This window comes from Xenorhabdus griffiniae (assembly GCF_015163655.1).
In the GTDB taxonomy this organism is placed as follows: Bacteria; Pseudomonadota; Gammaproteobacteria; order Enterobacterales; family Enterobacteriaceae; genus Xenorhabdus; species Xenorhabdus griffiniae.
The window spans coordinates 1-43,553 of record NZ_JADEUF010000021.1 but is presented as its reverse complement, the minus strand read 5'-3'; the positions used below and the strand labels follow the sequence as shown (position 1 = coordinate 43,553).

The 43,553-nt window shown below is 44.8% G+C and carries 45 protein-coding genes and 1 other RNA gene; 18 read left to right on the top strand and 28 right to left on the bottom strand.

What is annotated here, in order from left to right; genetic code table 11:
• Positions 1 to 565: 565 nt before the first annotated feature.
• The 12 genes from IQ211_RS05530 to IQ211_RS05475 form a co-directional block, all read right to left on the bottom strand.
• Positions 566 to 1,384 (bottom strand): hypothetical protein, encoded by an 819-nt coding sequence (locus tag IQ211_RS05530; RefSeq protein WP_189758753.1) that lies wholly within the window; start codon positions 1,382 to 1,384, stop codon positions 566 to 568.
• 288 nt (positions 1,385 to 1,672) lie between these two features.
• The gene (gene npr, locus IQ211_RS05525) at positions 1,673 to 1,945 is read right to left on the bottom strand and encodes a PTS phosphocarrier protein NPr (RefSeq protein ID WP_047768742.1); all 273 of its coding nucleotides are present in this window, start codon (positions 1,943 to 1,945) and stop codon (positions 1,673 to 1,675) included.
• Positions 1,946 to 1,962: 17 nt separating this feature from the next.
• Positions 1,963 to 2,814, bottom strand: a complete 852-nt coding sequence (gene rapZ, locus IQ211_RS05520; protein ID WP_189758752.1) for an RNase adapter RapZ — start codon at positions 2,812 to 2,814, stop codon at positions 1,963 to 1,965.
• A 40-nt stretch (positions 2,815 to 2,854) separates the two neighbouring features.
• Positions 2,855 to 3,322: a PTS IIA-like nitrogen regulatory protein PtsN gene (gene ptsN / locus IQ211_RS05515; RefSeq protein ID WP_189758751.1), complete on the bottom strand. Its 468-nt coding sequence runs from the start codon at positions 3,320 to 3,322 to the stop codon at positions 2,855 to 2,857.
• A 171-nt stretch (positions 3,323 to 3,493) separates the two neighbouring features.
• A complete protein-coding gene (gene hpf / locus IQ211_RS05510) occupies positions 3,494 to 3,781 on the bottom strand; it encodes a ribosome hibernation promoting factor (protein WP_189758763.1) in 288 nt (95 codons plus the stop codon).
• Between the two features lie 39 nt (positions 3,782 to 3,820).
• A complete protein-coding gene (rpoN, locus tag IQ211_RS05505) occupies positions 3,821 to 5,260 on the bottom strand; it encodes an RNA polymerase factor sigma-54 (RefSeq protein ID WP_189758750.1) in 1,440 nt (479 codons plus the stop codon).
• A 69-nt stretch (positions 5,261 to 5,329) separates the two neighbouring features.
• Positions 5,330 to 6,055: an LPS export ABC transporter ATP-binding protein gene (lptB, locus tag IQ211_RS05500; RefSeq protein ID WP_074020586.1), complete on the bottom strand. Its 726-nt coding sequence runs from the start codon at positions 6,053 to 6,055 to the stop codon at positions 5,330 to 5,332.
• Positions 6,056 to 6,061: 6 nt separating this feature from the next.
• Positions 6,062 to 6,610, bottom strand: coding sequence for a lipopolysaccharide ABC transporter substrate-binding protein LptA (lptA, locus tag IQ211_RS05495; protein WP_189758749.1), 549 nt, complete (start codon positions 6,608 to 6,610; stop codon positions 6,062 to 6,064).
• Positions 6,591 to 7,184, bottom strand: coding sequence for an LPS export ABC transporter periplasmic protein LptC (lptC, locus tag IQ211_RS05490; RefSeq protein ID WP_189758748.1), 594 nt, complete (start codon positions 7,182 to 7,184; stop codon positions 6,591 to 6,593). The genes lptA and lptC overlap by 20 nt, the downstream gene beginning before the upstream one ends.
• 18 nt (positions 7,185 to 7,202) lie before the next feature.
• On the bottom strand, positions 7,203 to 7,766 hold the full coding sequence (gene kdsC / locus IQ211_RS05485; RefSeq protein ID WP_189758747.1) for a 3-deoxy-manno-octulosonate-8-phosphatase KdsC: 564 nt from the start codon (positions 7,764 to 7,766) through the stop codon (positions 7,203 to 7,205).
• Between the two features lie 68 nt (positions 7,767 to 7,834).
• Positions 7,835 to 8,803, bottom strand: a complete 969-nt coding sequence (gene kdsD / locus IQ211_RS05480) for an arabinose-5-phosphate isomerase KdsD (protein WP_189758746.1) — start codon at positions 8,801 to 8,803, stop codon at positions 7,835 to 7,837.
• Positions 8,804 to 8,838: 35 nt separating this feature from the next.
• Positions 8,839 to 9,816 carry a calcium/sodium antiporter gene (locus IQ211_RS05475; protein ID WP_189758745.1) on the bottom strand — a complete coding sequence of 326 codons (978 nt, stop codon included), beginning with the start codon at positions 9,814 to 9,816 and terminating at the stop codon, positions 8,839 to 8,841.
• Positions 9,817 to 10,047: 231 nt separating this feature from the next.
• Here IQ211_RS05475 and mlaF point away from each other — a divergent pair, with 231 nt between their 5' ends.
• The 7 genes from mlaF to murA all read left to right on the top strand — a co-directional run bounded on the left by mlaF (position 10,048) and on the right by murA (position 14,882).
• Positions 10,048 to 10,851, top strand: coding sequence for a phospholipid ABC transporter ATP-binding protein MlaF (mlaF, locus tag IQ211_RS05470; RefSeq protein ID WP_189758744.1), 804 nt, complete (start codon positions 10,048 to 10,050; stop codon positions 10,849 to 10,851).
• Between the two features lie 10 nt (positions 10,852 to 10,861).
• Positions 10,862 to 11,644: a lipid asymmetry maintenance ABC transporter permease subunit MlaE gene (mlaE, locus tag IQ211_RS05465; protein WP_189758762.1), complete on the top strand. Its 783-nt coding sequence runs from the start codon at positions 10,862 to 10,864 to the stop codon at positions 11,642 to 11,644.
• A 4-nt stretch (positions 11,645 to 11,648) separates the two neighbouring features.
• On the top strand, positions 11,649 to 12,152 hold the full coding sequence (gene mlaD / locus IQ211_RS05460) for an outer membrane lipid asymmetry maintenance protein MlaD (protein WP_189758743.1): 504 nt from the start codon (positions 11,649 to 11,651) through the stop codon (positions 12,150 to 12,152).
• A 34-nt stretch (positions 12,153 to 12,186) separates the two neighbouring features.
• Positions 12,187 to 12,816 carry a phospholipid-binding protein MlaC gene (mlaC, locus tag IQ211_RS05455; protein WP_189758742.1) on the top strand — a complete coding sequence of 210 codons (630 nt, stop codon included), beginning with the start codon at positions 12,187 to 12,189 and terminating at the stop codon, positions 12,814 to 12,816.
• A gap of 1 nt (position 12,817) precedes the next feature.
• On the top strand, positions 12,818 to 13,171 hold the full coding sequence (gene mlaB / locus IQ211_RS05450; RefSeq protein ID WP_223281613.1) for a lipid asymmetry maintenance protein MlaB: 354 nt from the start codon (positions 12,818 to 12,820) through the stop codon (positions 13,169 to 13,171).
• Between the two features lie 136 nt (positions 13,172 to 13,307).
• Positions 13,308 to 13,562 carry a BolA family iron metabolism protein IbaG gene (ibaG, locus tag IQ211_RS05445; protein WP_074020576.1) on the top strand — a complete coding sequence of 85 codons (255 nt, stop codon included), beginning with the start codon at positions 13,308 to 13,310 and terminating at the stop codon, positions 13,560 to 13,562.
• 57 nt (positions 13,563 to 13,619) lie between these two features.
• On the top strand, positions 13,620 to 14,882 hold the full coding sequence (gene murA / locus IQ211_RS05440; RefSeq protein WP_189758741.1) for a UDP-N-acetylglucosamine 1-carboxyvinyltransferase: 1,263 nt from the start codon (positions 13,620 to 13,622) through the stop codon (positions 14,880 to 14,882).
• 71 nt (positions 14,883 to 14,953) lie between these two features.
• Here murA and degS read toward each other — a convergent pair whose 3' ends face one another.
• The 3 genes from degS to zapG all read right to left on the bottom strand — a co-directional run bounded on the left by degS (position 14,954) and on the right by zapG (position 18,180).
• Positions 14,954 to 16,015: an outer membrane-stress sensor serine endopeptidase DegS gene (degS, locus tag IQ211_RS05435; RefSeq protein WP_189758760.1), complete on the bottom strand. Its 1,062-nt coding sequence runs from the start codon at positions 16,013 to 16,015 to the stop codon at positions 14,954 to 14,956.
• Positions 16,016 to 16,104: 89 nt separating this feature from the next.
• Entirely contained in the window at positions 16,105 to 17,481 is a 1,377-nt protein-coding gene (locus IQ211_RS05430) for a Do family serine endopeptidase (RefSeq protein ID WP_189758740.1), read from the bottom strand.
• Between the two features lie 300 nt (positions 17,482 to 17,781).
• The gene (zapG, locus tag IQ211_RS05425; protein WP_189758739.1) at positions 17,782 to 18,180 is read right to left on the bottom strand and encodes a Z-ring associated protein ZapG; all 399 of its coding nucleotides are present in this window, start codon (positions 18,178 to 18,180) and stop codon (positions 17,782 to 17,784) included.
• Between the two features lie 441 nt (positions 18,181 to 18,621).
• On the opposite strand from zapG, the gene zapE reads away from it, so the two are divergent.
• The 5 genes from zapE to sspB all read left to right on the top strand — a co-directional run bounded on the left by zapE (position 18,622) and on the right by sspB (position 22,393).
• Positions 18,622 to 19,749: a cell division protein ZapE gene (gene zapE, locus IQ211_RS05420; protein WP_189758738.1), complete on the top strand. Its 1,128-nt coding sequence runs from the start codon at positions 18,622 to 18,624 to the stop codon at positions 19,747 to 19,749.
• A 239-nt stretch (positions 19,750 to 19,988) separates the two neighbouring features.
• Entirely contained in the window at positions 19,989 to 20,417 is a 429-nt protein-coding gene (gene rplM / locus IQ211_RS05415; RefSeq protein ID WP_189758737.1) for a 50S ribosomal protein L13, read from the top strand.
• Between the two features lie 15 nt (positions 20,418 to 20,432).
• A complete protein-coding gene (gene rpsI / locus IQ211_RS05410; protein ID WP_045959780.1) occupies positions 20,433 to 20,825 on the top strand; it encodes a 30S ribosomal protein S9 in 393 nt (130 codons plus the stop codon).
• Between the two features lie 425 nt (positions 20,826 to 21,250).
• Positions 21,251 to 21,892, top strand: a complete 642-nt coding sequence (sspA, locus tag IQ211_RS05405) for a stringent starvation protein SspA (RefSeq protein WP_189758736.1) — start codon at positions 21,251 to 21,253, stop codon at positions 21,890 to 21,892.
• A 3-nt stretch (positions 21,893 to 21,895) separates the two neighbouring features.
• Positions 21,896 to 22,393 (top strand): ClpXP protease specificity-enhancing factor, encoded by a 498-nt coding sequence (gene sspB / locus IQ211_RS05400; protein ID WP_189758735.1) that lies wholly within the window; start codon positions 21,896 to 21,898, stop codon positions 22,391 to 22,393.
• Positions 22,394 to 22,574: 181 nt separating this feature from the next.
• Here the strand turns inward: sspB and IQ211_RS05395 are convergent, their stop codons facing one another.
• The 3 genes from IQ211_RS05395 to gltB all read right to left on the bottom strand — a co-directional run bounded on the left by IQ211_RS05395 (position 22,575) and on the right by gltB (position 29,270).
• Positions 22,575 to 23,081 (bottom strand): hypothetical protein, encoded by a 507-nt coding sequence (locus IQ211_RS05395; protein ID WP_189758734.1) that lies wholly within the window; start codon positions 23,079 to 23,081, stop codon positions 22,575 to 22,577.
• Between the two features lie 302 nt (positions 23,082 to 23,383).
• Positions 23,384 to 24,802 (bottom strand): glutamate synthase small subunit, encoded by a 1,419-nt coding sequence (locus IQ211_RS05390; protein ID WP_189758733.1) that lies wholly within the window; start codon positions 24,800 to 24,802, stop codon positions 23,384 to 23,386.
• Between the two features lie 10 nt (positions 24,803 to 24,812).
• Entirely contained in the window at positions 24,813 to 29,270 is a 4,458-nt protein-coding gene (gene gltB / locus IQ211_RS05385) for a glutamate synthase large subunit (protein ID WP_189758732.1), read from the bottom strand.
• A 669-nt stretch (positions 29,271 to 29,939) separates the two neighbouring features.
• Between gltB and arcB the strand changes: the two genes are divergently transcribed.
• The 3 genes from arcB to mtgA all read left to right on the top strand — a co-directional run bounded on the left by arcB (position 29,940) and on the right by mtgA (position 33,929).
• Complete coding sequence (gene arcB, locus IQ211_RS05380; protein ID WP_189758731.1) at positions 29,940 to 32,282, top strand: aerobic respiration two-component sensor histidine kinase ArcB; 2,343 nt, start codon at positions 29,940 to 29,942, stop codon at positions 32,280 to 32,282.
• Positions 32,283 to 32,518: 236 nt separating this feature from the next.
• Positions 32,519 to 33,172: an isoprenoid biosynthesis glyoxalase ElbB gene (gene elbB, locus IQ211_RS05375; protein ID WP_189758730.1), complete on the top strand. Its 654-nt coding sequence runs from the start codon at positions 32,519 to 32,521 to the stop codon at positions 33,170 to 33,172.
• Between the two features lie 4 nt (positions 33,173 to 33,176).
• Entirely contained in the window at positions 33,177 to 33,929 is a 753-nt protein-coding gene (gene mtgA / locus IQ211_RS05370; protein WP_189758729.1) for a monofunctional biosynthetic peptidoglycan transglycosylase, read from the top strand.
• Between the two features lie 21 nt (positions 33,930 to 33,950).
• Here the strand turns inward: mtgA and dolP are convergent, their stop codons facing one another.
• From dolP to IQ211_RS05350, 4 genes are read right to left on the bottom strand one after another with little or no spacing between them, the layout of a single operon-like run.
• Positions 33,951 to 34,526 carry a division/outer membrane stress-associated lipid-binding lipoprotein gene (dolP, locus tag IQ211_RS05365; protein WP_189758728.1) on the bottom strand — a complete coding sequence of 192 codons (576 nt, stop codon included), beginning with the start codon at positions 34,524 to 34,526 and terminating at the stop codon, positions 33,951 to 33,953.
• Positions 34,527 to 34,537: 11 nt separating this feature from the next.
• Positions 34,538 to 35,128 carry a DnaA initiator-associating protein DiaA gene (gene diaA, locus IQ211_RS05360; RefSeq protein WP_189758727.1) on the bottom strand — a complete coding sequence of 197 codons (591 nt, stop codon included), beginning with the start codon at positions 35,126 to 35,128 and terminating at the stop codon, positions 34,538 to 34,540.
• A gap of 51 nt (positions 35,129 to 35,179) precedes the next feature.
• Complete coding sequence (locus IQ211_RS05355) at positions 35,180 to 35,563, bottom strand: YraN family protein (RefSeq protein ID WP_189758726.1); 384 nt, start codon at positions 35,561 to 35,563, stop codon at positions 35,180 to 35,182.
• 35 nt (positions 35,564 to 35,598) lie between these two features.
• Positions 35,599 to 37,356 carry a penicillin-binding protein activator gene (locus IQ211_RS05350; protein WP_189758725.1) on the bottom strand — a complete coding sequence of 586 codons (1,758 nt, stop codon included), beginning with the start codon at positions 37,354 to 37,356 and terminating at the stop codon, positions 35,599 to 35,601.
• A gap of 63 nt (positions 37,357 to 37,419) precedes the next feature.
• On the opposite strand from IQ211_RS05350, the gene rsmI reads away from it, so the two are divergent.
• Positions 37,420 to 38,310 (top strand): 16S rRNA (cytidine(1402)-2'-O)-methyltransferase, encoded by an 891-nt coding sequence (rsmI, locus tag IQ211_RS05345; RefSeq protein WP_189758724.1) that lies wholly within the window; start codon positions 37,420 to 37,422, stop codon positions 38,308 to 38,310.
• A gap of 42 nt (positions 38,311 to 38,352) precedes the next feature.
• Positions 38,353 to 38,725, top strand: an RNA gene (gene rnpB / locus IQ211_RS05340) — RNase P RNA component class A.
• A 57-nt stretch (positions 38,726 to 38,782) separates the two neighbouring features.
• Here rnpB and IQ211_RS05335 read toward each other — a convergent pair.
• Positions 38,783 to 39,484: a pirin family protein gene (locus IQ211_RS05335; protein WP_189758723.1), complete on the bottom strand. Its 702-nt coding sequence runs from the start codon at positions 39,482 to 39,484 to the stop codon at positions 38,783 to 38,785.
• Positions 39,485 to 39,596: 112 nt separating this feature from the next.
• On the opposite strand from IQ211_RS05335, the gene IQ211_RS05330 reads away from it, so the two are divergent.
• Positions 39,597 to 40,493 (top strand): LysR family transcriptional regulator, encoded by an 897-nt coding sequence (locus tag IQ211_RS05330; protein ID WP_189758722.1) that lies wholly within the window; start codon positions 39,597 to 39,599, stop codon positions 40,491 to 40,493.
• 128 nt (positions 40,494 to 40,621) lie between these two features.
• On the opposite strand, the gene IQ211_RS05325 is transcribed toward IQ211_RS05330, so the two are convergent.
• The 5 genes from IQ211_RS05325 to IQ211_RS05305 all read right to left on the bottom strand — a co-directional run bounded on the left by IQ211_RS05325 (position 40,622) and on the right by IQ211_RS05305 (position 43,143).
• A complete protein-coding gene (locus IQ211_RS05325; RefSeq protein WP_189758721.1) occupies positions 40,622 to 41,017 on the bottom strand; it encodes a DoxX family protein in 396 nt (131 codons plus the stop codon).
• A gap of 192 nt (positions 41,018 to 41,209) precedes the next feature.
• Entirely contained in the window at positions 41,210 to 41,503 is a 294-nt protein-coding gene (locus IQ211_RS05320) for a YqjK-like family protein (RefSeq protein ID WP_189758720.1), read from the bottom strand.
• Entirely contained in the window at positions 41,496 to 41,897 is a 402-nt protein-coding gene (locus IQ211_RS05315; protein ID WP_189758719.1) for a phage holin family protein, read from the bottom strand. Before IQ211_RS05315 ends, IQ211_RS05320 begins: the two co-directional genes overlap by 8 nt.
• Position 41,898: 1 nt before the next feature.
• Positions 41,899 to 42,204, bottom strand: coding sequence for an ElaB/YgaM/YqjD family protein (locus IQ211_RS05310; protein WP_189758718.1), 306 nt, complete (start codon positions 42,202 to 42,204; stop codon positions 41,899 to 41,901).
• Positions 42,205 to 42,474: 270 nt separating this feature from the next.
• Positions 42,475 to 43,143, bottom strand: coding sequence for a DedA family protein (locus IQ211_RS05305; RefSeq protein WP_189758717.1), 669 nt, complete (start codon positions 43,141 to 43,143; stop codon positions 42,475 to 42,477).
• Positions 43,144 to 43,553 lie beyond the last annotated feature (410 nt).

The following is a 43,553-nucleotide window of genomic DNA, read 5'->3' as shown; positions in this document are numbered from 1 at the left end:
GCCAAAAAAATCACATCCATCAATTCATGTTTTTTATTGATGTCAGAACGTGGGTCATCTATCTTGCTGATAAAATAAAAAATACTCATTGTTATGATCGCTATTTTTATGGAATAGCGTGATCTTAGCGTTTTAATGGGAGAAATAGCTATAGAAAGTCATATTCTGGTCTTTATTTAACCTCAATAACCTTGCTAAAAATGTGAGATCTCGCCCTGCCTTGGCAAGAGGACACACCGAAGCGTATCTGTTCTGTATAGTCAGCCCGAACCCATCGGCGGCACTCTCCAAAAAACCATTTTTCCACATCATCAGCGATCATTTCAGGCGTTCCCAATAACATGCGATGAATTCCCATATTTTGTAAAATATGCTGATAGTTGAACCTGCGATGGGGGAATAAACCAGGTAAGATTTTTAGTGATTTTTCGCAGCGCTTTTTGGCTAACTATTTTTATACACATTAAACTTCAAGTTGCAATTTACAACGTGATATGAAACCTGTTTTCTCCCCGCGAAGCGGGGAGAAAACACACGCATATTGAAGTTAGATTGGTATATAATATCAACATGATTTATTTAAATTTAATATTTTTTGAATTTCTTCTGACAACCCTATCGTATTTTCTCCGTGGCTTAATTTTGTTGCTTCCCAAACACACTGGCCTATCACTTTAGGATGATGTCCGTTTATATTTATGACCTTAACGATGGCAGTTCCATAAGCAAGGCCTATACCAATTTTTAAAGGGGGTAAATTGTATCTATCCCATAAGATAGCATTAACATGATTAATTGTATTGTTAATGCATTGTTTGCCAGCCATATAAGCTTTATTTATTATATTTACGCGGTTGTTAGGCTTAATGTGAAAAAGAATTAATGCCCCATCGCCAAGTAGCTCTGTCATTTTCCCACTTTCTTGTGCGGCTGTATAAACTACTGCTGGAATTAATGCGGACGTTTCATAGAAAATCCTTTGTAAACCACATTCTATAGTGGCGGTGGGACGTTGTTTAAAGCTGGAGCTGGAGTTTCTCATATCCATCATAAATACAACAAATTCATCAACTTCAGGTTTATTATTCTCTAAAACTGGATAGCCGGGTATGAACGTTTGTACCATTTCTTTTTCCGGTACTGGTTTAACGCTATCTTTGTGACTGTATTCAGAATTTAATTCAGTGGTGATAACGTTATTATTGCTATCAACATGCTGATGGAAATTATTATTAATCCAATCCATTGATATATTAGTTTCATTTTTATTTAATTTATGTCGAACTTGTTGCCATTCTTTTTCAGCACAATCGAGATTAAAGTTAATTAACTTTATCAAGTCATTATCGAAATGATGTTGTATTATTTTATTCTTTTCTTTCATTGTCTTTAACTTATTTTTATATTTTCCTGGGGGATTGAATTAACATTAATTTATTTCAACTAAGTCCTAACATTGATTGTGTATGCTGTCACTAATGCTTGACTTCAAATGTTGAATAAAAAGTTGTTTGTAATAAGAGTAATAACTATTATCTGCTATATATCAAGGAATAAATCAAGATTCAAGTTAAATCCGTTTGTTGTATCGTTATATTTGGGGACTGGTGGGAGTATTGTCTTGAATAAGAAGCCATTAGAGACAATATGCAATATATATAGAAGGGAGGTGTTACTCTTCATCAAACCCGGCGTTGAAGAGTTCGATAATGGCCGCCAGTGCTTGTTGTTCATCCGGCCCATTGACTTCAACGTCAATATGGCTGCCTTGTTCAGAATCGAGCATCAGCATGGCAATGACGCTGCGGGCCTCGGCCTGTAAGTTACTGCTGTTACGCAGAATCACTTCTGATTGAAACTGTTGTACCAGATCATGCAGTTTCATCGCAGGCCGAGCATGCATTCCGAGCCGATTTTTAATTTCAAGTCTTTGTTTGACTGTCATGGCTTGTGTTATTCATATTATTTGCGTTTTTCCAGTGTGCGGTGGCGTGATTGCACGTTTTTGCCACGGGAACGAAAATAATCAGCCAACTGTTCTGCTACATAGACTGAACGGTGTTTTCCGCCTGTGCAACCAATAGCGACGGTCAGATAACTGCGATTATTGGTTTCCAGCATAGGTAACCAAAGCTCAAGATAGCTACGGGTTTGATAAATAAAATTATGAACTTCTGTATGGCGATCCAAAAACGCGGCCACAGGACGATCCAAACCCGTCATTGGGCGCAGTTTCGGGTCCCAGTGAGGGTTTGGCAGGAAACGCACATCAAAAACGTAGTCTGCGTCGATGGGAATACCATGTTTGAACCCAAAGGATTCAAACACCATCGTCAATTCTCGTTCCCGTTTGCCTAATAGACGTGTCCTGAGCATTTCCGCCAGTTCATGAACGGACATTTCAGATGTATCAATGATCAAGTCAGCACGTGAGCGCAGGGGTTCAAGCAAATCGCTTTCTTGGTCAATGGCACTTTCCAGTGACAGATTTTTGCTGGAGAGTGGGTGCAGACGGCGTGTGTCACTGTAGCGGCGGATCAGGGTATTACGATCCGCATCAAGAAACAGTAATTGTGGTGAAAAACTATCAGGCAATTGCGTCAGGGCTTCTTCAAAAATTTCTGGCGATTCCGGCATGTTTCTGACATCAATGCTAACCGCCGCCGAGATATCACGTTCGGCCAGTGTGCTTGCCAATTCTGGCAGCAACACAACGGGTAGGTTATCCACGCAATAGAAGCCCATATCTTCCAGTGCCCGCAAAGCAACGGATTTCCCAGAACCTGAACGACCACTGACTATCATCAGCACCATGAGGCGACTCCCCCTAAATGTTTATAATTATAATCGCTATTTATTCAGTAATAATTTTATACAGTTCTTCATCACTCTGCGCTGAGCGCAGGCGACGGCAGAGATTTTTATCTGCAAGGCGCTTTGCAATCAATGATAGTGAGTGTAAATGAGTCTGACATTGGTCTGACGGCACCAATAAAGCGAACAGCAAGTCAACAGGTTGATTATCGATGGCGTCAAAGGTAATGGGTTGTTCCAGGTGCAAAAATACCCCTACGGCATTATCCGAACACTCTTTATCCAATTTGCCGTGAGGGATTGCAATCCCGTTGCCAATTCCTGTTGTACCGACTTTTTCGCGCGCAAGAATAGCTTCGAAGACGGCATTTTCCGGCACTTCAAGCTGTTTTGATGCCAGCTCACTGATAATCTCTAAGGCGCGCTTTTTACTCGAACAAGGTACGTTGTTGCGTGTACATGCGGGTGAAAGCACTGAGCTTAGTGGTAAATCTGTTTCGTTGTTCATTTCTTTATTCACTTAGGGCCTTGTTATACCAGATGCCTGATTAAGGCATCCGGTATTAATGCACTGCCGCTCTAAAACCGATCTACAGATCGCACTGAGTACAGGGCGTTATAGACGGTGTTATAGATAGAACAGTGATAATTTTATGACAGCCCCGTTGCCTAAAAGCGATTAATGTTGTCTCAATTTACTTTTGTGTTTGGTCAATTGACGCGCTAGCTTATCTACCAGTACATCAATTGCCGCATACATGTCTTCATGTTCTGAGCTTGCATGCAACTCACCTCCATTAACATACACTGTAGCTTCGGCAATCCGTTGCACCTTTTCCACCCGGAGGATGACCTGAATGAGGTTAATTTTATCGAAGTATTGATTCAATTTGCCGCATTTGGTGTTCACAATGTTGCGAAGTGCATCGGTAATTTCAATATTGTGGCCTGTAACATTGAGTTGCATGGTTTTGAGTTGCATAGGTGTTTTCCTTCTCTGTGTTGTTCAAACCAATTTCTTACGTTGGTTTGAAGGCGGGATGGATAACGACTCTCTATATTTTGCGACAGTCCGGCGAGCCACTTGAATACCTTGCTCAGCGAGTATGCTGGTCAATTTACTGTCACTCAGTGGCTTAGCCGGATTCTCTGCCGCGACCAGTTTTTTCACCAGCGCACGTATCGCGGTAGAAGAAGCTTCACCACCACTGTCGGTGTTGACGTGACTGGAGAAAAAATACTTAAGTTCAAAAATCCCTCGTGGGCTATACAGGTATTTCTGGGTTGTCACGCGAGAAATGGTGGACTCATGCATGTCAATCTGATAGGCGATATCAGCCAATACCAGTGGTTTCATGTGTTCCTCACCATATTCAAAAAAGTCTTGTTGCCGTTCAACAATACAGCGGGCGACTTTCAGCAATGTTTCATTACGGCTTTCGAGGCTCTTGAGCAGCCATTTGGCCTCTTGCAAGTTATTGCGTATGAACAGGCTGTCACTCTCATTGTTGGCCCGTTGTCCCAGTGCTGCGTAGTGTTGGTTGATGCGCAGACGGGGGATGCTATCGGTATTTAGCCTGACTTGCCAGCGTCCATTTTCTCTCTGTGCCAATACATCTGGAATAACATATTCGGATTCACCAGTATTGACTACCAGGCCAGGTTTTGGTTCCAGTGATTGGATGATATCAATTGCCCCCTTCAGGGTACTCTCTTTTAATTTGCTCTGACGTAATAAATTACGGAAGTCTCGATTACCCAGTAGTGCCAGGTAGTTGCTGACAATAAGTTTGGCATCATTCAGATAGGGCGTCTTTGGCGGCAGCATTGCAAGCTGGATAAGCAAGCATTCGCGTAAGTCACGGGCAGCAACGCCGATCGGATCAAAATGTTGTATGCGTTTGAGAACGGTTTCGACCTCTGCCAAAGTCAGTTCATCATCACCAATACTGGTAAGGATCTCTTCGGTAGAAATGGTCAGATATCCGGTGTCATCAATGGCGTCAATGATTGAAGTGGCAATGGCAGCGTCCGTTTCGGTAAATGGCGTTAATCCTGCCTGCCACATGAGGTAATCTTGCAAAGTTTGGGTGGTTTCTCCCTGATATACGGGGAAATCATCAACGCTATAATCACTGTGAGTTCCTGAAGGCGTGCCAGCGGTGTAAATTTCATCCCAACTGGCATCTAACGGTAGCTCTTCAGGCATATCCCTCTGTTCAAGTGCTTCACGGGTATCCATGACTTCAGTATCGGCATCAGAAAGGGCCTGGTTCTCCACTTCCTGATGCAGATCATCTTGCTCAAGCAGTGGGTTGGTTTCCAATGCTTGCTGGATCTCTTGCTGAAGCTCAAGCGTAGATAGTTGCAACAAACGGATGGCTTGCTGGAGTTGTGGCGTCATCGTCAATTGCTGACTGAGCCTGAGTTGCAAACTTTGCTTCATAGCGTTACCACTTTCTCCTTAACCTAGCTTGAAGAGTTCCTTGAATCGCGCCTGACAGAAGGATAAAAGTTAAAGGCGGAAACCTTCACCCAAATAGACGCGTTTGACTTGCTCGTTATTCAGGATGTCATTCGGCGTACCGTGGGCAATCAAATGGCCTTGGCTGACGATATAGGCACGTTCACAGACATCCAGTGTTTCACGCACATTGTGGTCAGTAATCAGTACTCCCAATCCGTAATCCCGCAGATGTTGAATGATCTTTTTAATATCCAGTACGGAAATGGGATCAACGCCGGCAAAAGGCTCATCCAACAGAATGAATTTGGGATTGGCCGCCAATGCACGGGCAATCTCCACCCGACGGCGTTCACCACCGGAAAGTGATTGACCAAGGTTATCACGCAGGTGAGAGATGTGAAATTCTTCCATCAACTCTTCGGCACGCACTTTTCTCTGCTCTTGAGTCAGATCCTTGCGGATCTCCAGTACCGCCATCAAATTGTCGAATACACTCAAACGACGGAAGATGGAAGCTTCCTGAGGTAAGTAACCTATTCCACGGCGTGCACGTTCATGCAGGGGCAGCAGGCTGATATCTTCTTCATCAATGGTGATAGAGCCAGCATCACGTGGAACAATGCCGACTACCATATAGAAAGTCGTGGTTTTGCCCGCTCCATTGGGGCCAAGCAAGCCAACAATCTCCCCTGATTTCACATTTAGGCTGACGTTCTCAACGACCTTACGGCCTTTATAGGCTTTCGCCAGATTTTCTGCGTTTAATATTGCCATCAGTCGTTATTTACCCTTTTTCTGAGCGTCAGCACCGTTAACACCAGGGCCTTTTTCTTGTAGCTGGGCAGGTAACAGGACGGTGGTGACATGTTTACCTTTATCACTAAATGCTTCCATTTGTTGTGTTGGTACCAGATAAGTGATTTTATCGCCTTTAATATTGCTGTCTAGCTGTTCAAGATAGGCGTTCCCTGTCAGGGTGACCAGCTCTTTATCCATCTCATAGCGCATCTTTGATGCATGACCTTTGATGGGCTTACCATCATCTTGCAATTGGTAAAAAGTGGCAGGATTACCAAATGCTTCAATCACTGTCTTGTCAGAATTCCCATCCGGGCGGGTAACAACGACCTTATCTGCATGAATGTCGATCGAACCTTGCTTTACGGTGACATTATCTGTAAAGGTGGCAATGTTTCCCGTTAAATCTAATGACTGTCTTGCTGAGTCGATAGTAATGGGTTTTTTTGTATCATCTTTTAAAGCCAGTACGGGCAAACTGACGGCAAAAAGTGTACTGGCAATAACGGAATTACGGATTAGGTTGTTCATGTGGAATCTCATATTGAGTGGTCACCTTTTCAATCAGTTCAGCAGTTTTGTTTCGCAGATTGCCGCGCATTTTCATGCCAACAGATTTCAGACCGACACCAATAAGCGTGACTCGGTCATCGGATGCGACATCTTGGGTTGTCAGATTGACGATCGCATTATCTGTTGTGATCCGCTGCAATTGTGACGCATCGTTCAGGCTATCCACTTGGACATCCCCGTACAGATAAAGCATTTTATCTTTGGTCAGTTTGGCTTTGTTAGCGCGCACTGTCCATGTCGCTATCGGGGTGCCAGGGAGGCTATTGGGGGCAAATGTTGTCAATACGGGGTTGGTAAACCAGGTCAATTTGGTTTCCGTATAGTTTTTAACATCGTCAGCAACCAGCTTGTAAGTCAACTTACCTTCCGGATCATAGACAAAAGTAATGGCTTCCTGTGTTTGGTAAGTCGGATAACCATCATCCACAATGGCTGATGAGGCATCATCATTGATACTCGAGAAATTCCAGCCAATCAGCGCGAGCGCGATCAGTGCCAGTATTGCGATCAGCCAGGATTGAATTTTGCTCATTCTTTTTTCAATTTTAATTTATATGGATAACCCTTTGGCATCTTCGAGCTTGTTCTGAGCGAAGAGCACCAAATCACAAAGTTCCCTGACTGCACCGCGTCCGCCGGCAATCTGAGTCACATAATCTGCTTTTGGCAACAGTAAAGGATGGGCATCAGCAACTGCAACGGATAAACCAACTTGTGCCATGACAGGCCAATCAATAAGGTCATCGCCAATATAGGCGACTTGCTCTGGCTGCAACGCTAGTTTATCCAACAGTTCCTTATACGCCAAAACCTTATCGTTTTGTCCTTGGTAAAGATGTGTAATGCCGAGTGTTTTTGCCCGATTTTCCAGCAGTTTTGCTTTGCGGCCAGTAATGATGGCAACTTCAATACCGGAGGTGATTAAACAACGGATGCCATAACCATCACGAACGTTAAAGGCTTTCAGCTCTTCGCCTTCATTGCCCATGTAGATAAGCCCATCAGACATCACGCCATCAACATCACAAATCAGCAAACGGATTCGACGGGCTTTTTCGATAATTGTTTTATTAACTGGGCCATAACAGGTGTCCAGGTACGCTTTTTGACTCATTAAGAAATTCTCTTAAGATTTATATCATGCTTGTTTGTATCAGTTTACTTGTTTTATAGAAGGCCGGCCTACACAACACCGGCCTGCAAAAGATCGTGCATGTGTAGCACACCAAGTAATTTGTCACCTTCTGTGACCAATAGTGAGGTAATATGGCGTGATTGCATCAGATTTAAGGCATCAACTGCCAGTGCATTGGGTTTAATACGAATGCCGCCGGCAGTCATGACATCAGAGATTTTTGCATTGTTTAAATCAATGCCCATATCGAAAACACGGCGTAAATCGCCATCGGTAAAAATACCACAGATCTGCATGTCATCATCACAAATAACCGTCATGCCCAATTTTTTGCGGGTGATTTCCACCAACGCTTCACGCAGAGTCGCTGTGCGGGGAACACGGGGAATATCACCACCGGTGGTCATTAAATCACTGGTCAGCAGCAGAAGTTTGCGTCCGAGTGCTCCACCTGGATGGGAAAGCGCGAAGTCTTCAGCAGTAAAGCCACGCGCTTGCAAGAGTGCAAGGGCTAATGCATCACCCATGACGAGTGTGGCGGTAGTGCTGGTGGTAGGGGCTAATCCCAATGGACAGGCTTCTTGTGGAACTTTGATGCACAAGTGGATGTCTGCGGCTTTGCCCATGTTGCTATTGCGATTATTTGTCATGCAGATGAGCGGGACTTTTTGTCGCTTGAGTACAGGAATTAATGCCAGAATTTCATTTGATTCACCAGAATTGGAAATTGCCAGCACGATGTCTTTTGCTGTTACCATGCCAAGATCGCCATGGCTGGCTTCGCCAGGATGGACAAAGAACGAAGGTGTACCGGTGCTGGCAAATGTCGCAGCGATTTTTCGTCCAATATGACCGGATTTGCCCATCCCCATCACAATGACTTTTCCTTCACAACTAAACATGAGTTCACAGGCTTGGCTGAAATCGTCATTAATGTATTGTTCCAGGCCAACCAGCCCTTCAAGTTCAATATGTAATACTTGCTTACCTGCTTGCTGAAAATCGATTTTAGGCATTTTTACTTCCCACTCTTTTCCCATTCAATCGGCAATTACTCAGTACCGTAATAATTAGAAACAAAAAGTACGACAAAATAAGCGATAAAACAGCCCAGTAGCAAGATGCCGTTCAATCGGTTCAATCGATGCTTTTTTCCCAGACAAAATACTGTGAATAGTATACTCGCTGCCATCATGACCCAAAAATCTCGGGAAAATGCTTGAGGTGAAAAGGCACTAGGGGAAAGTATGGCGGGGATACCCAAGACAAGAGTGGCATTGAATACGTTCGAGCCAACAATATTGCCCATTGCCATGTCGTTCTCACCTTTTATGGCCGCAGCAATAGCAGTGGCAAGCTCAGGTAAACTGGTTCCCACGGCAAGCATTGTCAGGCCAATCACCAGTTCGCTGATACCATAAATACGTGCAATGACGGTTGCATTATCAATCACCATGCGGGTAGAAATGGGAAGAATCATTAACCCCAGAACCACCCAAAGTAGTGCAATTCCTTTGTTGCCTTCGAGCGGCAATTCGGCATCTCGTTCCTGGGTATAGCTATCAGCCCTATTGTGTTGAGAAAAAGCGGTCATCTTTATCATTAGGGAGATAAAGAAGAGGGCTGAAAGCACTAAAAGAATACCATCCAGCCGGCTCAGGTATCCATTGGATAGCAAATACCCTGCAAATGCCGTGATCGCCAACATTAGGGGAACTTCTTGTCGCAGAATCTCTGACTTTACCCTGATTGGACGAATGAAAGCTGCTGCTCCCGCAATGAGCAACAGATTAGTAATATTGGAGCCGATGGCATTGCCTATGGCCATGTCTGGCTGTCCGTCTAAAATTGCTGTGACAGAGACCATCAGTTCTGGCAGCGAGGTTCCTATTCCCATAATAACCAGGCCGACAATAAAAGGGGGAATTTTCATGGCGCGGGCAAAAACAGCCGCACCATAAACTAATCTATCGGAACCATACACCAGTAAAATCAACCCGGTAATGAGCAGTACAATTGTCAGAAACATGGAGTGTCCCTTAAATAAGTTTTATTCCGAGCATAATGCTAATAATGGTTGATTTTTAAACATGGAATGTTTATTCAGCTAGACTTATACATTCTGACGATCAAGCGATAAAAAGTAAAATTTGTCACAACTTTGCTAACGCAAAATTGGGCAATTTTTTGTAGTATGCATGATTAATTATTTAAATACAGTCATGAATACAGTTCTATTAACGGTTAGGGGCTATCAACAATGAGTCAACAAACAGCAAATCTTATTGAGATCTGCGGAATGCATTTCACCCGAGGCCAACGCCCGATTTTTGCTGATATTAATCTGACCGTTCCGAAAGGAAAAATTACCGCCATTATGGGACCTTCTGGTATCGGAAAAACCACGTTGCTGCGTCTGATCGGGGGGCAAATTCGCCCTGAGCGCGGTGAAATTTGGTTTGATGGTGATAATATTCCGGCATTGTCCCGCCCACGCCTGTATGCCGCCCGCAAAAAAATGAGCATGTTATTTCAGTCTGGTGCTTTGTTCACTGATCTGAATGTTTTTGACAATGTGGCTTTTCCCTTGCGTGAGCATACCCAACTGCCAGAAGTGTTGATTCATACAACCGTGATGATGAAGCTGGAAGCGGTAGGGTTGCGTGGCGCTGCGCACTTGATGCCATCGGAACTCTCTGGCGGTATGGCAAGGCGAGCAGCATTAGCAAGGGCGATTGCACTCGATCCTGACTTGATCATGTTTGATGAACCTTTTGTCGGTCAAGATCCCATCACGATGGGCGTTTTGGTGAAGCTGATTGATGAGCTAAATCATGCACTTGGTGTCACGTGTGTCGTGGTTTCCCACGATGTGCCTGAAGTGCTGAGTATTGCCGATTATGCTTATATCGTGGCTGAGAAGAAAGTGATCGCAGAAGGTACTCCAGATCAACTGAGAATGAATCAGGATCAACGGGTACGGCAGTTTCTTGATGGTATCGCTGATGGGCCTGTGCCTTTCCGTTTCCCTGCTGGGGATTACAAAACTGAGTTATTAGGATGATGGAATGTTAATGTTAACACGGGCATTAGCAGCAATGGGCCGACGTACGATTGAGGTTACGGCTTCATTCGGTCGTGCGGGCTTTATGCTGTTTAATGCAATCATTGGTAAGCCAGAAACTGCCAAACAATGGACACTATTGCGTCAGCAACTGTATAGCGTAGGTGTTCAATCTCTTTTAATCATCGTGGTTTCAGGGCTGTTTATTGGCATGGTGTTGGCCTTGCAGGGCTATCTGGTGTTGACCACATTTAGTGCGGAAGGCAGCCTTGGCATGATGGTGGCGTTATCACTGCTGCGTGAATTGGGGCCTGTGGTGACAGCATTACTGTTTGCAGGGCGAGCTGGCTCAGCGTTGACCGCAGAAATTGGTTTGATGAAAACGACTGAACAGATTTCCAGTCTGGAAATGATGGCGGTTGATCCGCTGCGCCGTGTTATTGCCCCGCGTTTTTGGGCTGGTTTTATCAGTATGCCCTTGCTTTCCTTGATCTTTGTTGCTGTGGGGATCTTAGGCGGTGCAATAGTGAGTGTGGATTGGAAAGGCATTGATGGTGGCTTCTTCTGGTCATCCATGCAATCTGCGGTGGAATGGCAAAAAGATCTGCTCAATTGTTTTCTCAAGAGTGTCGTTTTTGCTATTACGGTAACCTGGATTGCACTGTTCAATGGTTATGACGCTATCCCAACATCGGAAGGGATCAGCAGGGCGACGACGCGCACGGTAGTTCATGCGTCGTTGGCGGTATTAGGTTTGGATTTTGTGCTGACAGCACTGATGTTTGGGAACTAAGTCGATGCAAAGCAAGAAAAATGAAATTTGGGTGGGAGCTTTTGTCTTGATTGCGCTGGCCGCAATCATATTTTTATGCCTCAAAGTTGCAGATATCCGATCTTTCGGTAGTCAGCCAACTTATCGTGTATATGCCGCATTTGACAATATTGGTGGCCTGAAAGTACGTTCACCAGTGAAAGTTGGCGGAGTTGTTGTTGGTCGCGTGGAGAAAATCTGGTTGGATCACAAAACGTATACGCCGCAAGTTGAATTGGATATTTTCACGCAATACGACAATATTCCCAATACCAGTTCGCTTTCTATCCGAACTTCAGGGTTACTGGGGGAACAATATGTTGCCCTCAATATTGGGTTTGATGATCCTGATTTAGGCACTGCCATGTTGAAAGATGGCGATCGTATTGAAGATACCAAGCCTGCAATGGTACTTGAAGATTTGATTGGTCAGTTCCTGTATAAGAGTAGTAGCGGAAGTCAGGAAAAATCACCGGAACAAGCACACTAAGTTAGCAGTCCACTGCTCAGGAGAAATAACACTTATGTTTAAGCGATTACTTATGATTGCGTTGCTGGTGGTTGCGCCATTGGCCAGCGCTACAGATCAAACCAACCCTTACGCATTGATGAAAGATGCGGCGGCAAAAACGTTTAGCCGTTTGAAGAGCGATCAACCGCAGATTCAGGCCAATCCAGACGTCTTGCGCCAGATTGTGCGTCAAGAATTGCTGCCTTATGTACAGATAAAATATGCAGGAGCACTGGTTCTGGGGCCTTACTACAAACAAGCGACACCGGAACAGCGTGATGCTTATTTCAAGGCGTTTGAATCCTATCTGGAACAGGCATATGGTCAGGCTTTGGCGATGTATCACGGACAAGATTATCAGATTGCCCCAGAACAGCCGTTGGCTGATAAGACGATAGTGGCTATTCGTGTCACGATCACCGATCCTAACGGGCAGCCGCCAGTTCGTTTAGATTTCCAATGGCGTAAAAACAGTAAGACCGGTTATTGGCAGGCTTACGACATGATTGCAGAAGGCGTGAGTATGATCACGACCAAGCAGAATGAATGGGTGGATATCCTGCGTCAGAAAGGTATTGATGGCTTGACTGAACAATTAGCCATCAGTGCAAAAGCACCGATCACTTTAGAAAAGAAAAAGTGATATGGAAAAAGCGACGGTTGATAACGCTATGATGATTAACGAAAACGTCAATCAGGGAACGGTTAGCTGGGAAAAGGCCGGTAATACATTGTTTCTGCAAGGCACATTGGATCGTGATAGTTTGCTACCCCTTTGGCAACAAAAAGAGCAGGTTCTGGCGGGCATTGACAATATTGATGTCTCCCAGTTAAGCCGTGTGGATTCCACGGGGTTGGCTCTGTTTGTCCAATTCAAAGGAGAATGCCAGAAACGTGGCAAGGCACTGACCTTTTCAGGTATAGGGGAACAGTTGAACACGTTGGTAACGTTATATGGCCTGCAAGCTCTTCTTGATGATAGTCAGCCCAAGACGTAATTCCTTTTTTTGATCATCAGCGCCCTTGTAAGCCATCAACTTACAGGGGCGTTTTTCTTGGTTTAAGAGTTGCCTGTATTCCATTAGGATAGGCATCTACTATTATTATTTTCTAAAGACAAGTGTGAGCAGAACTATGGATACGAATGAAATTAAAAAAGTGCTAATGGAAAAATTGGCACTTGATGAAGTCATCGTCAGCGGTGATGGCAGTCATTTTCAGGTTATTGCCGTTGGCGCATTTTTTGATGGCCTGAGCCGAGTTAAACAACAGCAGGCTGTCTATGCTCCTCTGATGGAATATATCGCTGATAACCGCATTCACGCGTTGTCAATCAAAGCCTATACACCGGCACAGTGGCAGCGTGACCGCAAGCTTCAGGGACTTTAAGGCTGTTTGCCTCGCCGCGAACAGCGCATTTTGAATTAAATAAGAGAATCGTGACAGATGGATAAATTTCGTGTGAAAGGGCCTACCTGCCTGTCGGGAGAGGTGACCATTTCCGGGGCAAAAAATGCCGCCTTACCAATTATGTTCGCAGCGTTACTGGCAGAAGAGCCGGTTGAATTACAGAATGTGCCTGAATTGAGAGATATTGATACCACGATCAAATTGCTTAATCGTTTGGGAACAAAAGTGGAACGTAATGGTTCTGTTTTTATTGATGCGAGTGGGGTCAATGAATATTGCGCCCCTTATGAACTGGTTAAAACCATGCGAGCGTCCATCTGGGCATTAGGGCCGTTGGTAGCGCGTTTCGGTCAGGGGCAAGTCTCTTTGCCAGGCGGCTGTGCCATTGGAGCGCGTCCTGTTGATCTTCATATTTCTGGCCTGGAGCAACTTGGTGCGAAAATCGTGCTGGATGAAGGGTATGTCAGAGCCACTGTGGATGGACGTTTGAAAGGTGCCAGCATTGTGATGGATAAAGTCAGTGTTGGAGCAACGGTTACGATTATGACCGCGGCAACCTTGGCAGAAGGCACTACTGTTATTGAAAACGCTGCACGCGAACCTGAAATTGAAGATACGGCTAATTTTCTCAATATGCTGGGAGCCAAAATCAAAGGTGCAGGCACCGATCGCATTGTGATTGAAGGCGTTGAGCGTTTGGGCGGAGGGGTTCACCGTATATTGCCTGATCGTATCGAAACTGGCACCTTCCTGGTCGCTGCGGCGGTTTCGCGTGGTAAGGTGGTTTGTCGTCATGCGAAACCTGATACCTTGGATGCTGTTTTAGCCAAACTGCGTGAAGCAGGGGCGGATATCAACGTGGGAGAGGATTGGGTTAGCCTTGATATGCATGGTCAACGGCCGAAATCAGTGACATTCCGCACGGCACCGCATCCAGGTTTCCCAACTGATATGCAGGCGCAATTTAGCCTGTTGAATATGGTTGCGGATGGTGCAGGTATGATCACCGAAACCATTTTTGAAAATCGCTTCATGCATATTCCTGAACTGATTCGTATGGGTGCGCGGGCTGAAATTGAGAGCAATACCGTGCTGTGTCATGGTGTTGACAAATTGTCTGGCGCTCAGGTAATGGCAACGGATTTGCGTGCTTCTGCGAGTTTAGTATTAGCGGGTTGCATTGCCGAAGGCACGACCGTCGTGGACCGTATTTATCATATTGACCGCGGTTACGAACATATTGAAGATAAGCTGCGTGGTCTTGGGGCAAATATTGAACGCATTAAGACAACTGGCTAAACGGAATTAAATATTCTTTCTCGCTCGCCACGTTGTAGGTGAAAAAGAGTGGGCGAGAAAGAAAAGGTTGGTTAGTAGCCATCAAACTCATCGATTGTGACGTTAAATGTGAGGGAAGTTCCATCGCGTAGCACAGTGACAGGAACGACACTGCCCGGCCGAATTTCCGCGACTTGGTCCATTGTTTCCATTGGTGATATGGCCGGTTGGTGATTAACGCGGGTAATGATATCTCCCACTTTGATCCCCGCTTTTTCAGCAGGGCCATTGGGTGCGATTTGGAAAACGCGTAACCCCTGAATTTGATTGATATTACTGCCTGATGAGCGAATATAGGGCAATTCTCTGGCGGTGATGCCTATATATCCCCTGATAACCCGGCCATCACGGATCAATTTCTGCATAACGGTTGTAGCCAGTTTTGTTGGAATGGCAAATCCTAATCCTTCTGGTGTTGAACCAAACTCAGACTTATCGAATGTCAACGTATTGATACCCACTAATTCTCCCAGCGTATTGACCAAAGCGCCACCGGAGTTGCCTTGGTTAATTGATGCATCAGTTTGCAGGAAATTCTGGCGACGCGTTGGGCTAAGACCGACACGTCCGGTTGCACTGACAATGCCTTGTGTAATGGTTTGTCCCAAATTGTACGGATTGCCGATAGCTAATACGATATCGCCTACATGGGCCACACGTTTAGGATTAATTGGGATCACAGGCAGGTTTGTGGCGTTGATTTTTAAAACGGCCAGATCGGTTGGGCCATCTGAGCCGACGAGCAGGGCTTCATAAAAGTGTCCATCTTGTAAAGCGACAATAATGGATGCTGCCTTATTGATAACATGCCGATTTGTGAGAATATAGCCCTGTTCACTCATAATCACGCCGGAACCTAAGGGAAGGAGCTCCCGACTTTCATGGGAAAAACTGCCCATGCTGCTGCTGTAAATATTGACTACCGCAGGCGCAGCCCGACGGACTGCTTTGCTGAAACTGGATATTGTATCGTTGCTGTTGTTATCGCTCAGGAAATTTTTTAAGCCGCTGGGACGCAGGGCCGGTATAGCGACCAGCAAAATAGCGGCAATCAATAAGCCTATGAGTATAGAGCGCAATAACTTGATCAGCATGACATTATTCAGCGTAGTAATTGGTTGAAAGAAGAATAGCATAGAAGTGGACAGACGCAGCATCATACTGCGTCTGTGGTGGATATAGATTAATTACGCAGTAAGAGATAAACATTATCGTCACCACGTAAGACGTTCAATGCGATAATGGCTGGCTTCTGTTCAGTGATTTTACGTAATTCGCTGATATTTCGTACACGCACATTGTTGGCACCAACAATTAAGTCATCCTTCTGCAAGCCTGATATTGCAGCAGGTGAGTTCGGCGTAATCGAATCCACTTTGATGCCTTGGGTATTTTTGATAGCGGCATTACTCAGGGTTGCGCCTTGCAGGGCAATACTCAAGTTTTCTGCTTTCGTTGGCTCTCCATCACTGTTATCCAGTGTAACGGTGACTTCAAGTGGTTTCCCTTTGCGCAACAGACCAATTGTGACTTCTTTGCCTGGAACTGTTGTACCAACCTTCGCACGTAGCTCAGCAAAGCTATTAATTTTCTTGCCATCAAAGGAGATTAGGACATCTCCTGGTTTGATACCGGCTTTAGCTGCGGCCGATTTAGGCAGAACTTCGCTGACAAATGTCCCTTGCTGTGCTTCAACATTGAGTGCTTTGGCAATGTCTGCTGTCATCTCGGTGCCTTTGATGCCGAGTATGCCGCGTTTGACTTCGCCGTGGGAAATAAGCTGAGCGGAAAGGACCTTAGCCATATTACTTGGGATGGCAAAACCGATACCGACGTTACCCCCGCTTGGTGCGAGGATAGCCGTGTTAATACCGATCAGTTCCCCTTTCAGATTAATCAATGCACCACCAGAGTTACCGCGGTTAATCGGGGCATCGGTCTGGATAAAGTTTTCCAAACCTTCCAGATTCAGACCGCTACGGCCAAGAGCAGAAATGATCCCAGATGTGACGGTTTGCCCCAAGCCAAATGGGTTACCGATGGCAATGGCATAATCTCCGACGCGCAGTTGGTCTGAGTCAGCGAACTTGATGGCAGTCAGATTTTTGGCATCTTTCAATTGTAAAAGAGCGATGTCGGTTTGTGGATCACGTCCAAGGAGTTTTGCTGAATATTCACGGCCATCATTTAATTGAACGCGTATTTTATTTGCATTATTAATGACATGACTATTGGTCAGGACATAACCTTTATTAGCATCAATAATTACCCCAGAGCCTAACCCAGTGAATGGACGTTTTCTTGGTTCTTGCGGAGGAAATGCAGGCCCGAAGAAGAACTGAAAATCGTCAGGTAACTGGAGCTGCTGGCTTTGTACTTCTGTACCTGAAACATGAACAGTGACAACAGAAGGCAGCACTTTTTCCAGCATGGGAGCGAGACTGGGTAATTCTTGAGCAGACACAGCAGGCAAGGCTGCATTACTTACCATTGGAACTGAAGCTAAAGATAATCCGATACTAATAGCGAGTGCGCTGAGTAATGTATTTTTTCTTTTCATGAATACGTTCTCTTAATACCTAAGCTAGAAAAGGAAATTGTGCTTAAGAGACCTGTCCTGTCAAGGTGTTACTACCTGAGAAATCACTTATTCCTGGGAGTTATATAGGTCTTAAGCAACATAGTTTCAATGTTGTTATGACTCTCAATTATTCAGCAAAGTTCACTAATAAAGTCGTTTCAATGCGTTTCTTTACAGGTATTTACGTGAATCAAAAATAAAAAACAAAAATCTTTCCATAGGATGAAGGGGGCTAAAGGGGGCCGTGGTAGCGATTATTACCACGGCAAAGTGCATTAATTACTTATCTTGAATCGGACGGAAGAGGCCAGATGCACCCTCAGAATAATCCCGTGGCGGCGTATTAGCAGTCACTTTATTTTTCTCAGTTTCGGATTCGCTCAGACGATAATTGAAAGGATTATCCTGCACAGGCATATTGGGCATCAGTTCATTGGAACTTTTCGCCATGTGTTGATACAACTGGCGGTAATCGCGTGCCATATTGTCAAGTAATTCAGCGCTACGGGCGAAATGGCTGACCAGCTCTTTGCGGTATTCTTCCAATTCCGCCCGATTTTTCTCCAATTCAGCCTGTAGGGTATTTTGTTGGCGTAGCTTTGAGCTGCCAAAGCGGACAGCCAGTGCGCCGACGATAAAACCGATGATTAATCCGATCAGGGCATATTCCCAAGTCATGGCAACTCCTTTAGTAACAGCGTTAATTCTGCAATATCGTTTCTGCAATGTTCTTAGAGCGTTATCCCATTAGGCCGTTCTGTTTGCAAGGATATACAGCTAATTGGGATAGGCTCCTGGTTCATGATGACCACTATAACCGTTAATTTAGTCAGAGTGGAATATTGATTATTAATTAATTCATTTATTTGTAATTTAATATATTAATTTTATACAGATTTCCCAAAGTAGGTAGGCAAAATCATATCCCTCAATTCACAGTAGTGGGCATTGGTATAGTTCTTATTGGTAAATTATTATACCAATCTAACTTCAAGATGCGTGTGGTTTCTCCCCGCGATGCGGGGGAAATCAGGTTTCATATCGTGTTGTAAATTGCAACTTGAGGTTTAATGCGTATATACGTATTGAGAATAAAAAACTTTAAGGATTGTTATTTTCATGTCACCGATTACACCTTCATCTCTCTATCAATCAGCCTTGTCTGAGGGGCAGTATCAACCTGACGAAGTACAGCGCAAGACGGTTGAACGCCTTGATCTTATTCATCGCGACCTCATCAATGCTCAACTGCGCCATATTCCAAAAGCAAGTGGACTGAAAGGCATATTGGGTAAGTTGTTTGGTCGGCAAATTTCTGCACAATTCCGCCCTGTTCAGGGACTTTATATGTGGGGCGGTGTCGGGCGTGGTAAAACGTGGCTGATGGATATGTTTTACCAGAGTTTACCCACCGAGCGAAAACTGCGTCTCCATTTCCACCGTTTCATGTTACGGGTACATGAAGAATTAACAACGTTACAAGGCCATGAAGATCCTTTAGAGATAATTGCTGATGGTTTCAAGGCACAGACGGATATACTCTGTTTTGATGAGTTTTTTGTGTCCGATATTACGGATGCTATGCTCCTCGGTACCTTGCTGGAAGCTTTATTTGCCCGAGGAATTGCCTTGGTAGCGACATCCAATATCCCGCCTGATGAGTTATACCGAAATGGATTGCAGCGCGCACGATTTCTGCCAGCCATTGAACTGATCAAAAAATATTGTGATGTGATGAATGTCGATGCCGGTATCGACTATCGCCTACGGACATTAACACAGGCTCATCTCTATCTGACGCCATTGTCAGAGGAAAATCGACAGGAGATGCGTCATATGTTCCAGCGCTTGGCTGGACGAGAAGGAGAGCCGAATCCAATATTGGAGATTAATCATCGTAATATGCCCGCAATCAGGAGTGTTGATGGGGTATTGGCAATCCATTTCAAAACATTGTGTGAAGATCCGCGTAGCCAGCTGGACTATATTGCTTTGTCAAAGCTTTATCATTCGGTTTTGTTGCACGATATGCCGATCATGACGGCATTAAATGAAAATGCTGCCCGACGTTTCATTGCCCTGGTGGATGAATTCTATGAGCGCCAGGTAAAACTTATCATTAATGCCGACGCGCCGATGGAACAGATTTATCAGGGTGATTTGTTGGCGTTTGAATATCAACGTTGCCTGTCTCGCTTGCAGGAAATGCAAAGTGAGGAATACTTAAAACTTCCACATTTACCCTGATTCCTTTATCCTTTGGGATAATTATTGAATTTGGGGTCGATTTTTTATGATGAGTTCTCTATAATCTTGCGACCCCACGTTACAGCAGGATTTTTTATTTCCCAAAAAACTTGCATTAGTGCCGGCATATAGGCTATTCGAAGGGGTAGGTTTGCTGGACATGAGTCGTGTGAACCTCAAAAACAGTTTCTGAACATCGAGTGTTCACCAACGTGTAACTTATAATTGGGTAAGCTTTAATGAAAACTTTTACAGCTAAACCAGAAACCGTAAAACGCGACTGGTATGTTGTTGACGCAGATGGCAAAACTTTGGGCCGTCTTGCAACTGAAATAGCTCGTCGCCTGCGCGGCAAGCACAAAGCGGAATACACTCCGCACGTTGATACTGGTGATTACATCATTATTGTTAACGCAGAAAAAGTTGCTGTAACCGGCAACAAACGTTCTGACAAAATTTATTATCACCACACTGGCCACATCGGTGGTATCAAGCAAGCGACCTTTGAAGAGATGATTGCCCGCCGTCCTGAGCGTGTCATTGAAATCGCGGTTAAAGGCATGCTGCCAAAAGGGCCACTGGGTCGTGCAATGTACCGTAAACTGAAAGTTTACGCGGGCAGCGAGCACAACCACGCGGCACAGCAACCACAAGTTCTGGACATTTAATCGGGATTATAGGCAATGGCTGAAAATCAATACTACGGCACTGGTCGCCGCAAAAGCTCTTCCGCTCGTGTCTTCATTAAGCCAGGTAGCGGTAACATCGTAATCAACCAACGCAGCCTCGAAGTTTACTTCGGTCGTGAAACTGCGCGCATGGTTGTTCGTCAACCACTTGAGCTGGTTGATATGCTGAACAAACTGGATCTGTACATCACTGTTAAAGGTGGTGGTATTTCTGGTCAGGCAGGCGCAATCCGTCACGGTATCACCCGTGCACTGATGGCTTATGACGAGACTCTGCGTTCTGAACTTCGCAAAGCTGGCTTCGTTACTCGCGATGCTCGTGAAGTTGAACGTAAAAAAGTGGGTCTGCGCAAAGCACGTCGTCGTCCACAGTTCTCCAAACGTTAATTTATTGCCACAACTGTGGCAGTGGGTTAAAGTTAAAAACCCGTCATTTTTATGGCGGGTTTTTTATTTCTGTCGATTTTTTACTCTTCGATAATTCTCTTTTTTTGGCGAAAAAAGAACATTTTTGGCAAAATAATTCCCAGATTCTAATATTTCATCATTAATTCTCAATGTACTTCCCCACAAAATGTGCAAAATCTGGTAGACTAGTAACAATTTTTTGCCTTATCCATGAGTTTGCCTGATTTGGCAGAGGTAAAATATACCCCAAAATATTTTCTTGTTACAGCCAATAGAGCGGTCACTGGAAGATAGGGGGATACCTCGGATAATAAGTGCGAAACAGGATGAGAATATGAGCGAGAATAGCCGCTGTTCATTGAAGGGCTGTTCGTTCCTTTTTTTAGATAAACTTGGAGGTTTTCATGGCTGTCGCTGCCAACAAACGTTCGGTAATGACTCTGTTTTCCGGCCCGACCGACATTTTTAGCCATCAAGTGAGAATTGTACTGGCGGAAAAAGGGGTCAGCGTAGAGATTGAACACGTTGAAGCGGGTAATTTGCCTCAGGATTTGATTGACTTGAATCCTTATCAATCTGTTCCTACCCTCGTTGATCGTGAACTGACCCTGTATGATTCTCGCATCATTATGGAATATCTGGATGAACGTTTTCCGCATCCGCCCCTCATGCCTGTGTATCCTGTCGCACGAGGCTCCAGCCGTCTGATGATGCATAGAATTGAAAAAGACTGGTATTCCCTGATGTACACCATTCAGGAAGGTGGCGTGCAGGAAGCGAATGCTGCACGTAAACAGCTTGCTGAAGAATTACTGGCGATTGGGCCAATTTTTAGAGAAATGCCCTTCTTTATGAGTGAAGAGTTCAGCCTGGTGGATTGTTACTTATCTCCACTTCTGTGGCGTTTGCCTGTCTTGGGTGTTGAGTTGTCAGGACCAGGTGCCAAAGATCTTCAAGTCTATATGCAGCGTGTATTTGAACGTGATGCATTCCTGGCCTCGTTGACGGAAGCAGAACGTGAAATGCGTTTACAATCACGGAGTTAATATATGGAGATGACTCAAATGTCTCCACGCCGTCCCTATCTACTGCGGGCACATTATGAATGGCTGTTGGATAATGACATGACCCCGCATATTGTTGTGGATGTTAACTGTTATGGCGTTAACGTCCCGATGGAATATGCACAAAATGGGCAAATTATCTTGAATATCTCGCCGAGAGCGGTTGGCAATTTGCAATTGACGAACGATGAAGTGAGATTTAATGCCCGATTTGGTGGTGTTGGTCGTCAAGTGACTGTTCCAATGGCAGCTGTGATTGCCGTTTATGCCCGTGAAAATGGCGCAGGAATGATGTTTGAGCCAGAACTTGCCTATGACGCGGATAGTGCTGAGTCAGCAGAAACGGATATGCCAGCAGCGGATAATCTGGTGCATATCCACAATAGTAAGCATAGTAAAAAAGCATCTCATGATGATGGTTCGCCAGATGACGAACCACCTCAACCGCCAAAAGGCCGCCCAACTTTGCGCGTCGTAAAATAACCGTTCAAAGCTCATACCCAATAGTAGATTCAAGTTGCAGTCAATAAGGCCGCAGCTTGGCAGTCAAAGGGGTTTCGTGAGAAAGATGCGTGTGATTTCTTCCCCGCGAAGCGGGGAGAAATCAGGTTTTATATCGTGTTGTAAATTACAATTTGAAGTTTAATGCGTATAGTAAGTAGAGCTACATGTAACTAAGTGCTCTCTCAAATTCCCATATACAGGCTTCGATATTGTATTGGTCTTTTCCTTTATTAGATTGCTCCGCTGCTCTTAGGCTATTTATTATTCTCTTGATAAATAATTTTTGTTGGCTCCGTCCTTTGATTGTTGACGGCATATTGCATATATCAATGAATGAGAGAGTGCGGTGTGTTTTTATCAGTGATAATACCTCTTCAGGATTTTCAATTAAAGCAACTGATAAAGCATTAATAATTTGTCGGGAAAATTCTGGATGGATATTAGGGTATAGCTTAAAGGCAACTTGCAGCCATTGTTTATCACCAGTCGCAATATTCTGGATAATTTTGTCTTGTTTATATTCTGCGTTTATCTCTGCCACAACAGAATTTATTCCTCTTTCTTGTACTTGCTTCATAATTTCGGCGGGAGTAGAGAATTTGGCAAGTGAAGGCAAGCTTGCTAAGGAGATAAAAGAGAAGAAGAGTATCTGGGAAAGTAAGCGCATATATTTCTACCTATTATTATCACTTTAATGATTTTTTATTTCATATCTATTTAATCAGTTCTGTTCAGCAATTTTCTTAGCAAAAAAATAGATCTTATTGCCGTATTACGGTATTGCACTATTGCTATAATGAGCAGGAGATTAAATCGATATATTTTACTTTAGAATATAAGAATAGTCGCATAAAACCCAAAAATACAACTAATCTGGAAGTAAAAGAAAATAAAAAAAATGGTGAGATTTTTATCTTGTGAGAACTTCTCCGACTAAGAGGTCGGAGAAGTCATTAAAAAGAATAGAGTTTAGACCTCAAAATAGTCGAGGATGCTGAAAGCGGCTTTTCTGCCTTCATCAATGGCGGTGACTACTAAGTCAGAACCACGTACGGCATCCCCGCCGGCGAATATTTTAGGATTACTGGTCTGGAAAGGCAGGTCACTGGATGCAGGCGCGATAATACGGCCTTTTTGATCGAGCTTGACTTGATGTTCATCCAGCCAACTCATAGTGTGAGGCTTGAAACCAAAGGCCATGATGACTGCATCAGCTTCTATCAAAAACTCGGAACCTTGAATAATCTCAGCCTGACGACGGCCTTTTTCATCCAGGGCACTCAGTTGTGTTTTCACCACTTTGACGCCACAAACCCGTCCCGCACCATTAACCTCAATGCTAATGGGTTGCAGATTAAAACGAAATTCTGCACCTTCTTCTTTCGCATTTTTTACTTCACGGCGGGAGCCAGGCATATTTTCCTCATCTCGCCGATAGGCGCAGATAACATGAGCTGCACCCTGGCGAATCGAAGTACGGACACAGTCCATTGCTGTATCACCGCCGCCCAGCACCAGAACACGTTTACCCTTCATATCAACATAAGGCTGCTCAGGCAGAGATGGGTAACCCATCAAATGACGGGTGTTAGCAATTAAAAAGGGTAAGGCGTCATATACCCCGTCAGCGTTTTCGTTCTCCAGTCCACCACGGATGGATTGATAGGTACCCACCCCAAGAAATACGGCATCAAATTCTTTGGTGAGTTCAGCCAGAGTGATGTCCCGGCCTATTTCCGTGTTTAGATGGAATTCAATTCCCATTTCGGCAAATATTTCACGGCGGCGGATTATCACCTCTTTTTCCAGTTTAAAGGCGGGAATGCCAAATGTAAGCAAACCACCAATTTCAGGATGGCGATCGTAAACCACCGCTTGTACGCCATTACGCGTCAGGACATCTGCACAAGCTAATCCTGCTGGCCCCGCCCCAACCACAGCAACCCGTTTACCTGTTGGGATGACATGCGACATATCTGGTTTCCAGCCCATCGCGATAGCTGTGTCATTGATATAGCGTTCAATGTTGCCGATAGTGACAGCACCGAAGTCATCATTCAGGGTACAAGCGCCTTCACACAGGCGATCTTGTGGACAGACCCGACCACAGACTTCTGGCAAGCTGTTGGTCTGGTGTGATAATTCCGCTGCTTCGATGATGCGTCCTTCATTGGCAAGTTTCAGCCAATTTGGAATGTAGTTATGGACGGGACACTTCCATTCACAATATGGATTACCACAAGAGAGGCAGCGATCTGCTTGTGCCTGTGCCTGAATTTCAGAAAAGGGTTCATAAATCTCAACAAATTCTATTTTTCTGATTTTCAATAATTTCTTAGGTGGATCGACACGTTGTAAGTCGATAAATTGATAAACATTCTGACTCATTCTTAACTCCTTACTGTGCCTGAACTCGCAATTCGGCAGAAGAACGGCTACGGTGTCCCAACAACGCACTGACATCACTGGATTTAGGTTTAACCAAAGCAAACTTATTGACCCATTGAGACCAATTTTCCAATAGGCTTTCACCGTGTTGAGAGTTTGTCAGACGGACATGTTCGGTGATTAATCCCCGCAGATGTTCTTTATGAATGGCAAGGGTATCCATTGAGAGAACTTCTACCAGTTCTGGATTGACGCGTTTGCGGAAGTCATCAAATTCATCAAGGACGTAAGCAAATCCACCCGTCATACCTGCACCAAAATTTACGCCCGTGCTACCCAGGACACAGACGATCCCGCCAGTCATATATTCACAGCCATTGTCACCGATCCCCTCAATAACGGTGATGGCACCTGAATTACGTACCGCGAAGCGTTCACCGGCGCGTCCGGCAGCAAAGAGTTTCCCGCCTGTTGCCCCATAAAGGCAGGTATTGCCGATAATAGTGGCTTCGTGACTTTTAAATGCCGAACCGGCAGGAGGAAGGATGGTAATACAGCCGCCAGCCATACCCTTACCAACATAATCATTGGCATCACCAATTAACGTCAGTTCGACACCGGCAGCATTCCAGACGCCAAAACTTTGCCCGGCTGTTCCATTGAAATGTAGCTTGATCGGATCGGCAGCGCGCCCTTGATCGCCATACCGAGCCGCAATCTCACCAGAGAGGGAGGCGCCAACAGAGCGGTCGGTATTTTGGATATCAAAATAGAACGTTTTGCTTTGCGCGTTTTCTACATAAGGCATAGCCTGGGCGACGATCAATTTATTCAGCGTACCTTGGTCAAAAGGTGGATTCCCTTCGGTGCAATGCTGCGCTTTGCCGGTATGAGGTTCCACCGTTTCCAGCAATGGTTCGAGATTGAGCTTGCTTTGCTTGGCAGAAATTCCCTCAAGTATTTCCAGTAAATCTGTGCGTCCAATCAAATCGGTCAGTCTTTTCACCCCTAATTGCGCCATCAGTTCACGTGTTTCCTGCGCAATAAAGTGGAAATAGTGAATGACTCTTTCTGGCAAGCCGTGATAATGCGATTGGCGTAATTTTTCATCTTGTGTAGCGACACCCGTCGCACAGTTATTTAAGTGACAGATGCGCAAATACTTACAGCCAAGAGCAACCATTGGGCCAGTGCCGAAACCGAAACTTTCTGCGCCTAAAATTGCCGCTTTGATGATATCCATTCCTGTTTTTAATCCCCCATCAACTTGAAGGCGGATTTTATGGCGTAATCCATTGGCAACCAGTGCTTGTTGGGTTTCCACCAGCCCCAATTCCCACGGGCAACCTGCGTATTTGACCGAGGAGAGCGGGCTGGCACCTGTTCCGCCGTCATAACCGGCGATGGTGATCAGGTCGGCATAGGCTTTGGCGACACCGGTGGCAATGGTTCCTACACCAGGTTCTGAAACCAGTTTGACGGAGATCAGCGCCTGTGGATTCACCTGCTTAAGATCGAAAATCAATTGAGCCAGATCTTCAATTGAATAAATATCGTGATGTGGAGGCGGAGAAATCAGGGTAACGCCCGGAACGGAGTAGCGCAATTTGGCAATATAAGGCGTGACCTTATCTCCTGGCAGTTGACCCCCTTCCCCTGGTTTTGCTCCTTGGGCGACTTTTATCTGGATCACATCGGCACTGGCTAAGTACGCTGGTGTAACGCCAAATCGACCGGAAGCAACTTGCTTGATGCGGGAAACTTTCTTGGTACGATAACGGGCAGGATCTTCGCCACCTTCGCCTGAGTTGGAAAAGCCGCCTAACGTATTCATTGCTTCTGCCAGCGCTTCATGGGCCTCTGGGCTGAGTGCGCCAATTGACATGGCTGCGGTATCAAATCGTTTGAACAGTGCTTCTGCGGGTTCAACCTCTTCAATGCTGATAGGTTCATCTTTAGGTGCAAGGGCGAGCAAATCCCGCAAAGTGGTGATGGGGCGCCCATTGACCAGTTCGGAATATTTCAGGTAATCACTGTAGTTGCCACTGTGAACAGCGGTTTGCAATGTTTTGACAACATCGGGGTTATAAGCGTGATACTCCCCATTATGGACATATTTCAGCAGTCCCCCTTGATCGATGGGGTGGCGATGCAACCATGCTCGTTTGGCAAGATTACGCAGATCTTGTTCAAAATCGCTGAAATCTGCTCCCCCAATACGGCTGACAACACCATTGAAGCAGATCGCTGTTACATCCTGGTGCAAACCAACGGCTTCGAATAACTTAGAGCAGCGATAAGAGGAAATGGTGGAGATGCCCATTTTGGACATAATCTTATATAGCCCTTTATTGATGCCATTACGATAATTAAGCATCACGCGGGCATATGGCGCATTGATTATGCCATCATCCACCATTTTTCCCAGTGATTCATAGGCCAGATAAGGGTAAACAGCGGTAGCGCCAAAACCCATCAATACCGCAAAATGATGTGGATCACGCGTACTGGCGGTTTCTACAATCAAGTTGGTATCGCAGCGCAAGTTTTTCTCAACCAGGCAATGCTGGATAGCACCGACAGCCATTGGTGCGGGGATGGGAATTCTTTCTGGTGCAATATTGCGATCGGATAGGACCAACAATACAGCACCATTGCGGGCGAATTCCTCGGCTCTTTCACATAAAGTTAAGACCGCTTGTTTCAGGGATATTTCCTGTGGATTGAAGGTCAAATCCAATGTATCAGCGCGATAATAGGGTTCCTGCCGTGTTGTTAGTTGCACGAAATCAGAATAGAGCAGGACGGGCGATTGAAAGCACAACCGATGCGCCTGCCCTTCCGCTTCACAAAAGACATTCATTTCTCGCCCAATGCGGGTAGCCAGAGACATCACATGAGCTTCACGTAATGGATCGATGGGAGGATTGGTAACCTGGGCGAATTGCTGGCGAAAATAGTCGTAGATAATGCGCGGACGACTGGAAAGCACGGCAAACGGTGTATCATCGCCCATTGAACCCGTCGCTTCTTGAGCATTTTCACCGAGGGTACGGATAACTTGATCCAACTCTTCATTACTGTAGGCGAACTGCTTGTGATAAGTTGCCAACAGGCGGTCATCTAACCCGCGCTGCCCGACTTGTGTTTCTGGCAGCTCTTCAAACGGAATCAAAGGCTTGACGTTCTTTTCCAGCCATTCTTTATAAGGGTGGCGGCTTTTTAGATCATTGTCAGTTTCCGCTGAGTGGAGAATACGCCCTTCATAGGTATCGATAACCATAAGCTCACCTGGCCCGACACGGCCTTTCTCGACGACTTCATCGGGTTGGTAATCCCAAATACCCACTTCAGAAGCGCAGGTAATCAGCTTATCTTTGGTAATCACATAACGGGCAGGGCGTAAGCCATTGCGATCCAAATTACAGGCGGCATAACGTCCATCGGAAATCACAATGCCGGCTGGCCCATCCCAGGGTTCCATGTGCATGGAGTTAAAATCGAAGAATGCACGCAGATCATCATCCATATCAGGATTATTCTGCCATGCCGGTGGAACGAGCAAACGCATTGCGCGGATTAAATCCATACCGCCATTGAGAAACAGCTCCAGCATGTTATCCAGTGAACTAGAATCGGAGCCGGTTTCATTAACAAAAGGAGCCGCAGTATGTAAGTCTGGGATCAGTGGCGTGCGGAATTTATAGGCCCTGGCTTTAGCCCATTCACGGTTTCCCGTAATGGTATTGATTTCTCCATTGTGAGCCAGATAGCGAAAGGGTTGTGCCAGCGGCCAACGGGGAATGGTATTGGTTGAAAAGCGCTGATGGAATAAACAGATGGCAGATTCCATGCGCAGGTCAGCCAAATCGGGATAGAAACGCGGTAAATCCGCAGCCATGCACAATCCTTTATAAATCGTGACCAAATTGGACAGGCTGCAAATATAAAAGTCATTATCGGTAATACGTTTTTCTATACGGCGTCGGGAAACGAACAGGCGGCGTTCCAGATCTTGCGCCCGCCATCCGGCGGGGGCGTTGATAAAAACTTGCTCAATACGAGGAAGGCTTGATAAAGCAATATCACCTAAGATGTCGCGATTGATAGGAACTTCCCGCCAACCCACAATGGATAGGGTTTCGTGTTGTAATTCCTGTTCGATAATATCACGGCATAATTGGGCGATTTTGGCATCCTGGTTTAGAAATAACATGCCGACAGCATAATTTTTAGCGAGCCGCCATGATTGCTCGTTAGCGATCATTTGGAAGAAACGGTCTGGTTTTTGCATTAACAAACCACAGCCATCACCTGTTTTTCCATCCGCCAGAATTGCGCCCCTGTGCTGCATCCGAGCCAGTGCGTGTATGGCTGTGCGCACCACCTTGTGGCTAGGCTCTCCTTCAATATGTGCAATTAATCCAAAGCCACAGTTATCTTTTTCCTGCAATCTGTCATACAACATGGTAAAGCTCCCCAAGTTCTGTCCGACTCTCACATCACTCGCGAGAGGGTATCGATATCTATTTTTTCTACAGGCGTCTAATTTGCGCCCTCAGTTAAGCGCCACTTGTGTTGTTGGCATTAACAAGCGGTGAGTCAAAATGATGTTATGTTATCTGTCACTGCATAAATATGAGTCAGAGGATCCTCTGACAGGCGACTTTCAGCGAATTCCCAACTTAACGGTAAAAACTGAGTTGGTCAAATCGTGTTAAATCACGTTTTTTGTTGATATTTTTTATCTATTTTGTTGATTTTTATTAGTAAATAGCGAGTTTTTGTATTTTGTGACGAAGATCATTCCGCTTAAATGATGTGAGTTATATCACTAAAATCACCGCATGATCTATTTGTGATATGCTTTGAAATTCCTCTATATTGATATCTTATTCTTATTTTTTTATTTAAGTTGGATTTATATTGTGTATTTTTTAATTTGTAAGAAGAAGTGATTAGTTGCTTTTTTAACCTAAAGAGGCGTGGGAACATTTTTTTGCATAATCATTCTTATTATTTTCATTTTTATTCTTCGTGAAAAGTTATGGGTGATATCCCGTAACGAAGTTGGGACTTTTTTACGTTATGATTCAATTTAGTAACTTTACTGGAAAAGATTTCACTGGGAGTTGTTATGAAGCTGATTCGAGGGCTTGCCCAATATTATGTAGATTTGATGATGAAGCTGGGGCTGGTGCGTTTTTCTATATTACTTGCATCAGCTTTAGTTATTCTTGCGATGGCAATGCAGATGGCAGTGACATTTGTCCTGCATGGAGAAGTACAGGGTATTGATTTAATTCGTTCCATTTTTTTTGGTTTGTTAATTACCCCTTGGGCAGTTTATTTTCTCTCCATCGTAGTAGAACAGCTTGAAGAATCTCGCCAGCGCTTATCAAGCCTGGTCGCAAAACTTGAAGAAATGCGCCAGCGTGATGCGAAATTAAACCTGCAACTCAAAGAAAACATTGACCAATTAAACCAAGAGATTAGCGACAGGGAGAAGGCGGAAAAAGCCCATTTGGTTCTGTTGGATAAACTCAAATTGGAAATGGAGCAGCGTGAAAAAACCCAGATTGAGCTTGAGCAGCAATCGGTACTATTGCGTTCATTTCTGGATGCTTCCCCGGATCTGGTTTATTACCGCAATGAAGATAATGAATTTTCCGGTTGTAATCGAGCGATGGAATTGCTGACGGGCAAAAGCGAAAAACAGCTCATCGGCCTGACGCCGACAGATGTTTATGATAAAGAAATTGCCAGCAAGGTGATGGAAACCGATGAAAAAGTATTTCGCCACAATGTATCCCTGACCTATGAGCAATGGTTAGTTTACCCCGATGGACGCAAAGCCTGTTTTGAACTCAGGAAAGTGCCTTTTTATGATCGCGTTGGTAAGCGACACGGATTAATGGGATTTGGGCGCGATATAACGGAGCGTAAACGCTATCAGGACGCATTAGAGAACGCCAGCAGGGATAAGACGACTTTTATCTCTACGATTAGCCATGAGCTTCGTACGCCTTTAAATGGCATTGTGGGCTTGAGTCGCATTCTGATGGATACCGACTTAACACCGGAGCAATGTAAGTACCTGGAAACAATCCACGTCAGCGCCATTACTTTGGGTAATATTTTTAATGATATTATTGAGTTAGATAAAATTGAGCGTCGCAAAGTTCAGCTTGATAACCAACCAGTTGATTTCACCGGTTTCATGACAGATTTAGAAAATATTTCAGCTCTATTAGCGCAGCCGAAGGGGATTAAATTTGTTTTGGAGCCAGAACTGCCACTACCTGCAAAAGTGCTGACCGATGGAACCCGTTTGCGCCAAATTTTGTGGAACTTGATTAGTAATGCTGTGAAATTTACGCCTGAAGGTGAAATTAAGGTTCGTATCTGGCGTGAAGAAGAAGAGGAACGCCTATTCTTCGAAGTGACGGATTCCGGTATTGGTATTCCTCCTGACGAGTTGGAAAAAATCTTTGCCATGTATTATCAGGTGAAAGACAGCGCTGGTGGGCGTCCTGCCACCGGAACGGGGATTGGTCTTGCTGTTTCGAAGCGTCTTGCCCTAAGTATGGGAGGGGACATTGTGGTGAACAGTACATTGGGCAAAGGTTCTTGCTTTACCTTGTCTGTCGTCGCGCCAGCCATTGCTGAACAACCGGCAGGTAAGGCTGAACAAGAGACTCTGCCATTGCCGGTGCTTAATATCTTACTGGTAGAAGATATTGAATTGAACGTCATTGTAGCCCGTTCTGTTCTGGAGAAGTTGGGAAACAGTGTGGATGTTGCCATGAATGGCCGTGATGCATTGGCAATGTTTGATCCTGATGAATATGACTTAGTGTTACTGGATATCCAATTACCGGATATGACGGGGTTAGATATTGCCCGTCAATTGCACCAGCGTTACTCCTCCCACTCCTTGCCGCCTTTGATCGCGCTGACAGCTAATGTATTAAAGGATAAAAAAGAATACCTGGATGCGGGCATGGATGATGTGCTCAATAAGCCGTTATCTGTCAAGGCGTTGACTGCTGTGATAGAAAAATATTGGGGTAAAGGCTCTGAATCGGACACTGCTTTAGTGGGCGTCGATCTTGTCAGTCAGGATGAAGAACGGTTGGATACGGAGATGCTTAATCAATATATCGAATTGGTTGGACCAAAAATGATCACAGACAACCTGGTTATTTTTGAAACCATGATGCCAAATTATCTTGCTTTGCTGGACTCCAATATGACCGCCAAAGATCAAAAAGGCATTACAGAAGAGGCGCATAAAATCAAAGGTGCGGCGGGTTCAGTCGGTTTACGCCATTTGCAGCAATTGGCTCAGCAGATTCAGTCACCTGATTTACCTGCATGGTGGGATAATGTTCAGGAATGGGTGGACGAGTTAAAGTTGGAGTGGAAACAAGATATAGAAATATTAAGAAATTGGTTATCAAGCGGTACAAAAAAATAACCCCAACCGAAGTTGGGGTGCGCTAATACTGCGCCAACACCAGGGAAATCTGTTTACCCGCTTATCTAAGGTTTATTTTCGATGCGAGTAATTAAAGAATTCTTTTATACCGAACTCAAGTACCAACATAGCAAAGATAAGATTTTTTGTTACAAGATTCATTAAAATCTGTGATGAAGATTGGTGTTTAACCCTCTAAGGGGTTAAGCATTAATCTACTACAAATGGAGAGGAATATGAAATCTGTTGCCATTATATTAAGTGGATGTGGAGTGTACGATGGAAGTGAAATTCACGAATCAGTTCTTACTATGCTCTCTTTAAGTCGTCTTGGCGCTGAAGTGTCTTTTTTTTCGCCTGATGAGGCACAACATCATGTTATTAATCACCTTAACGGAGAAGAGAAACGAGAGAGCCGCGACATAATGGAAGAATCTGCCCGTATAACACGGGGAAATATACAGCCTTTATCTAAAGTTAATATTGATGAGTTGGATGCGCTAATTATTCCTGGTGGTTTTGGCGTGGCCAAGAATTTATGTAATTTCGCATTCAAAGGATCAGATTGTGAAATAAATAAAGAACTATTAAGTATAGTGCAAAATATGCACCAGCAAGGCAAGCCGATGGGATTCATATGTATCGCTCCTGTTATGGTGCCTAAAATATTAGACAAACCGATAAAAGTAACCATCGGTAATGATCCAGAAACTGCGGCCCAAATAGCAAAAATGGGAGGGGTACATGTTGAGTGTCCGGTTGATGACATTGTCGTTGATTTTGAAAACAAAATTGTAACAACGCCGGCTTATATGCTCGCAGAATCTTTGGCGCAGGCAGAAAAAGGAATTGATAAGTTGGTTAGAAAAATATTGGAAATGATTGAGTAATCGGATGAGAAATCCTTTTTCAATATTGTGGCGCTGGCTGAAAAGAATTGTCGTGTCGATCACGGTTTTGTGGTTCGTTGCTGTAATTGCCTTCTCATTTTTGCCAGTGCCGTTTTCTATGATAATGATAGAGAAACAACTCGCTGCCTTAATGTCAATTAATTTGTCTTATGTTTCTCATTCTTCATGGAAAGAACAGAATCACATTTCACCCTATATGGCGTTAGCCGTCATTGCAGCAGAAGATCAAAAATTCCCAAAACATTGGGGATTTGATTTTGAGGCTATCGAAACTGCTATGGCATATAACAAAAAATATGAGAAGCGAATTCGGGGAGCATCGACAATTTCCCAGCAAACAACCAAAAATTTATTTCTATGGGAAGGGCGTAGTTGGCTAAGAAAAGGATTAGAAGCGGGAATGACTGTCGTACTGGAATTACTCTGGTCAAAGAAACGTATTTTAACGGTCTATCTCAATATTGCTGAGTTTGGCAATGGTATTTTTGGTGTCGAGGAAGCAGCCCAGCATTATTTTGGCAAGCCTGCCTGCCGATTGACAGCGACTGAATCTGCATTACTTGCTGCTGTATTGCCAAATCCTCATCGCTATAAAGTGAATGCTCCCTCCAGGTATGTATTACAACGCCAGCAATGGATTTTGCGGCAAATGCAGTTAATGGGGGGCGTGAATTACTTAAAGCAAAATAAGTTAGGATGGGCGTTAAATACAAAGTGTGAGGCTGGGCGGCATTGACTAACGCCGCCTTGATGGTTTTCAGTTGAGGTAGGTAAATGCAGTGGTTACACGTTTTACGCCGCTAGTTTCGCTGGCGATTTTCGCCGCCGCAGCCCCCTCTTGTTGTGTGACTATGCCAAACAAAAAGACTTCACCATCTTCTGTTACCACTTTGATGCTCGATGATCTCACTTCATCACTGGCTAAAATTTGGGAGCGTACTTTGGTCGTCAACCAGGCATCAGCAGAGGCCGTCGCCAATGACACGGGACTGCCCTGGCGGATCTCGTTATATACTACGTCGGTGCCTTCAACCTTTGCCGCAATCTGTTTTGCCCGCTCAGCCAGAGCCATATTGGGGCTTTGTCCGGTTAAAAGAACTTTGCCTTGATACACAGTCACTGACACACGGGCTTGTGCCTTAATTTGCGGGTCCTTGCTGATAGCATTGCTGACACGAGCTTCCAGCGTAGTATCGTCAACTTGTTGCCCAATGGTTCGTGGATCTGAGCCGGCTTTTGTAGCAATTGCAGCGGAGCCCACGACGGCGGCACCAATACATCCTTGTAATAGCATTACACTGAAACAGACCAGTAATAGAGAAAATAACCGCATGAGTTGGCTCCTTATTCATCCTGATGAGGGAATAACGTGCTGTCGATTAAGTCGCACAGACAGTTGATTGTCAACATATGAACTTCTTGTATTCTGACGCTGTGATGTGAGGGAATACGTATCTCAACATCCTGAGGCCCCAGTAAGCCCGCCAGTTCACCGCCATCGTAACCCGTCAGCGCAACGATCGTCATATCACGTGTAACAGCAGCTTCCACCGCTTTGATAATATCCCGACTGTTTCCATGCGTAGAAATGGCAAGCAAGACGTCCCCTGCTTGCCCCAGTGCCCTGACTTGTTTGGCGTAAATTTCGTCAGGCTGTTTACTGTTGGCGATAGCGGTGATCACTACATTATCAGTATTCAACGACAGAGCTGGCAGACTTGGCCGATCCGTTTCAAAACGATTGATCATGCTGGCAGTAAAACGCTGTGCTGTTGCGGCCGATCCACCGTTACCACAGCAAAGAATTTTATTGCCACTTAGCAGTGATTGAACCATCATCATCGCAGCGCGTGATATTGCGTCGGGTAATGCTTCTGCTGCTGCGATCTGAGTTTGAATACTTTCTGTAAAACAGACTTTAATTCTATCCAGCACGTTATGACCTATGTATATTGGAATTATTTACTTAGCGAGAAAATTGAGAATCTATTGAAATAGATTCTCATTCAGGGTGAAGGCATTTTTCAGCCATTCAAATTTCTGTCCTGTTATTGCACAAACATCAAAGCGGCATGATGCTGTTTCCAGACATTCATTGCGTTGGGACAGCCAGACAGCAGCCGTATACAAGAGCTTTCTGCGCTTACTGTGGGTAATTGTAGCAATGGCACCACCATATTGTGCATTTCGGCGGAAACGAACTTCAACGAAAACCCAGATATGCCCGTCACGCATTATCAGATCGATTTCCCCGCCGCGAATTTTTACATTCTCAGCAACAAAGACAAGCCCTTGTTTTTGTAAAAACAGTTTAGCTTGATGTTCATAATGGCGCCCCAGCGCGTAGTGATTGCCTGTTGGTTTTTTCATCCTGAAATGACCACGATACCTTTAATCAGAGAAAATTATTCACTTCCGGGATGATCTCCCTGAACAGTGCTATCGGTGCTTTCTATGTTATGGGTATTTCCTGCATTATCGATACCTTCCGTGCTATTGGTATTTTCAAGGATTATGCGACCATTATTGAATTGCATCCAGGGTAACTGACGTAAGATAGTGCAGTTATTCAGCACGGAGAGTTCCCCCGAAGCACCACTCAGATGAAATCCCATTTCTTGCTGCATTTGCGTAAATTGATTGGCCAGTGACCATGCATCAATGCCCATTGCATAGAGGCGCATCAGGGAATAATCATTGGTGAATTTTTTGGCTGCTTGCTGCATTAATGGCACATTTACACCAGTCAGCAGTGGGATGTCACTAAACTGCATGCCATCCATTTCCAGGCGGAAGTCAGGGCCTGAACCGGCTTTATTACTACGCGAGCTGGCATAAAGTGCTGGCTTTTTACGGGAGCTGATTGCCATATCGATCATGGGCTTGATCATTGTCAGTTCGTTTGCTGTCGCAACGATATAAACGGCATCGACAGGATCTGTGGCCGAATTGGTGGAAATAACCGGCGTACCCGACAAACGAATGCCAATTCCACGGTTCATGGATTGCTTCATTTCTGTTGGCGTACCAAAAGATTGTTGTAATACCGTCTGACCTCCCAGTTTTTGCCACTCTTGTGCAAAGGCTTGTGCAACTCGCGTGCCTAAGTTAGTACGAGGTATCAACACCAAAGGGCTGCGCTTTTGTTGTTGCCAGATATGCATGGCGGCGTTTTTCGCCTCATCTTCAGGAGAGAGTGAGAAATAACACATATTTGGCCGTCCTTGTGGCATATCGGGTTCATTGAGCGCCAGAATATTCAGGGGCGTTTCAATTTGAGCCAATTGTTCCACATTGGGTTTCAGTAATGGCCCAACCACCAGAGTGACACCATCTTGTTTAGCCTGTTCCAGCAGTTCAGTAAGAGGCTGGCTGTTGGTATCATAGATTTTTACGGTCTGATCATTGGTAGGTGCACTATCAATCATCCCCATTTTGGGTTCAGGTGTGGCGGGATCAGCATTCCCTGAATTTACAGCACTGGTATTTTCAGGGCTGGTAGAGGGTTCGGCGTTAACCGTACCATTTGGATCGGTGGTATTTGTTGGCGATGGTGATTCTGGCAGGCCTTTTTGAGCATCAAGGAAACCCTGGCGAGTGGCGTCACCAAATATTTTGGCCTGGCCGCTCAAAGGCAGAAATAACCCAATTGTGGCATGGCTGTTTTCAGTTTCTTGCAACATGTGTTGCAGAGCTGTGGGTAAACTGTGGGCCGCAGGGTTATTTGGATAACGGATTTGCCAATCGTGAATAGCGAGACGCAATTTATCGAGATCCTGTTTATTGGTCTGATAGGTATTGAGTAAATCAAGCCAGCCCTGCAACGTATATTCATTGGCATTAATCACCAATTCATTCATTTGCTGCGGGGAAAGTTGCGTCAGTAATTGCCAGGTTTCATCAAAGTTTTTCTGGCGGGCAGCTTCATCTGTTGCGAAAGATTCCAATGCAATGTAAGCACGGATCACATCCAACGATGGTTGATTGTGTGCTGCGTCAATAATAGCTTGGTAGCGGTTAATCTCTGCGCTGATCTTATCCTGAGGCTTAGAAGTTGGTTGCCCTTGCTGTTCGGGCATGGTACATCCTGCAATAATGATAGTTGACAGCAACGCTGTATAAATTAAACCAGTTTTTAAACGCACAAAAATTGAGGGAAGCATACTGTATCCAGTGATGTTTTTTTCATAGATGCTCAATTTTAAATCGGTCATTCGGATGAAACAATGAATCAAACCAATCGAGCAGTGGTTACGACATCCACGCTATATGTTGTGCCAACCCCTATTGGAAATCTGGGGGATATTACTCAGCGGGCTCTTGAAGTTCTTAAACATGTCGATCTGATTGCTGCCGAAGATACGCGACACACTGGCTTGTTGCTTCAACATTTTGCCATTAATGCGCGCATGTTCGCACTTCACGATCATAATGAACAGCAAAAAGCAGATCAATTGATTACGAAACTTGAACAAGGGGCGAGTATCGCATTGGTATCTGATGCCGGTACGCCGTTGATTAACGATCCGGGTTATCATCTGGTGCGCCGTTGCCGTGAAGCCGGTATCAATGTGGTTCCACTACCAGGTCCTTGTGCGGCCATTACAGCATTGTCTGCTGCCGGCTTGCCTTCAGATCGTTTTTGTTATGAAGGCTTCTTGCCGGCTAAAAGTAAGGGACGTCAGGATACTTTGCGTGAATTAGCGCAAGAGCCGCGTACACTGATTTTCTACGAATCGACACATCGTCTGTTAGACAGTTTAGAAGATATTGTGAAAGTGTGGGGAGCCGATCGCTATATCGTGTTGGCTCGGGAATTAACCAAAACGTGGGAATCGATTCAAGGAATGCCCGCAGGTGAGCTTCTGGCATGGGTTAAGGAAGATGAAACTCGTCGCCGTGGCGAAATGGTTTTGATTGTGGAAGGGTATCAGAAGCCCGCCGAGGATAGCTTACCACAGGAAGCTTTGCGGACACTGGCATTGTTGCAAAAAGAGCTGCCATTGAAAAAGGCGGCGGCATTGGCGGCAGAGATCCACGGTGTGAAGAAAAATGCCTTGTACCGTTATTCGCTCGATCAAAACACGCTCTTGGGACAAATTGAAGAAGACGCGTGAAAACCCTATACATTGGGTATTAAACCTCTTATAATCCGCGCCGGAGTTGACCAGACAGTCGCTGCTTTACCGCTCTTTCGGGAGAAGTAAAGGGGAGGAAAGTCCGGGCTCCACAGGGCAGGGTGCCAGATAACGTCTGGGAGGCGAAAGCCTACGACTAGTGCAACAGAGAGCAAACCGCCGATGGCCCAGCTTTGTTTGGGATCAGGTAAGGGTGAAAGGGTGCGGTAAGAGCGCACCGCGCGACTGGCAACAGTTCGTGGCACGGTAAACTCCACCCGGAGCAAGACCAAATAGGGGTTCGCATGGTACGGCCCGTACCGAACCCGGGTAGGTTGCTTGAGCCAGTGCGCAAGTGCTGGCCTAGATGAATGGCTGTCCAAGACAGAACCCGGCTTATCGGTCAACTTCACGGATTTTGCCCTATAGAGCAGATGCTTTATAGGGCTTTTTCTTTATAAATAAGAAATTATCAATCAGCTAAATCAATCAGCAGGCCGCGAAATGGCGTCTCCGCTTGTAACAACACCTCCTGCTCTTCCTGAATAAATACACCATCCCCACAATTAATCTTTACACCCCCGCTTTGGTTGCCGTGAGTTATTGCTTTGCCACTGATGGATTGCAGGTAAGCATGGTTGCCACGTAAAGCCAAAATTTGACTGTCATGAGGTTTAAGTACGAGATAGCTTATCCATACTTGTTGGCGCAGATGCATACTGTGATTTTCTGACGTAGGAGAGGCCAGTAAGGTAAGTGGTTTGTTTGGCAGAGTTATATGCTGTAATGGCCGTGCTTCTTGCTGAGGGCAGGCATTGAGCCAGAGTTGCAGCCGTGTCAATGGGCGTGTGTCACTGGTATTGTGTTCACTGTAACGGATCCCTTGACGTGCCGAAAATAACAAACAATCTCCCTGGCGTGCATGGAAGCTATTGCCTTCACTGTCTCGATATTGGGCTTCTCCTTGCAGGATAATATTCAGGACATCAACATGTGGGTAAGATTTGGGTTGGAACTCGGCTTTCGGTGCCAAAACTTCCTGATTAAGAACACGCAATGTCCTATAGTTCAAAAATTTTGGGTCAAAATAGTGACCAAATGAAAAAGTATAGCGAGCCTGTAACCAGCCATAATCGGCTTTTCCGCATTGATTTGCTGTTCTCATTGTTATCATGCTGTTATCTCTTCAACTATAGATCTATGACTGTCGATCTTAATTATCTGGACGTTGAAATGTTAGCCAGTTAATCTGGTGGCTATATTCAAAATTCCTGATTGAGAAAAATATGGGTAAAGAACGTGCGCTTACTTTGGAATCCCTGCGGGTAATGGATGCGATAGACCGACGGGGAAGTTTTGCTGCGGCAGCGGATGAGTTGGGTCGGGTGCCTTCTGCGCTGAGTTACACTATGCAGAAATTGGAAGATGAATTGGATGTTGTGCTGTTTGATCGCTCTGGCCACCGCACAAAATTTACTAATGTTGGCCGGATGCTACTGGAACGAGGACGGTTACTACTTGAAGCTGCAGATAAATTGGCCGCAGATGCAGAAGCGCTTGCCCGTGGTTGGGAAACCCACCTGACTATTGTGTGTGAAGCGTTGTTCCCAATAGCATCGTTGTTTCCTCTTGTGGATAAATTGGCGGCTAAATCGAATACGCAACTCTCGCTAATGACGGAAGTATTAGCAGGCGCTTGGGAACGTCTGGAAACAGGATATGCTGATATTGTGATTGCACCTGATCTGCATTTCAGGGCGTCAGCCGAAGTGAATTCGCGGGTGCTTTATTCTGTTAACAATGTCTATGTTGCCAGTGCAGATCATCCTATTCATCATGAACCCGAACCCTTGTCTGATGCTACACGGGTGAAATATCGTGGAATAGCTGTCGCTGATACGGCAAGAGAACGTCCGGTATTGACAGTTAAATTATTGGATAAACAACCGCGCTTGACCGTGAGTTCACTGGAAGATAAACGTCGGGCACTTTTGGCTGGGTTAGGCGTGGCAACCATGCCATACCCTATGGTGGAACAAGATATTGCCGAAGGTCATTTACGGGTTATTGGTTCGGAATACAGCCATGAAACCACCATTATCATGGCATGGCGGCGTGACAGTATGGGCGAAGCCAAATCCTGGTGCTTGCGTGAAATCCCTAAATTATTTGCAAAGCAATAACATGTAAGAAAAAATAATTCAGGTTCGTGCTGCAAGATAAAAAGCGTGTAGTGAATATCATAACGCCCCTTGTTGCGAATACAGAAAGGGGCGATAAAAAGAACGGGAAATAAGCTGTTTTTCTTTGATTACCAATTTTTTTTCATTACATGGTCAATACTGAATCTTCCTGGCCCCATCATCGCCAGTAACAGGTAGCCTGCGCTAATGGAGATGTTTTTCAGGAACATAGTCAGGTTCAGGTCATTTGAAAAATCGCTATGGAACAGGAGCGCGGTCAGAATACAGAAAATAAATGTAAACACCGTCGTGGTGCGGGTCAACAGGCCGAACATCACAGCAAGTCCGCCCCCCAGTTCAAGTAAGATGGTCAGTGGCAATAGAATTCCTGGCACTTTCATGGCTTCCATAAATTGCTGCGTTCCTGCATAGGCATCACCTAGTTTTCCATACCCTGCGATAATGAAAAGAACGGATATTAAAATACGGGCAACCAACAGGCCACTATCTTCAAATTTTTTCATGATTGTCTCCACAAATACCGCAGGTTGCGATAAATAAACTATCTGTTTAGCTTTTGTTGTTCAAAAAACGGACTGAATAGCACGATTTGTTAGTCATTATCTGATGGGAGGTATTCTATGGAGAGGTATCATGAGTTGATAGTAAGGAATATTAACTATTTCATGCAGTTTTTTTGAAGGAATTTGTAGGTATTAATTTTTGTATAGTGTATTTCGTACGATTTTTATAATCCCGAAGATGTTGATGATACGACGTGACCAGCGATGAAGCTGCCTGGGATGGCGGAGTCCATAAAGCAGGGCAAGGCCAGATCCAATGGCGATATAAGGCTTGAAAGCCATGAGGGTTTGCCAGCCTTTATCATAGGGCTGTGTCACGTCAAGCCAGTTTTGGCTATAAGTCGCTAGTAACTGTCGTTGCTGCTGGATCTCTTTTAATAGCTGCTGCTTGCGCAAACTCCGTTGGCGATACCCCGATTTATTCATGAGAATCATCCTCCAGCATTTTACGGTCAACATGCAATTGTGTTCGAGTTGCGTTAAGAAAGGTCAGCTTTCGCGCCTTTTTTATCGTCCATATTGCACTAAATACGGCGAGGAGCAGTAATATTCCGGCAGTGACAGCTATTGCTATTATCCGGTGGGCTGGATCGATGGCCCAGAATATTAGTGCCAATAGGCACATCAGGCCAAAGCCTGCGAATAGTAATGTCAATCCTACCAGCAGTAGCAGTTGTACCAGTGTTGCCGCTCCCTCTTCCAGCTCAACAGCAACGAGTTGGATACGAGTTTCAATTATGTGAACAGCAATGGCTGCTACTCGCCGTACAGTATCAAAGAGCCCTTTTCCTGGGCCTTTTGGGTGAGGGGATTGAGTCATATCAGCGCCTTGAAAGCAAAACGCCCAATACAACGCCAATTGCTGCACCTATACCGACACCGGCCCACGGATTTTCACGAACATAATTATCCGCATGACCTGCAATTTCTTTGGTTTGACCTACCAGTCTATCACTCGCTTCACTGAGCGTAGTACGCGCGTTTTTCAGCGTTCTTTCTGCCTTGCTGCGTAGTTTTTCCAGTTCCGCTTTTGAATTATCACCGGAGCTATTGAGGACTTCTTCTAGCGTATCCGCAAGAGATTGTAATTCAGCACGTAGATCTTCAGAGCTTTTCTTTTGTGGCATTGCCTGTCTCCTTAAATATACGATGGATGAATTTCAAACATAGACGTTTTTATCAAGAGATGAAAGTATGAATAGATGAAAAATTATCACAATATATACCAATCTAACTTCAAGATGCGTGTGATTTCTCCCCGCTCAGCGGGGAGAAATCAGGTTTCATAGCGTGTTGTAAATTGCAACTTGAAGTTTTATTCTAATCTTAAAGGAACGAAAAGAGCGATATCCTGTGGTATTTTCGCGGTGATACCACAGGGGCACTAAAGAAAAAAGTTATGATAGAGGTTTATTAGCGCGCTTTTTGCGCCAAATAACAGTCAGGCTGCCAATTAAGCCAATGAGTAATAGACCTACAGGTAGCAGCACCAAAAAACTCATCAGATATTCTTCATACTGGCGGAACAGAGGGCTTTTCCCAAGGGCATAACCCAATGTTGTTAGAATAATGACCCACAGGAACCCGCTAAGCCAATTGAATATTTGAAATCGTCCATTTTTTAGCCCCGCAAGGCCTGCCAGTGTGGGCAGTAATGTCCTGATAAAAGCGAGAAAACGCCCTATCAGTAAGGCAGATAAGCCATGACGATGGAATAAGTTATGTGCGCGTTGATGATAATGTGCAGGAAGATGTGACAACCAGCCCTGAACTAATTTTGTATTGCCAAGCCACCTTCCCTGAAGATATCCGATCCAGCAGCCGAGGCTGGCGCCAGTGGTGAGAATGACTAATGTTATAGGAAAACTCATGGCCTCTTTTGCAATTAAAACACCGACTAATATGAGCAGACTATCGCCCGGTAGGAAGGCCGCAGGTAATATCCCATTTTCCAGAAACAGGATGGTAAATAGCAGTATGTAGATCGCCCATACCAACGACGGATTAGCCAATGTTTCGTAATCTTGGTGCCAGAGTGCATAAATAAGGTCTGTTACAATTTCCATCAAATGTTCCTAAAACACGGATTAAGGATTACATCTTACTTTTATGGTGCATTTATGGTTAATTTCTATTAAATACTTTGTAATGAAAAGTAATTAATATCAGTTGTCATAAAATGATCTCGAAATCCCTTCAAGATGGCCTAAAGATCGACTGGCACACTTTAACAAAATCAGCTGTATCGAGACAGAAAATTTTAGTAATGCATAGAACTTTTAGTTCAGAACTATTAAGATTTGAAGCCATAGTACAGGGGAAATGAGGCACCAGTCACATCGTTATCTATGTGACTGGTTGAAATGACTAACTAATTAAAAATTCAATTGAAAAAAGCATAGGTGACTATGGATGTTTTTATATCAAAAGTCTAATGTAAATAAATTGTTATAGTAAATGATTTTGTTATATTAAC

What these genes read in the sequence shown, in the direction of transcription:
- IQ211_RS05530 (WP_189758753.1), bottom strand. Translation starts at nt 1,384, where the DNA reads ATGAAAGAAAAGAATAAAATAATACAACATCATTTCGATAATGACTTG.
- npr (WP_047768742.1), bottom strand. Translation starts at nt 1,945, where the DNA reads ATGACAGTCAAACAAAGACTTGAAATTAAAAATCGGCTCGGAATGCAT.
- rapZ (WP_189758752.1), bottom strand. Translation starts at nt 2,814, where the DNA reads ATGGTGCTGATGATAGTCAGTGGTCGTTCAGGTTCTGGGAAATCCGTT.
- ptsN (WP_189758751.1), bottom strand. Translation starts at nt 3,322, where the DNA reads ATGAACAACGAAACAGATTTACCACTAAGCTCAGTGCTTTCACCCGCA.
- hpf (WP_189758763.1), bottom strand. Translation starts at nt 3,781, where the DNA reads ATGCAACTCAATGTTACAGGCCACAATATTGAAATTACCGATGCACTT.
- rpoN (WP_189758750.1), bottom strand. Translation starts at nt 5,260, where the DNA reads ATGAAGCAAAGTTTGCAACTCAGGCTCAGTCAGCAATTGACGATGACG.
- lptB (WP_074020586.1), bottom strand. Translation starts at nt 6,055, where the DNA reads ATGGCAATATTAAACGCAGAAAATCTGGCGAAAGCCTATAAAGGCCGT.
- lptA (WP_189758749.1), bottom strand. Translation starts at nt 6,610, where the DNA reads ATGAACAACCTAATCCGTAATTCCGTTATTGCCAGTACACTTTTTGCC.
- lptC (WP_189758748.1), bottom strand. Translation starts at nt 7,184, where the DNA reads ATGAGCAAAATTCAATCCTGGCTGATCGCAATACTGGCACTGATCGCG.
- kdsC (WP_189758747.1), bottom strand. Translation starts at nt 7,766, where the DNA reads ATGAGTCAAAAAGCGTACCTGGACACCTGTTATGGCCCAGTTAATAAA.
- kdsD (WP_189758746.1), bottom strand. Translation starts at nt 8,803, where the DNA reads ATGCCTAAAATCGATTTTCAGCAAGCAGGTAAGCAAGTATTACATATT.
- IQ211_RS05475 (WP_189758745.1), bottom strand. Translation starts at nt 9,816, where the DNA reads ATGTTTCTGACAATTGTACTGCTCATTACCGGGTTGATTTTACTGGTG.
- mlaF (WP_189758744.1), top strand. Translation starts at nt 10,048, where the DNA reads ATGAGTCAACAAACAGCAAATCTTATTGAGATCTGCGGAATGCATTTC.
- mlaE (WP_189758762.1), top strand. Translation starts at nt 10,862, where the DNA reads ATGTTAACACGGGCATTAGCAGCAATGGGCCGACGTACGATTGAGGTT.
- mlaD (WP_189758743.1), top strand. Translation starts at nt 11,649, where the DNA reads ATGCAAAGCAAGAAAAATGAAATTTGGGTGGGAGCTTTTGTCTTGATT.
- mlaC (WP_189758742.1), top strand. Translation starts at nt 12,187, where the DNA reads ATGTTTAAGCGATTACTTATGATTGCGTTGCTGGTGGTTGCGCCATTG.
- mlaB (WP_223281613.1), top strand. Translation starts at nt 12,818, where the DNA reads ATGGAAAAAGCGACGGTTGATAACGCTATGATGATTAACGAAAACGTC.
- ibaG (WP_074020576.1), top strand. Translation starts at nt 13,308, where the DNA reads ATGGATACGAATGAAATTAAAAAAGTGCTAATGGAAAAATTGGCACTT.
- murA (WP_189758741.1), top strand. Translation starts at nt 13,620, where the DNA reads ATGGATAAATTTCGTGTGAAAGGGCCTACCTGCCTGTCGGGAGAGGTG.
- degS (WP_189758760.1), bottom strand. Translation starts at nt 16,015, where the DNA reads ATGCTGATCAAGTTATTGCGCTCTATACTCATAGGCTTATTGATTGCC.
- IQ211_RS05430 (WP_189758740.1), bottom strand. Translation starts at nt 17,481, where the DNA reads ATGAAAAGAAAAAATACATTACTCAGCGCACTCGCTATTAGTATCGGA.
- zapG (WP_189758739.1), bottom strand. Translation starts at nt 18,180, where the DNA reads ATGACTTGGGAATATGCCCTGATCGGATTAATCATCGGTTTTATCGTC.
- zapE (WP_189758738.1), top strand. Translation starts at nt 18,622, where the DNA reads ATGTCACCGATTACACCTTCATCTCTCTATCAATCAGCCTTGTCTGAG.
- rplM (WP_189758737.1), top strand. Translation starts at nt 19,989, where the DNA reads ATGAAAACTTTTACAGCTAAACCAGAAACCGTAAAACGCGACTGGTAT.
- rpsI (WP_045959780.1), top strand. Translation starts at nt 20,433, where the DNA reads ATGGCTGAAAATCAATACTACGGCACTGGTCGCCGCAAAAGCTCTTCC.
- sspA (WP_189758736.1), top strand. Translation starts at nt 21,251, where the DNA reads ATGGCTGTCGCTGCCAACAAACGTTCGGTAATGACTCTGTTTTCCGGC.
- sspB (WP_189758735.1), top strand. Translation starts at nt 21,896, where the DNA reads ATGGAGATGACTCAAATGTCTCCACGCCGTCCCTATCTACTGCGGGCA.
- IQ211_RS05395 (WP_189758734.1), bottom strand. Translation starts at nt 23,081, where the DNA reads ATGCGCTTACTTTCCCAGATACTCTTCTTCTCTTTTATCTCCTTAGCA.
- IQ211_RS05390 (WP_189758733.1), bottom strand. Translation starts at nt 24,802, where the DNA reads ATGAGTCAGAATGTTTATCAATTTATCGACTTACAACGTGTCGATCCA.
- gltB (WP_189758732.1), bottom strand. Translation starts at nt 29,270, where the DNA reads ATGTTGTATGACAGATTGCAGGAAAAAGATAACTGTGGCTTTGGATTA.
- arcB (WP_189758731.1), top strand. Translation starts at nt 29,940, where the DNA reads ATGAAGCTGATTCGAGGGCTTGCCCAATATTATGTAGATTTGATGATG.
- elbB (WP_189758730.1), top strand. Translation starts at nt 32,519, where the DNA reads ATGAAATCTGTTGCCATTATATTAAGTGGATGTGGAGTGTACGATGGA.
- mtgA (WP_189758729.1), top strand. Translation starts at nt 33,177, where the DNA reads ATGAGAAATCCTTTTTCAATATTGTGGCGCTGGCTGAAAAGAATTGTC.
- dolP (WP_189758728.1), bottom strand. Translation starts at nt 34,526, where the DNA reads ATGCGGTTATTTTCTCTATTACTGGTCTGTTTCAGTGTAATGCTATTA.
- IQ211_RS05355 (WP_189758726.1), bottom strand. Translation starts at nt 35,563, where the DNA reads ATGAAAAAACCAACAGGCAATCACTACGCGCTGGGGCGCCATTATGAA.
- IQ211_RS05350 (WP_189758725.1), bottom strand. Translation starts at nt 37,356, where the DNA reads ATGCTTCCCTCAATTTTTGTGCGTTTAAAAACTGGTTTAATTTATACA.
- rsmI (WP_189758724.1), top strand. Translation starts at nt 37,420, where the DNA reads ATGAATCAAACCAATCGAGCAGTGGTTACGACATCCACGCTATATGTT.
- IQ211_RS05335 (WP_189758723.1), bottom strand. Translation starts at nt 39,484, where the DNA reads ATGATAACAATGAGAACAGCAAATCAATGCGGAAAAGCCGATTATGGC.
- IQ211_RS05330 (WP_189758722.1), top strand. Translation starts at nt 39,597, where the DNA reads ATGGGTAAAGAACGTGCGCTTACTTTGGAATCCCTGCGGGTAATGGAT.
- IQ211_RS05325 (WP_189758721.1), bottom strand. Translation starts at nt 41,017, where the DNA reads ATGAAAAAATTTGAAGATAGTGGCCTGTTGGTTGCCCGTATTTTAATA.
- IQ211_RS05320 (WP_189758720.1), bottom strand. Translation starts at nt 41,503, where the DNA reads ATGAATAAATCGGGGTATCGCCAACGGAGTTTGCGCAAGCAGCAGCTA.
- IQ211_RS05315 (WP_189758719.1), bottom strand. Translation starts at nt 41,897, where the DNA reads ATGACTCAATCCCCTCACCCAAAAGGCCCAGGAAAAGGGCTCTTTGAT.
- IQ211_RS05310 (WP_189758718.1), bottom strand. Translation starts at nt 42,204, where the DNA reads ATGCCACAAAAGAAAAGCTCTGAAGATCTACGTGCTGAATTACAATCT.
- IQ211_RS05305 (WP_189758717.1), bottom strand. Translation starts at nt 43,143, where the DNA reads ATGGAAATTGTAACAGACCTTATTTATGCACTCTGGCACCAAGATTAC.